The following is a 57,671-nucleotide window of genomic DNA, read 5'->3' on the forward strand; positions in this document are numbered from 1 at the left end:
CCGATCCCCGACCGATGAGCTTGAAAGAAAAACAGCGCATGACACAGTTTATTTTACGCCCCCGGCTTGCATGATGACCTCCAGAGGGAGTTGCATTGTTTTCATGTTGAGGGCGGTTTGACGGAGACCTTCGTTATGACCTTGTTTCAGTCCTTGTTTCATACCCTGCTCTTTGCCTTGCTTCATACCCTGTTTCAAACCTTTCTCTATACCTTGTTCAAAGCCTTTCTTTATTCCTCTCTCTTCGGCATAGTCGATCGTATTCTTATAGTCTCGGTAACGTTTCAGTGCTTCGTCGTACTGGATACGTTCTTCTTTGCTCAGGTTAGCCACGTCAGCAACCGCCAGAGTTTGTCGAATACGGCTTTTTGTGCCTTGAAAGGCATTCTGTCTAATGTATCCATATGCTTTAATAAATATAACCAACGTTCAAAATCTGTTTCACAATCATCTGCTTCTTTCGTGAACCACGGTAATTATTAGGATTTTGGATATTACCACCCAATAGCGGGTAGTGCGCAAATGTAAAGATTCTTTTTGAAACACGGAATATAGAAGAGTGGAAGGTAGTGGAGGGATAAGAATATTTTGTAAGTTTGCAGTAAATACATACGATCCATGAAAGTTGAATTAGCTGAATTTCAATCGTATATTGAATCTGAATTTCTAAATAATATCTGTTCTGTCAAAACAGACTATTCATCCATCAAATATGATTCAGACAAAAGTTTTGTAAATATAAAACTCTCAGCAAATGAGGTTACAGATATTATTTATGAAATGAACTCTGAGTCTGTATTAGATGATATAACATATGTGGAATCTCCTCTATATATACATTTATTAGATGCCTTATTAAGAACAACAACCTATCGGGAAGTTGAAAAAGAGCGGCTTACTCCTTCTTTAATGTTTTCTCCTATGGTTGCAACCCATATTAAAGATATCGCAACAAAGTTGGATTATAGTAGTAAATACCTTAGAACAAAAGGTCAGAGGAATGATATCTTTAATATAAAATCTATCACCGGTGGTTCTTTTGCATATGATAGTAATAGCCGTAGCCTTGTCTGGAAGAAAAAAAATCGATCTTTCTCTCCAATAAATGTTGCTTCCGGTATAAAAAGTTTCGGGATGATCCAGTTATTGTTAGAAGCTGATATGATCAATGAAAATAAAATGTTGATCTGGGATGAACCGGAAAACCATCTACATCCCAAATGGCAAGTTGAATTTGCTCATTTGCTTGTCAACCTGGCAAAAGCAGGTATTCCCGTTGTGGTTAGTTCACATAGTCCTTACTTCATACAAGGTATACGTTATTTCTCCCGAAAAGAACAGATTGACAAATACGTTAATTATTATCTGGCAGAAGAAACGGAAGATGGTCTGGCAGATATTAATGAAGTAACAAACGATCTGAACAGAGTATTTACCAAGCTAGCGGAACCATTGAATGAGATTATGAATCTGGAATAACTTGACAACTTAAACCGAACACTAGTATGACATCCAAAGAATTATATGATTTAATCTTATCTCAAAAATTATCAACCGAAACATGTATTTGCCGACTTCATCATCCATGTTCGGCAAGCGCGCTGTGCGGGTTGATGAGTCTGAATGTACTGGCAAATACGACTTCCCAATGGGATGTGGTTTCCACTCAATTAATGAAAAAAAAGATACAAGGCATTTCCGAAATGACTACCTATTATCTACATTGCGAAGATTTTGATAATTATTACCGAAACTTATAACTCTATATCATCTCCCGAAATAATCCCGTTCATGATGGCGTAGAACGTTAAACCGGAAACGGTTTTGATACCTAATTTAGCAGTGATGTTCTTACGGTGGGTAAGGACTGTGTTGAGGCTGATGCTTAGTTTGTCCGCTATCTCCTTGTTGGTGATACCTTTTACGATCAATTGGAGAACGTCGGTTTCGCGGGTGGAGAGGTCTTTGTTCGTATCGCCGGATAGATTGCCGGAATTGTCGTTGGCTAATAAGAGCTGCAACTGCTCGATGATGATCTCCTGGGAGGCTTTTACTGTAATATGGTTTGTAGTGGATATACCTCCGTCACCTTCTGCACCATCGATCAACACGATTGTTTTACTACGGCGGGGCAGGAAAAAGTCGCCATTCATAACCTGGGTTTCGGGAGAGGTAAAATAGTAATCGAACGTATCGTTGCAACCGGCAGCATTAAAGGCTTCGAACGTTGGGAACCAACACACTTCCACCGGAGGGAAATAGTCGGTTAACAAGCTCTGAAGGCCAATGCTCTGTAAAGTATCGGATAAAATGATCGCTATTTGCCTGGTTTTATGCATCAATACGGACTATTTACATAATTTCTCCATGGCTGAAACCATCGGAGTCAGAATACGGTAACGGATACGGTTATGCTGTTTGATGTCTTTTTCAAGGCTGCTGATACCGAAGATCACGGCATAACATAAATTCTCATTATAATCGCCCGAAAGATGTTTGACCATGATGCCTTTCAAGTCGGAAAGCAGTGCTTCGATAGGATCCTCCAACCGCTGTTCACCACTAAGCTGGAGCACTCCGGTCTCGTCGGAAGCCTGGCAACCGTTGATCTTTTCACTTAATGCCTGGCAATACGGGAACCATACCTTGTCGTCTTTCTCGATACGCGCTGTCAGTTCTTCTTTGAAAGAAGAGAAGAACTTGCCGATCAGGTTCAACGTATTATTTCCCGGGGTACTCATAGAGATAAAAGAAGTAAGATGCCGCTCTATGTTCGGCAGTTGATAACGTAAATAATACTGGTTGGTCTTGGTCAGGTAATCGATAATCTGTGAAGTATGGAATGTCTGCAACTTCCTCTCCGGGAAATATTCCTCATTCAGAAAGGTGTTGATCACCGTCAGCAGGAAATCCGTATCCAGCTGATACTCGTCACAGATCGTTTTCACCGATTTATCCCCCAATCCGAGGCGGATACCGAACCGGTTGATTACAGGAATGAGTGAGGGATGTTCTTCCACCACCTCACTCATTTGCATATTAGGATATACTAAAGGCATAATTTATGCTTCTTCCCATTGTTTGCGCAAGAGTTCCACTGCGGCAGGAACAACGATATTACGATCGCCCTGGCATCCGCATTCGAAACTTACGTATTTGTCATAACCCAGCATCTTCAATCCTTTGAAGCCGTCTACATAGTTATCTGCGTCACCGTCTTCACCCGGCATGCTACGACGTTTGCGGCTTGCCACATGCACGTGTTGCAGATAGTCGCCACCTGAAATGAACGCTCCCATATCGGAAGTTTCTTCCCAGGTCATGTGCCAGAAGTCACCCATGCAACGCACACCCGGATTATTGATATCCCGGCATACGGAAGCAGCATCGGCCACCTGGCGCATATAGAAACATTCTTTGCGGTTCAGAGGTTCAAAAATTACTGTCGTTCCGTTCTGTGCAGCATGGTTACCCATCTCCGTGAACTGTTCGCACAGGAAGTCGCGGGTTTCCTGGTTATGAGGAAGCGCAGGAACCTGGCCGTTGAAAGCAGGAACGATAATAACACCAGTCGACCCCAGTTCGCCGGCAGCCGTGATGATTTCCTTCATCGTATCCATACATTGCTTGCGGATAGCCGGATCGGTAGAAAGAATAAAACCGTCGAAACCGGCACAAATGGCACTGACTTTGATATCACGACCACTCAGAGCTTGCTTGATCTCGCTTACACGGTCTTTCAAACCACGTCCGCCCGGCTCGAAACCGACAACACCCAGCTTCTCCATATAGTCCAGCTTCTGGTTCAGGTTTTCACCCGGCGCAATGCCTTCCTGGAAAGAGATGTTCAGTTTAGCCTTCGTGTTACAGCAAGACTTTGTCTCCGGACATTTCTCGTCCGAAGCAGCCTTACCGGCACAGGAAGCCAACGCACCGGTGCTAACGGCCGCTACCGCAGCACCGGACAAAGTTGTTCTTAAAAAGTTTCTTCTATTCAGAGTCATAACTTATTTCTTTTGATCGAGAGGTTTACCCGGAACCGGAACAGTAAATGTGCTCATATCCATCTTACCCAGATTCAGGTCTTTCGGAGTATAATCCAATGGAGATGCAGTCATGGAATCCCATGTTGTTTCTGCACCGGAGTAAGCCGATTCACGTCCCATAATAGCAGCCATATTTGAAACAGCTGTTTCAGATGCCTGCTGAAGCGGTTTGTTGCCACGGATGCTGTTAATCCAGTTTACATGTTCCAGTGTATACGGGTCAGTCTGCTTGAAGTTTGCTTTCTCTGCTTCGTAATCGTATTTCCAGATCACATTGCCTGCAAGGTCTTTAATCTCCATAGTAGAGCTGTCCCATGAGCCTTTCGTACCCTGGACAAATTCGCTTACATTGCTCACGCAACCGTCAATCTGACGACACATACTATGCATATGGATACCGTTCTCCATAGTGAAGTCGATACTGAAATTATCATACTGGTCACCGGTAATACGGCGCTGGCGAGAACCGAAACCGACAGCCTTAACAGGTTTCAGACCGCTAAACCAGGTAAATACGTCGATATTATGTACATGCTGCTCAACAATATGGTCGCCGGATAACCATTTCCAGTTCACCCAGTCTTTGATCATATATTCGCAATCGTTCCATTCTTTCTGACGTTCGCGGAACCATAACATACTCTGGTTCCAGTAAACCGTACCGCCAGTGATCTCACCGATCATACCTTCCATGATCTTTTTGTAAGATTCTACATAAGAACGCTGGTGATGACGTTGTGTACCTGTGATTACGCGAAGATTCTTAGCTTCTGCCTGTTTAGCTGTAGCCATAATCGTACGATAACCTGCCGGATCTACACAGATCGGTTTTTCCAGGAACGAATGCTTTCCTTTTTCTGTTGCATACTGGAAATGTACCGGACGGAATACGGGAGGAGTTGCAATAATCACAACATCTACCCCACTATCTATTACCTGTTTATAAGCATCCAGACCTACAAAACGCTTATCGGCCGGTATATCGATATTCTTTTCTTTTTTCAGCTTGCCTGCCAAATCATCTACTCTTTCCTGAAAAGTATCGCCCAATGCTATGATCGTTAGACCATTCGCTGCATTCAGGAAGTTGAAAGCTGCACCGGAACCGCGTCCGCCACAACCGATAACACCGGCTTTCAGTTCTTTTCCGTCTGTTGCCAGGTCGGGCAATTCAGGAATATAATAAGTACCCGGTTCTTTCAGCGGTTTCAAAGCATCTGCTTTTTCTCCTCCGCCACATGAGGTTAAAACCACACTTGCTGCGCTACCTGTACCGATTGCCCCCAGGGCACCGGCCATCGCTGAGCTCTTTAAAAATGATCTTCTACTGATACTGTTTTCCTTTTTCATGATATAGCAAAATTTTAAAGAATTGATATTATTTTTACACTAGTCTACTTGATTGATGAATCCGGCTCGCAAACTACGCGGAAACCAATACCACGTATGTCAGAGTACCACCAGATACTTTTTGGCTGCTGCGGGTCGGTCTTTAACCACGCTTCATGTTTTGTATAATCACGGGCTGCCGAGCGCAGATCTGCAGCATCGGAAGTATAGTTACCTCCACGTACTACCCATTCTGTTCCATCGGTTACCAACGGATCTGTAACAGATTCGCCACCCTTGCTGTAAGCTTCAGGATCATACTTGTCTGCACAGTATTCCATGACATTACCCAACATATTTTTTAAACCGAACGGATTGGCTTTCACCATTTCCGGTTCTTGTGTCTTATTCTTACTGTTCTTGCTGTAAATAACGAACGAGCTGATGCTGTCGGTTTTTGCATCAAAGAACTTACGCCAGAATCCCTGATCAGAGAAATCTTTCGGGCTGCCGCTAAAGAAGTAAGGAGTTTCCGTACCGCCACGGGCTGCATATTCCCATTCGGCTTCAGTCGGCAAACGATATTTCTTACCTGTCTTCTTCGATAACCACTGACAGAATGTTTCTGCCGCATAATGTGTCATCGTGATAGCCGGACGGTCACCGCCACCCCAACCCTGGTCGGGGAATCCGAACGGAGGTGTCGGACCGGATATGGCATCTACATCGGGATTGCTGTTGTTTGCATATACAGTTTCGGGAGGAGTACGTCCTTCACTCATCGTACTTCCATAGAATGACCAGTATTGATCCCAGGTCACTTCCACTTCTGCCATAAAGAACGGACTGACTGTCACATTACGGACAGGAGCTTCATCCGGCTGATGGAACGGTTCCTTGCTTGTACTACCCATTTTGAATGAACCGCCGGGAACGGCAACCATTTTGAAAGACACCGGAGTTCCGGGTATCTGTTCTACATAGTCGGCGAAACTTGTTACCTGCGCAGGTGCTTTAAAATACAAACTGGTATCGACAACCGAAGAGCCGGCAGCCAGTCCGGGAATACCAGTCAGCTTCGAATGGTTGTAATTCGGATTATAGTGTCCTGCATCCAGGTGACAGCTGATACATTGTAAGTCCAGTTTCTTTTCATTCTCATCATAATAAAGGTGCGCGGTAATCCCATCGTTTGTTATTCCTTCCGGGAACAAATTCTGGTGACACTCTTTACATGATTCGTTCGGGATATACTTAACGGCATGATCCAGTTCCGACTTTACGTCCCAGTCAAAATCGGCACTGTCTTTGGTCATATAAGACCAAACATCTTTCAAACCCAACTTAGCTTTTGCCGTATAATGGTTCCAGGTATCGTTTTTAGGCGGAAGGTGACAGTCCACGCAATGTACTTTCACACCGCTTCTGTTATTGACATGCTTTGATAACTTCCAGCTATTTTCCACATGCGGATGCACATGACACATCATACAGGATTCGTCGGAGGAAAAATAGACAGAAGTATTATAAGCCAGGATCATTACCCCGGCACCAAAAACCACTCCTGCAAGAAGCATAAAGGTCTTTCCTTTAAAAAAACTCTTCTTCTTCTGGTCTGATGAATATCGATTAGAATTTTTGTTAGTAGCCATCTGTTTTATGGTATTCAATTTTACACTTAGTCTAAGATTAGATTTAAAAATCGGCAATAAAAGTAGTATTTTCCTTAATATAAAGAAAGCATACGAGGCGATTTAACGTAATACGTAAACGGATTATGCTTTTTTTAATTATTTTCAGGAATATGAAATAAAATCGAAAAGCTGGAAGAGTCGACATCCGTATCAACCCTTCCAGCTGTTATAATTATATCAGAGATTCGATTGGATAGGTGTCATAATGAAAGTAAATTCATAATCACCATAAGGCAAACGATATTTCTCCAACGGAAGTGCCCCCCAACTGTTCACACAACCTAGTCCCATCTGTACCTTATCGATACAAAGATTGGTATAATCGACTTTCGGAACAAGTTCGGAGTGTCTCTGATCTTTCTGTACACCATCGTCCAGCGATTCGATCGAATAATTCAATGCAGAAGCAGAGAACGGAGCCTCGGCAACGAACATCAAACCATTACCACCTTTATTCGTCTGTTTCCACCAACGGATATCTGTTTTCGTACCAGTTTCCTGCGGACGGATATAAGAATAAAACTGTTCATCAACTGTCTGGCAGAATTTACCCAGATCGGTCACATTGTTACGGTCAGAATAGTTTTCCCACGGACCACGTCCATAATATTTGATCAGCGACATTTCTTCCGGCATCTGCATTTGCATACCGAAACGGAACATATCGGATACTTTAGCCGACTTATCGGCAACCATCTTCTGGGATACTTTCACTGCACCTTCATTATTTATAGTATAGGAAACGGATAATTTTGCCGATACGGCATCCATCGTATATTCCGCATTGACTACCGCCTGACCGTTTTCGATCTTATTCGTTAATGAAGTCAGTTTCAGCCCCGGTTCTTTCCAGGCCGCATATTTATTCTGCAAACCGGCTCCCATGTCGTTATCGGTCGGAGCACGCCAGAAATTCGGTGTCAGTTTACCGCCTTCATCGATCAAAGCCAACCCCTTCACATCGTATTTGCAAAGGAATCCGTCGTGTTTGCTAAATTCGATCAGGAAGTTTTCGCCGGAAACGATCAGATAATTATAATCGTTTTCCCTGATCGTCGGAGTTACAGTGGCAATGTTCACTTTCTCCACATTAGCCAGTTTCAGTTCCGGCGCTTTGTACGGACGAACCACCAGCTGATTCTTTGCGACTGTATATCCGGCAGGCAACATCGTTTCCGCCTTTTTCAGTTTGAATGCGACATTCAGCAGCAATTCTTTACATTTACAGATTCCCTCCGTACTGTAATTCAGTTTAACGGATTTTGTTTGCTGCGGAGCTACTTCCAGATCTTTGATCATACCGGTCTGTACAACTTCGCCGTCAGCCAGCAGTTCCCATTCAGCATAGTAGCCATCCAGATCACGGAAGAAGTTTTCATTATAAACATTCACAACGCCATTCGCCAGGTCCGAAGGAGTAACCCAGATCGACTGGTAAATATGGCCTACTTCATGCATATGCGGATTCGGCTTACGATCCGGACTGATCAAACCGTTATCCAGGAAGTTATTATCGGTAGCGTCATAACGGTTAAAGTCACCCCCATAACCATAAAATTCAACGCCTTCTTTATTCTTTGTACGCAAAGACTGATCGACAAAGTCCCAGATAAAACCACCCTGATACTTCGGATACTTACGGACAAGATCCCAATATTCTTTGAATCCACCCTGCGAGTTACCCATTGCATGTGCGTATTCACACTGGATAAGCGGTTTATCTACATTGCTATTGCAATACTCATCGCTTCTCTTATAATCCAGATACATCGGACAGTAGATATCGGTAAACTCATTCTTACCTGCCTGTTCGTACTGAACGGCACGGCTCTTGTCTTCATTCTTGATCCAGGTATAGCATGCTTCAAAGTTCGGCCCGAAACCAGCCTCATTACCCAGCGACCAGAAAATAATGGACGGATGGTTGAAACCACGTTGTACATTGCGCTGGTTGCGTTCCATATGAGCTTTTGCATACGCCGGATTCTTAGCCAATGTTTCTTCGCCATATCCCATACCGTGAGACTCTACGTTGGCTTCGGCAACGACATAGATACCATATTCATCGCACAGGTCATACCATAAGTTTGCATCCGGATAATGGCAGGTACGGACTGCATTGATGTTAAACTCTTTCATTACTTTGATATCCTGCAGCATACGCTCGCGGGATACGACATAACCTCCGTCGGGGTCCATCTCATGGCGGTCCGCTCCTTTGAACAATACCGGCTGGCCATTCACCAGGATCTGGCTGTTCTTCAGTTCGATCTTACGGAAGCCGACTTTCACCGGAATTACTTCCAACTCTTTATTACCGTCTTTCAATGTGGCAACCAGCGTATACAGGTTCGGAGTTTCTGCGGTCCACTTCAGCGGATTGGCGACTGCGATATCAGTCGATACCTTACCAGCCCCCTTCAAAGATGCAGTAGCCACAGAATTGCCCTGTTTATCCAGCAGTTTCACATCTACAACGCCGCTACCTTTCAGGTTTACACTTACATTTAACGTAGCATCCTTATACTGGGCATCCAGATCCGGAGTTACACGGATATCCTGGATATGCTTCGGATTACGGGCATACAGATAGCAATCGCGCCCTACACCGCATAAACGCAGGAAGTCCTGGTCTTCCAGATAAGTACCGTCACACCAGCGGAAAGTCTGGAATGCGATCAGGTTCTTACCCGGTTTCAGATATTTCGTCAGGTCAAACTCAGCTTCCAGCTTACTGTCTTCGCTGTAACCGACATACTGGCCATTCACCCAAAGATACATATTGGAAGTCACCGAGCCGAAATGAGCGAATATTTCTTTTCCTTTCCAGTCTGCCGGAACTACGATTTCCTTACGGTAAGAACCGACATGATTATTTTCTACGGGAATTTCAGGCGGGTTGTTCTTGAACTGGTTCCGCCAGGCATATCCTATATTTACATACAACGGATCACCGAAACCATTCAGTTCCCATATCCCCGGAACCGGCATATTCGCCCAGCCTTTATCATTGAAACCGACCTGATAAAAATCTGTCGGACGGGCATCGGCATCTTTCACCCAGTTAAATTTCCAGGTTCCGTTCAAAGTCATAAAATTACCTGACGATTCCTTACATCCCTTTAACGCTGCATCCTCTGTTTCGAACGCAAAATAGTTAGTATGCATCGGAGCACGGTTCACCGCATTCACGTTCGGATCTCTCCACTCATTTTTCTGAGCGAATGCTGTTATTCCAACGAGGGAACAACAGCAAACTAACATTTTTAATTTCATTTCTATCTTTGATTTACTACTGTGGCGGTAATCAATCCACCCATTTCTGCCATTTCACATTTTCATTGTATCCGGCTTCCACCATTGTTTCAATGAATTGCATACCTCTCACACCGTCATAAACAGTCGGGAAATCCAGACATTCTTCGCATGGAGTTTCTCCCTTCTTGATACTCATCACGGTATGGGCAAAATTCCGGTAGATATTAGCAAAAGCTTCGATGAAACCTTCCGGGTGACCACCCGGCGTACGTGTATTCATTTTAGCCGTATCGCCGATAAAACCGTTGTTTCCCATACGGATCACCTCAGTCGGCTTATTCGACCATTTGGCGTATAAAGTGTTCGGTTCCTGCTGCTGCCATTCCAGACCGCCTTTATCGCCGTAAATACGGATACGGATGTTATTTTCTTCCCCGGCAGCGATCTGCGATGCGGTAAGCGTTCCAACAACCCCGTTCTCATAACGCAGGAAAGCGGCGCCATCGTCATCGATCGGACGTCCGGGTACGAACGCATTCAGGTCGGCACAAACCTCCTGTACTTTCAGGCCGGTTATATATTCGCTCAAATGCCAGGCATGCGTACCGATATCACCGATACAACCCGCTTTTCCTGAACGTTTCGGGTCTGTACGCCATCCCGCATTATTTCCTCCCTGCAATTCGATGCGGTCGGAAAGCCAGCCCTGCAGATATTCCACATAAACACGGCGAAGCGTACCCAGATCGCCTCTGGCAATACGGGTTTTGGCCTCTTTCACAGCCGGGTAAGCAGAATATACATGTGTAAGTGCCAGGATCAGTCCTGTTTCTTCCACTTTTTTCTGAAGTTGTTTAGCTTCCTCCAGCGAGAATGTCATCGGTTTATCCACTACGACATGGAACCCTCTTTGAAGAGCCATCATAGCAGGTTCGAAATGCCAGCGGTTAGGTGTCACGATGGTCACAAAATCCATCCGTTCACCTTCCGGCAAAGTCATTTCATGTTCGAACATTTCCTGATAAGTACTGTAAATACGATCTTCCGGAAGGAAATAAGAGAGTCCGGAACTCTTGGAAATTTCAGGGTCTACGCTGAAACATCCGCAAACTAATTCAATCTGATTGTCCATAAAGGCCGCACGACGATGGATAGCTCCAATAAAAGCATCGCTTCCACCACCTACCATGCCCATTCTTAGCTTTCTGTTTTTCATGATAATACTATTTTACGAATTACGAATTGAGAGATTGCCCAAAGTTACAAAATGCTGTAATATGTACAATAAATTTCGTAATATTAATATTTGATATTGATCTATAAACAGCTATTACTTCGCTTCCTTTACCTATTCAATTGTATACATGGCACGCTGATACCACAGAGTAACCTGCGCGATCAACGTGCCATAATAATATTTATATATCTTTATGTTTCTATTTGAAACCCGGATTCTGCTCCAATGCCGGATTACGTAATGTCTCCTCCAGTTTGATAGGAGCAAAATACATCTTGTTATCCCATTTACGTTTCTCTATGTAGTTCAGATTGAGGACGGTCCAGGTATAATTATAAACGTCTTCATCATGTACATATGGTAACGTAGCAGTCTTACCCGGTTTCAAACGACCTACAATAGTGATACCCGTCAACTTTTTACTGCTTGTCTCCGGAGCTATCATCCAACGACGTACATCATAATAACGAGAATGCTCGTAAGTTAATTCTACACGACGTTCATGGCGCAAAAACTCACGTAGATTATTCTGATTGAAAGCCTGTCCCCGAACAGCCAAAGTAGCTCTTGTATCCGGACGTCCGATACGACCACGGAGGGCATCCAAATAAATAGCCGCTTCATCCAACTTATTCAGTTCAATACAAGCTTCGGCTGCAATCAGGTACATTTCGGCCAAACGAATATATGGCATCGGACAGATCTGGAAATTATGCTCGGTCGCAGAAACCGTACCATCGATTAATTTCTTTTCCAGATAACCTGTGTACGTTCCGTTCCAGTTTTCGATATTAGACATACGGGAATCTACACCAACCATACCGTTGAATTGTTGCTTTTTGATAGCATTATTTTCATCATCCACTGATTGTATGGCATTGACTTCAGCACCACCGCTACTCAATTCATAATATCCGAACTGCAGGTTACCCAATGGAGTTGCATCGAACACAGCTCCATCAGAGGCTCTGGGACGTCCCCATTCTGCTCCGTCATAGCCGATTGTTGCATAGAAACGTGGTTCGCGGTTTGTATACGGATTCACAGTTGTTTCTTCGCCGGCTTTCAGCAAGGTGTTCGGGATCTTTCCGTCTTCCGTCTCAAATGCCATGACCAAATCGTGAGTCGGAGCAGTACCTGCCCAGTTGTGGTATCCATTCGGACCATGCAGTAAGGCTACGCGGTTACGAACCCAGTTGTCGGCATCCTTATCTTTGTTTACATACTGTTTGGACCAGATTGTTTCGTCATTATTCGTGATAATGATATTATGGAATTTTTCTGCAATATCCTTGATTGTACCTGCATTACAGTCGATAAGTGAATAATTACCATCGTTAATTACCTCTTTAGCTGCATCCAGTGCCTTTTGATATAAAGCTTGCCGGTCGCCTGTGTATTGATTACATGCCAAAGTGTTGACAGAACGGTCTGCAAACAACGGACTGGCAATATGCAGCAATAAACGAGCCTTCAACGCTTTAGCGGCTCCCCTCGTTGCACGGCCTAAGTTTGCACCGGTCTGTTGTTCCGGCAATAAGCTAACAGCTTGTTCAATGTCTTTTAATATAAAATCCATAACATCAGCCACATTGGAACGTGGCAGTTCCATTTCTGAAGCCTCTTCGATGCTGTACACATGGTCTACGATAGGCACGCCACCAAAGCCACGGAGCAGTTCCGTATAGATATACGCCCGAAGAAAATAAGTTTCACCTTTCAGGACATTCAAGTCTACCCCTGTTTTCTGAGGAACGTTGTCTATATTTTCCAATACCAGATTGGCACGGTAGATCGCTTTAAACTGTTTGCTCCATCTAAACGGACAGTCGTCACGATCGTAAGCGGCCAAGTTGCTAGGAGAGACGGTTGCTTCGTTTATATCACGACATCCATATACGTGTGTAAAGAACCCGTCATCTGTCCATGCTTCAGGATTTACTTCTTGTGCGATGTCACATACATACGAATAAACATCGGTAACAACTGATTTTGTCAAATCGGCATCTGCCCAGACGGTTGCTTCGTCATACTGGTCTTCCGGTGTCAGATCCATAAAGTCGGAACAGGAGCTGAATGAAAATGTTAGTCCTGCGACAGCTGAAAGACAAATATATTTTAGTCTTGTTTTCATAATAATTACGTTTTAGAATGTTGCTTGAACTCCAAAATTGATGATTTGTCTCAGAGGATAATCTCCTAAGTCTTTACTGCGCTGTTCCGGGTCGGCATCTTTTACACCATCAATGGTAAACAGGTTACTACCGTTTGCATAGAGGCGTAAATTGGAAATACCTGCCTTCTTCAATCCTCCGAAATTAAAAGTATATCCGAGCTCGGCATTCTTCAAACGCAGGTAATCGGCATTTCGCAAGAAATAGGTGTTATCATTGTTAATCCAGTACTGATTCTCACGGTCCCATGCACGTGGCCCTTCCGAATACGGATTTTCCGGTGTCCACCGTTTATCGAAGTCACTCTTCAGGAAATTACCAACCAGACCGGACCATGTTTCGATGTATACCTGAGCCCCTGTTGCACCCTGGAATAATAACATGATATCCCAGCCTTTCCACCTGGCAGTAAGTGTCAAACCGGCAACGAAGCGCGGCTCCTGGTTCTTCTCCGGACGGACGCGATCCAAACCATCGATTTTACCATCACCGTTCATATCCTTAAAACGAATATCGCCCGGCACCGTGTTATCTGAATACAACAGACCTTTTGCCCGCGCCTCATCGATTTCTGCCTGGGTATGGAAAATACCGTCTGCTACATAAAACAACAAGTCGCGGCTACCCACTGCTTTACCTGTTGATAACTGGTATCCAGGAACATTTTGCACTTCATCCCAGAAGGTTATCTGGTTTCTTGCGTATGTCATATTCAAAGAGGCTCCATATTCTACCTGGCCGATTTTGTCTTGCCAACTTACCAAAGATTCAAAACCTCGATTTTTCATTTCCCCCAGGTTCTCACGAGGTAAGGTGATACCGGTAATTTCCGGCAGAGACGCATTACGTGAGATCAACATATTCGTACGTTTGTGGTAGAATACATCTGTCTCCCAACTTAATCGGTTCTGTAAGAATTTGAGATCTAAACCTACGTTATAGGTCGTACCAACTTCCCATGTGATATTCGGGTTCGGAGTACGGCTTGGATACAATCGTTTATTTTCAACTCCACCAAATGCTATACCATTGTTGTTGAATGCATATGTTGTCAGATATTGGATGGAATGGTCGTATTTGTTATCTGAATCTACGAGGGCATCATTACCAGTCTGAGACACGGAACCGCGCAACTTAAAATAGTCGATGAAACGAACATTTTCTTTCCACCATGATTCCTCAGACACACGCCAGGCTGCAGATACACCAGGGAAGAAACCGTAGCGTTGATCTTTCGGAAAGCGGTAGGAACCATCGACACGCCAAACGAATTCGAATAAATAACGTTCCAGATAGTTATAAGACACACGGCCGAAATAGTTCAGACGAGTCTCTTTCCAGGAGTAACCAGTTGCTTTCTGACCTTCTTCACCACCTAAATTCAGTTCAGGTTTACTATCAGAGATGAACCCTTGACGATAAGCGAAGGTTTCTTCATATTGTTTTTTCTGACCTTCCATACCGAATGTAACACCGAGCGTATGTTTCCCGAATGTACGGTTGTAGTCGATCAAACCGTTGAGCATCCAGCCGAGTTGTTCGGTATGTTTGCGTTCCAATGTCGGAGAATCTATCCATTGCTTGGAAGAGCTCAAGCCTTCACTGCTTTCGTTTACTCCATCCCAGGAATACAAATAAACCGGTTTTTCCATTTTTCTACGATTCTGGAAATGGATATCATAAGAAGCGTTACCACGCAACATCAAACCTTCGATCCAGGGCACTTTTACATTTACGGAAAAGTTGTTCTGGATATACTGGTCTTTGTAGTGGTCGAAACCTGCAAGGTCTGTACTCGTCACAGCCGGGTTGTCACCACGTTCGATAGCCGGCCCCGGTTCACCTGTTGGCCACCATGCCGGTTGATCCGGACGGGTACGACGTGCATTACCAAAAATATCGCCAGATTGTTTAGCCGGATATTTGGTATCTTCCAAACGGGCAGCTACTCCAAGCTGAAAATCTACGTATTGACTGGTCTTGACATCTAAATTTGTACGCAAGCTATACTGGTCATAGCGGTTGGCTGAATTTCTATACAAACCATCTTCCCCGTTCGCACCGAAATTAGCATAATATTTTACTTTATCCGTACCGCCGGATATACCGATATCAGCGCGATAGATAGGAGAAACTGGTTTTATAATTTCATCAAACCAATCCGTATCCGGATATTTCCATGGATCAGCATGTGTACGGAAACCCTCGATTTGTTCATCTGAGAAAGAACCCGGAAGTACTTCGTTTAACATTGTTGCGTACTCATACGAGTTTGTCATTTCCGGTATGCGGGTCGGCTTAGAGAATCCACCACTTGCATTGAACGAAACAACCGGTTTGCCTTCTTTACCGCGTTTGGTAGTAATCAAAACTACACCATTGGCAGCACGGGCACCATAAATAGCGGCAGCAGCATCTTTTAATACTGAAATAGATTCAATTTCAGTCGGATTCAAACGATTCATACCACCATCACGATCAGGTATACCATCAATTACAATCAACGGATCATTACTTCCCAAGGAGTTAGTACCACGTATACGAATTGTCGTACTACCGCCACCCGGTTCGTCAGCAGTTTGAAAACCAATAACACCCGGCATACGACCGACCATAGCACTGGTCAAGTTACTCGTCGGAGACGCTTTCAGCTCCTCTCCCGATACACTGGCAACAGCACCTGTTACCGTTACCTTTTTCTGTACTCCATAACCGACTACTATAACCTCGTCCAGTTTCTGAGTGTCTTCTTTTAATGTTACATTGATCGATGATTGAGAACCCACCACAGTCTCCTGCGTCTGGTAGCCTATATAAGAAAAGACAAGTATGGCATTGGCCGGTACTTCCAATTGATATTTACCCTCCATATCGGTAATTATACCGATTGTCATTCCCTTTACTGAAACATTTACACCAATAAGAGGATCCCCTGAAGCATCAACAACCGTTCCCCTGACATTTTTCTGCTGTGCAAATACATTTGTCGTACAAAAAGTTAAAAGCAATAAGGTTAACATTCTGAATAATTTACTTTTAACACGACATCCTTTTAAATGTATGTCTAAAAAAGATTCTTTCATTTCCTTCTGTTATTAAATGAATATAAGGTTAAAAAACACAATGGATATGACTACATATCCGAATAGAAAACATTGGAATTAAAAATTCATAATCATAGGCAAGCAATATTAAAATGAATACTAGTGAATTATATAAACTTAAACTTTATCTTCTCCATTACTTAACAAAGTGCAATCTTTATTACAGAGAAGCAACTGGCATATGCCTTGGCAACCGTATTACTAAGGGAAACGGTCCCCTTCATACACATACCGGACACCTCGTTTGCCTACTAAGCATAACTTTCTATACATCAACATTATCTTCAGACAAATTAGGTTAACTATTAGACTTAATAGCAAAATGTTTCAAAATGGGAACATAGGGTCTATTAAGAGAATTAAGAAAATCACAGCAGCAAAGATATTACATTTTGTTATATTAGCAAATATAAGTGCAATTTTTTATTACAAATATCATTTATTTATTCAAACCACAAACACTAAATTGCTTGCATGAACGATATATTGAGAAACATAGATGCAATTCGCAGGAACAAAGGATATTCGCAAGAATATCTAGCTAGTCAGATTGGCTTAAAACAAGCAGGATTAAGCCTTATCATGTCGGGAGAGCGGGAACTAAAATACAACACATTATTACAAATTGCAAATGCTCTACAAGAATCAGTAATAGATATTATTGCATATCCGGATAAATATGTTCTGAGCAAGGAAAGTAATATATCAACAGAAACAATATTGCAAATCAAACTGGACAACGATAAAAAAGAACAGGTGCTAAAAATCGTTTTCGGAGATGAAGCAGCAGAATTGCTAAAAGGAAAGTGATATTTTTATCTGTTGGAAAGATCAGATCCGGCTTATTGGACAATAAACCGGATCCTATTATTTATATTATGTTCTATAACTGTTTATACTAAGGTAAAAAACGTCGGAAATTATTTCCCAACCGGCTTCAACCCCATCTTTGCCGCCCGTTCCAGCATGAATTGTTTGGCAGCCTCGTATTCATTGGGAATGACACCATCCAGGATAGCATTCTTTATGGCTTCTTTGATCACTCCTACAGGCTGTGAAGGAGGAAGGGCAAAAGTTTCCATGATTTCTTCTCCGGAAACAGGAGGCTGAAAATTACGGACCCGGTCTTTTTCTTCTATATCCGCCAGCTTTTCACGGACCAGACGGAAGTTATTCAGGAAGCGACGGACTTTATCCGGATTTTTACTGGTAATATCCGCTTCACAAAGTTTCATCAGATCATCGATATCGTCACCGGCATCGAAAAGCAAACGGCGGATTGCAGAATCAGTCACCTCGTCATCGGCCAAAGCGATCGGACGCATGTGCAATGTAACCATCTTCTGCACATATTTCATCTTTTCGTTCATCGGCAACTTCATACGACGGAAAATCCCCGGTAACATACGTTCACCGATGAAGTTGTGGTTGTGGAATGTCCAACCCAAACGAGGATCGAAACGTTTGGTGGCAGGTTTGCCGATGTCATGGAAAATAGCACTCCAGCGGAGCCACAAATTATCCGTTGTCTTGCTCAGACGATCCAGAACCATTAACGTATGGGCAAAGTTATCCTTATGCCCGATACCTTCTTTTGTCTCCGCACCTTTCAACGCACAAAGTTCCGGGAAAATAAGTTGCAGTAAACCGCTTTTATCCAATAATTCAAAACCGATGGAAGGCTTCGGGGAAAGCACGATTTTGTTCAACTCATCAACGATCCGTTCCTTAGATATAATAGAGATCCGCTCCTTGTTACGTTCGATCGCCTCAAACGTATCGGGATGGATAAAGAAGCCCAGTTGTGAAGCAAAACGGACAGCACGCATCATACGCAAGGGGTCATCGCTGAACGTTATATCAGGGTCGAGCGGTGTACGGATAATCAAGTTATCCATATCTTCCAAACCACCGAAAGGATCTACCAGTTCTCCATAACGGTCTTTATTCAGACACAGAGCCAGGGCATTGATGGTAAAATCGCGCCGGTTCTGATCGTCTTCAAGCGTACCGTCTTCCACGATTGGTTTCCGGCTGTCATGGCTGTACGACTCTTTCCGGGCACCCACGAATTCAATCTCCAGGTCACCAGATTTCACCTGTGCCGTTCCGAAGTTCTTGAAAACGGACAAGTGCGTCTTTTTACCCAACTTATTGGCTACTGCTTTTGCTAATTCTATCCCGCTGCCTACCGCAACGACATCAATATCTTTTGACGGACGGTATAAAAAAATATCCCTGACGTAACCGCCAATCACGTAAGCTTCAACACCCAATTCGTCTGCAGCCTCTGAAATTATGCGGAACGGCTTTGCCGATATATGATTTAAAATATCTTCCTGATCTATATACATTCGCTTTATTTATCTCACTCATTGAGACTGCAAAGATAAAAAATATATCTTTGCACACAGAACGAATAAGATAAACAACATGAAGAAGTCAGCAATATGTATCGCACTTGCCGCTGTAACACTGGCAGCCTGCAACAATGCAGAGAAAGAAGCCCAGGCCCGGTTGAACAATGCAAAAAGCATGTATGAACGAAATGAACTCTTCGCCGCAAAGAGTGAAATAGACAGTATCCGCACACTCTATCCGAAAGAATTCAAAGTTTTGAAAGAAGGTCTTTCCCTTATGAGGCTCGTTGAAGTAAAAGAAGCGGAAAGAAATATCGCCTTCTGCGACAGCCTTATTCCTATTAAGACAGAAGAGGCCGAAGGTTTGAAAAAAGGATTCGTTTTTGAAAAAGACAGTGTCTACGAAGAGATCGGTAATTATATATGGAAACAGCAAACGGTAGAACGAAACGTACAGCGTTGCTATATCCGTAGCGGGGTTAACGAAAAAGGAGAGATCTACCTTGCCAGCGTCTTTTACGGCGGTGCCCCGATCAACCATACAGGAATAAAGGTCAGTACACAGGACGGACAGTTCGCAGAAACGGCTTCTATCCCATATGACGGCGGCGTGAATTATCGTTTCAAAGACCTGGGTAAAACAACAGAAGTTGTCACTTACAAAGGCGAAAAAGGTCTCGATGCCGCCAAATTCATTGCTGCAAATGTAAAAGAGCGTGTCAAAGCCGAATACACAGGCGGTAAACCCTATACATTATATATTGCCGATGGAGATAAAAAAGCCATTGCCGCTACTTTTGAACTGGCAATGGTTTTAAGCGACCTGGAAAATCTCCAGAAAGAAAAAGAAAAAGCAACCAAGCGAATTGCTTATTTGAAAAGCAAACTGGATAGTAATACGGAAGAATAAAATTCATTTTACTTCATAAAAAAACCGGTCCCCACTAAAATAGGAACCGGTTTTTTATTGGTTATATCTTTCGATCTTTTTACTTCACGATCACCTTGTAAGCTTTGTCACCTTCAACCGATACAATCACAACACCTCTGGATGTTTGAACTGATTCATTATCGGATGATACAAGACGAGAACCGATCGTCTGACCCAGAATATTCGATAAAGTGATCTTCTTACCTCTGGCATTACGAATCTGGAATTCACCGGTACTACCGATTACCTTAATTGTATTCGGTGCTTCGATCTCTTCGTTAGCCACAGGAGCGGGAGCGTTCTCGATCGTAAACTCAGCCATCGGAACAGGCTGCATCACAGCAAACCCATTCACCATACCGACATACGGTTTAGCATCATTCTTTTTGAACTCACTCTGGTTTTCCAGATAATAAGTGCCACCTTCCACAATTTTTAAAGCAAAAAGAGTCGGACTATTTTCCATCGTTTTAACAGATTCATCGGAAGTAAACACGGCACGTCCGCCCAAAGTATCACTGGCTGCCAGATAATAGCGGGTTTCGTCACCAGCTTTCGTTCCTATAGCCTCACAAGAGATGTAATACAACTGTTTACCCAACGGACTATTTTCTGCTTTCTCAACCCAGAGACTAAAATTATCTTCCGTATAACCGGATTTCGTAATCTCATTACCTTCGATCTTCAATTCAGCCAGGAATGTATTCGGGTTCATCACCAACGAATTATTAGCAGTAGAAAAACGCTTATGGCCTGCTTCCATAGTTGCATACTCAGGAGCATCGGCAGACAAGATTGTAACATAAGCCGGATTCTTTGTCAATTGAAGACAGCCAGTATTCTGTAGATCCATTCCAACGTAACGACTCTCACTATCACCCACAACTTTCATTGTACACCATTGTCTTGTCTCATTAAAAACAAAACGGAATGAAAGAGGCTCGCCTGTCGCAGACAATTTCAAACTATCACTTTGAGCTGCAATCTTATCTGTTCCGAACAATGTCCGCAACTGATACGATATAACAGAGATTTCATCGCCTAACTGTTTTGCGCCAGCTACTACTTGCGTACCATTCGGTACCAGTTTGAACACAATCTGGTTAGAGGCACCACTTCCATCTATTACTTTCAAGATAGAATCGTTAGTAAATGTATTCAGATAAGCAGGACCTATCGGAACTCCGGGTATCATATGAAGCGTAAATCCTTTCTCGGCCAATTCTTTCTCTGTATAAGCCAGTGAACCAAGATATTTATCATTCAAATCGACTGACACTGCAGTAACTGTTACAGAGTCTCCATCAAATAAATAGGTATCCTCCATTCCTGCCACTTCAAATATTTCCTGATTCAATATAAAAGCATTATCCGATTCACGGTCGACAACAGAATATTTACCATTTTCAGTCTTTATATACCATTGTCCTCTCGGCAAGTTCACAGAAGGAACACTGTCTCCACCCATAAAAGAGTTTTTCTTAACATAATATTTACCGCCATTGGCTCCTTTGCTTGCACTCTGGAGGAAATAAACACCTGAACCTGTCGGTATATCAGCATGAGTACCTTTAGAAAGTGCCACATAAGGAACAGCTCCTTGCAATACTTTGCCAGACTCGTCAATCTTTGATACTGTCAAAACCTGCTTTGTATCTACACTGGCAACTACAACCTGAACGGTGTCAGCATCTAACGGGGTTTCAGCAGCCAATGGAGTAGCTGCAACGAACATAGCCAACGAATCATTTTTCAAATCGATTGTAAATTTAAATTGTTGCCATGCAGCATTCGGCCTCTGTACCGTACGAGTAGAATCTAAAGAAAACCTATATCCGAAAACATCTTTCGCTCCGGAAATGGTTGTTTTCAATGTATCGATTCCAAAATATTTGGCAACTCCATTCGGATAGGCTCTATCTTCTTTAGACTGCAAAGCGACGTAGCCAGCTTTTCCAGGAACATCTTTTGCTATCAGATCTTTACCTGAAAAGATATCTCCCTCATAAGTTGCACCGAATTCTAATTGAAAAGTTGTAAAGCCACCACCTAATTGATCAGCTTTCAAAACAAACTTCTCAGTAGGAGCTATTACTGAAAAATCTTCACCTGATTTAGAATCAAGAATAGACAAATCTGTATTAGTAATAGAGAATGACAAATACTTATCTCCACTATAATAAGCCTTTAAACCATCTTTTTCATCAAAAATCCATCTATGAGCCACTCCATCTACTACCGAAACCAAATTTGGAACAGGTTTTTCTGCCGATGCAAAAGCCAGATATTGTAAAGTAACTTTATTCCTAATTGAATATGTAGTAACACCTAAGCTCGTTTGTTTTTCCATGATTTGCCACAAGGCAGAATCTAAAGCAGCTTTAGTCATTGATGTTTCATCAATCGGTTTCACCACAACGGAGTCCGATTTGATACCAGACAGTGACAGATAACCTCCTTCAGACTTCAAATAATAGAAATTATCTGTAGACCCTAAATCTGTGACTTCTGCAGCATTTATAGTGAATGAACTTACTGCCATCAAAGCAGCAGCCAATAAAGTAGATTTTTTATTCATATATTATTTCATTCTTGGTTTATACTTCCATATAATACTAGCTACAAAGATAAATTATTTTAAATATCAAACAGCTATAAAAACACTAAAAGATGCTTACAATCATCTATATTGTACAAAACCAGTTCTTTTTATGTCAACCTATTCCAGTCATTATTAAAGCCTTCTTTATACAAACATTATACATAAATAAAAAAACTTTTTTCAAGGAAGCCGGAAACAAGCAAAAAAACTACCGTTTTCAGTGACAAAACTGCCTGATATTGTGTACCTTTCCACCCATACTCTTTTCATTTTCATCCCATACTTTTCAGCGGCTGATAATTGTCAGCCATACGGCCGATAATTATCAACCATACGGTTGATATTTGTGAACCGATCGGTTGATGGTTATCAACCACTGATTAGTACGGCATGTAATTTTATTTACCACGTATACTAATTCAAATTACATCGTAACAAAAACCAAATACAATAGCGAATGTCTTTGATAAGTTTCCTCCCCTGACAAAAAACACTTACCTTAGTGCCGTAATTCAAAAAATTATGGTAACAGAAGAATTAAAAAGACTCTACTACGGATACACAGGTTCACAGGCCGAAGATATAACTGAACTTCCTTCATCAGGCTCTAACCGCCGGTATTTCAGAATATCCGGACCGAAGACACTGATCGGGGTCAGCGGCTCTTCCCAGGAAGAGAATAAAGCTTTTATTTATATGGCCGGATTTTTCAAAGGAAAAGGTATCAACGTTCCGGAGGTACATTTCCATTCGGACGATTATTCCTTTTATCTGCAGGAAGACCTGGGAGATACCATGCTCTTCAACGCCATAGAAAAAGGACGTAAAAGCTGTGTGTTCGATGAAGAAGAACGTCGTCTGTTACACAAGACAATCACGAAGCTCCCTTCTATCCAGTATGCAGGAGCCGACGGATTCGATTACAGTAATTGTTACCCTCAACCGGAATTCAACGAGCGTTCCATTCTCTGGGACTTGAATTACTTCAAATATTGTTTCCTGAAAGCAACAGGCATGGAGTTTCAGGAAGACCGTCTGGAAGATGATTTCCAGAAAATGAGCGATGTCTTATTACAAGACGCCTCTCCTACTTTCCTGTATCGGGATTTTCAGTCACGTAACGTGATGATCAAAGAAGGCGAACCCTGGTTTATTGATTTCCAGGGAGGACGGAAAGGGCCGGTCTATTATGATGTAGCCTCTTTCCTCTGGCAGGCCAAAGCCAATTACCCGGAAGATTTAAGGAATGAATTGCTAGCCGATTATTTGCAGGCATTACGAAAATATACGGACGTAGACGAAGAATATTTTTTCCGTCAACTACGTCATTTTGTCTTATTCCGCACCTTACAGGTGCTGGGCGCTTACGGATTCAGAGGATACTTTGAAAAGAAACCACATTTTATCCAAAGCGTCCCTTTTGCCATCAACAACCTGCGACAGTTATTAAAGAACGATTATCCGGAATATCCGTATCTGTGTTCCGTCCTGAGAGAATTGACCGGTCTGACTCAATTCAGGGACGATATACAAAAACGGATGCTGGAAGTCAAGATCGTCAGTTTCGCATATAAAAAAGGGATACCGAACGACCCGAGTGGAAACGGCGGTGGTTTCGTCTTCGATTGCCGGGCAATCAATAACCCCGGGAAATATGAACGATACAACCACTTTACGGGGCTGGACGAGCCGGTGATCCGTTTTCTGGAAGAAGACGGAGAGATTACTCAGTTCCTCGAACATGTATATACGATTGTCGATGCTTCGGTAAAACGTTATCTGGATCGCGGATTCACGAACCTGATGATCTCTTTCGGTTGTACCGGCGGACAACATCGTTCCGTCTATTCGGCACAGCATCTGGCAGAGCATCTGCATGCGAAATTCGGAGTAAAAGTAGACCTGACCCACAGGGAACAGAATATAGAACAAATCTTTGACGCAATATTATGAAAGCTATGATTTTTGCAGCCGGTATGGGGTCCCGCCTCAAGCCGATGACTGACAATACCCCAAAAGCATTGATACCAATAAATGGAAGACCAATGTTGGAGCATGTGATCCTGAGACTAAAGGATGCAGGGTTTCATCAAATCGTTATCAACGTTCACCACCTGGGAGACCAGATCATTGATTTCCTGGCCGCCAATAACAATTTTGGCGTTCAGATCCATATTTCCGATGAACGGGATTATCTGCTCGACACCGGAGGAGGAATAAAAAAGGCTGCCAAATTTCTCCAGGGAAACGAACCGTTCCTGGTACACAATGTCGATATCATGTCGAATGTCGACCTGAAAAAGTTATATGATCGTCACCTGGAAACCAATCCGCTTGCCACCTTGCTGGTCAGTAAACGCAATACATCACGTTATCTCCTGTTCAATGAAAAGAACCGATTATGCGGATGGCGTAACCACGAAACCGGAGAAGTTAAATCTTTCTATCCGGATTTCGACCCTAATCAGTACAACGAATATGCTTTTAGCGGTATCCATGTCTTATCGCCTAAAATATTCGACTGGATGGAAGAATGGACGGGAAAATTTCCGATCATCAATTTTTATCTCTCGATCTGTGCCAAGACGAATATCCACGCTTATGCAGCCGAAAACCTGCGGTTACTGGATATAGGAAAACCGGATGCGCTGGCTAAAGCGGAAGAATGGATGAAAAATCAATAAAAAGGTAGGTGGCTTTAGCTGGAAATGTATTCAAACAATTCTGACTAAGGCCATCAACAATGGCAAATAATCTTTCAGTTCGGTACGAAGAAGTTTCAATGCCTGTTGAATACGGTAATCGACTGTTTTAGACGAAACATTCAGTTTTTCTGCAATCTCGCTATAAGTCATATTCTGGAACCGGTTCATTTCAAAAGCTTCCCGATAGCTTGCCGGCAAGCGGGACAAGGCTGTTTCAATATTTCTTGCCAGTTCTTCCACGATGTAAAAATCAGGATCCTCATACTGAGCCTGCATATTTACAGAGATAGTATCGACTATCCGCTGTTTCAGCTCGTTACGATTAATCAATGTAAGACATCTGTTCTTTACGGCCCTAAACAGATAATTTTTAGGAGAAGACTCGATCACCTGCATGGAACTATTCTCCCAGAACCAAACCATCACATCCTGTACTATCTCCTGTCCGTCATCAAAATCGACAAATCGTTTAGCATACGCACATAACAAAGGATAGTAACGCATAAACAAAATATCGAATGCTTTCACATCACCAACCTGGATCCTTTGAAAAAGAATCTCGTCGTTTGTTTTGTCTGTTACAGTAGAAAGCATATAAAAAGTATTTAGTTCTAGTAAGACTATGGTTAATATGGTTGATTTTGTGGGCGTTGATATATCTAAAAGCTTGTATTTTTTAACATTATAAAAACTTAATCGGAATGTAATAGGTCAATGTGTTGAAAAATGTTATTTTTGCACAACTATATACATGAGTCTTACTAGAACTCTTTCAGTAATCAAAAAAAATTATCACAAAAAAACACTTTTTCGTTTAGGAGGTTTCCCTGTTCATTAGTCTTAATTATAAAAGAGACAAAATGGACACACAAAAACATATAGACGAACAAGCATTATTGGACTATTTTTCCGGTACTCTTTCCCCTGTCCAAAAACAGGAGGTGGAAGCCTGGATACAGGAAACTGAAGAAAACCGGAAAATAGCCCGGGATATCGAATACATCTACTTTGCCACAGATACGATCAATACGATCAAATCCATCGATTCGACCAAAGCATTAAAGGAGGTAAAAGTCAGATTCAGCAAAAAAGAGAATAATAAACGATCTTTCATTCTCCAATTACAACGGATCGCGGCGATTCTTGTTATACCCTTATTAATCAGCACACTCTATTATGCAACAAAAGAAGAACCGGTCGAATTCATAGAAATCAGGACTAATCCGGGAATGGTTGCAACCGTTAATCTCCCTGACGGCAGCAAGGTATGGCTCAACTCCCGCTCTTACCTGAAGCATCCGCAGAAATTCACAGGAGACACACGAAACGTTGAAATGGAGGGTGAAGCTTATTTTTCCGTACAAAAAGATAAATCGAAAAAATTCATAGTAAACACTCCTTTTAATCTGAAAGCGGAAGTGTTGGGTACAGAATTCAATATGGAAGCTTATAAAGAGAGTAATAAGGTGGTCACGACGCTGATCTCCGGCTCTGTAAGACTCTCATTCCAAAACAAAAACAATACAGAAGAGACGATGATCATGAAACCCAATGATGAAATCTCCTATAACTCAAAAACCAGAGGAGTCAGCCTGAGCAAACCTTATCTTCCTACGCTAACAGCCTGGAAAGACGGTTTGGTTATTTTCAGAAACACTCCATTTGAAGACGCATTAAATGTATTAAGTAAACGATTCAATGTTGAATTCATCGTAAAGAATGATCTTCTATATGAAAACTCATTTACGGGACCTTTCGACGGGCAACATCTGCATCTTATACTTGAACACTTCCGCTTATCATCCGGCATTCATTATAAGTTCGTTGATCCGGAAACAGGAACAGATAAAATATCAGAAAAAACAATTGTTGAACTATATTAAATGTATAGAAGTATGAACAACCTAAATTCAAGTACTAAAATGAAAACATTCGAACCTCCTTAAAAAACATACGGGAAAATATTGGCGTATTTCCCCGTATGAAAAACAACTGAAAGCTTGTTTGGCGACAAGCTCCAGCAAATGAATTTTTTTAACTCTAAAATCACTTACAAATCTATGACAAATTATTTTAGCATCCAACATTTCAGGATGGTGAATTCATCGTTTATTGTCCTGAAAAAAATACCATTATGTATGAGACTCACCGCAATAATGTTATTTGTATGCATCGGACTGGCATATGCTTCCGAAAGTTACAGTCAATCTGCAACATTAACTCTGAACGTTAACAACAAAACGGTACAAGAGGTCCTGGATGAAATTGAGAAACAATCTGAGTTTCATTTCTTCTACAACAACAAACAGGTAAATACGAATCGTGTTGTTTCTATTAAAAGTAAAAAAAAGGATGTATTCAACGTCCTTGAACAATTATTTAACGGAACGGATATCAGTTATAAGGTTCTGGATAAAAGTATTATCCTCTCACCCAAAGAGATGCTGATGAGTGCTGTCGTACAGCAAGCCATAAAAAACATATCCGGTACTATTACCGATAGCAAGGGCGAACCGATCATCGGAGCAAATGTATTGGAGAAAGGATCTACAAACGGTACCGTAACCGATATCAACGGTAAATTCAGTTTATCCGTGCCCAATAAATCGACATTGGTAATCTCCTATATCGGATACGTATCCAAGGCTATTATCGTAGGAAACCAGACAGTCTTCAACATACAATTGACAGAAGACACTCAAAACTTAAATGAAGTAGTTGTAACGGCGTTAGGTATCAAACGTGAAGAAAAAGCCTTGGGATATGCAGTTCAAAAAGTAGATGCGAAAGCATTAACCTCTGCAAAAAGCATCGATGTCGGAACTTCATTAACCGGAAAAGTGGCAGGTTTAAATGTTAAGAACAGTACCGAATTCAATGAAGCTCCCTCTTTGAAATTAAGAGGAGAAACTCCCATATTGATCATCGACGGTATCCCATATGGAAATATGACATTGAACGAAATTGCACCTGACGATATCGAATCCATCGATGTTTTAAAAGGCGCCACCGCTTCTGCTTTGTACGGAGCACGCGGTACAACAGGTGCGATCATGATCACTACCAAGAGAGGTTCACAAAATGAAGGTATCAATGTAGAGATCAACAGTAACACAATGTTTTTCGCAGGATATCTGGCATTTCCGGAAGTACAATCATCTTATAGTAGAGGTTATGGTGGAAAATACAATAGCGATTATGTATGGGGAGACAAATTGGATATCGGAAGAACGGCTATTCAATACGATCCGGAAACATTCGAGTGGAGGGAAATGGAGTTAACATCCAAAGGAAAAAATAACTTTAAAAACTTCCTCCAATTCAGTGCGATCACAAACAACAATGTCAGTGTCTCGCAAAAAGGGAAATACGGCTCGTTCAGAACATCATTGACCCACGTATTCAACAAGGGACAATATCCGAACCAGAAACTGAACAAAATAACTTATACAGCCGGAGGTGAAATGAGTTACAAAAACTTCAAACTGGAAGGATCAGCGTCATACAACAAACGTGTGTCATCAAACGACAACGGTTCCGGTTATAGCGGTAGCTATATTTACGACATGGTAATTTGGGGTGGCACAGAATACGACGTACGTGATTATAAAAACTATTGGGTTGAAGGCAAAGAAGATGAACAGCAAAACTGGTACGATAACAGTTGGTATGATAATCCCTGGTTTAAAGCGAATGAAGTAGTCGATGCTTATGACACCGATATATTGAATGTGTATATGAACTCATCCTATGAAATTACTCCGTGGTTAAAAGCCATGTTAAGGGGAGGCCTTGATTTTTATTCTAAGAAAAATCAATGGAGAAACGCAAAAAGCGCAAACTACGCATGGGACAAAAACGGTTTCTTCGGAATCAGCAGAAATTCGGGGTATAGTATTAACACCGATGCTATGTTGATGGCTGATAAAACATGGGGTAAACTAAATATGAATGTTTTAGCCGGAGGAAATATCTACTTCTATTCTGATGACAAATTAAGAAGTACAACAGCCGGAGGACTCACTATTCCTGGATTTTACTCTCTGAAAGCCAGCGTCGATCCTATTTCTGCCAGCAGTGAATTAAAGAGGAAAAGAGTAAACAGTCTATATGGCAAACTTTCATTGTCATGGGCTAGCACTTATTTTCTGGACGTAACCGGACGTAACGACTGGTCTTCCACACTATCCAAAGAGACGCGTTCTTATTTCTATCCTTCCTTAGCTGGAAGTATAGTACTTTCAGAGATTATCACATTACCTGAAGTTTGGAATTTCTGGAAAATAAGAGGTTCATGGACAACCTCCAAACAAGATGCTGCAGTTTACGATAATAATAATGTTTACTCTGTCTCTACCAATGTTTGGGATGGATTAGGTACGGCTTCTTATCCTTCATCTGTTATCGGAGGTAATGTACGTCCTAAAAAATCTATGGTATATGAAGTCGGTACAGCTGTTAATTTCTTCAATAACAGATTATACGCAGACTTTGCATATTTCAGAAAACTTGAATCAGACTTTATCATTTCCGGCGGTATAAGTTCTGCAACAGGTTTCAGCTCCGTTCAGGTCAACTTTAAAGAAGAAAGATTGAGAAACGGTTATGAATTGACCATAGGGGGAAGTCCTATAAAAAATAAAGATTTCCAGTGGGACATTCTTACAAACTGGGGACATGATAAATATTCTTACTTCAAAATCGACCCAGATTATTCAACTAAAAAACCCTGGGTAAAAAAAGGTGAAAGCTGGGATTGGTTCGATATATATGACTGGGACAGAGATCCGGACGGAAATATCATACATAACGGAGGTATTCCGGTAAAACAAAACTTCAAAACCAAAGTAGGAAATCTGACTCCCGACCTGGTTTGGGGTATCACCAATACTTTCAGATATAAAAACTTTACACTCAACTTCACTATCGACGGACGTATTGGAGGCATGTCATACTCACGCACCCATCAAATGTTATGGAACTCCGGTGCACATAAAGACTCCGACAATCAATGGCGATATGAAGAAGTGGTCAATGGAAACAAAACATTCATCGGAGAAGGTGTCAAAGTTGTATCCGGTAGTGTTGAACGTGACCCGGATGGAAACATCCTCAGCGATACCCGCGTTTTCGCTCCTAATGATGTTGTAGTATCTTATGAAGCATATATTTCAAAATACCATGACTCAACCAGTCGTCCCAGCCGCCAGAATGTATTAGATGAAACATTCTTCAAACTAAGAAATCTGACATTTACTTATGACATACCTCAATTGTGGTGTGGAAAAATAGGAATGAAAGCGGCATCGGTCAGCCTGACAGGCCAGAATTTATTCTTATGGGCCAAAGAATACAAATACGCAGACCCTGACAAAGGAGGAGATAGCAGTGGTTACGAAAGTTTGAATTCACCTTCTCAACGATACATCGGTTTTAACATAAAAGCAAACTTCTAAAGGTAGAATATATGAAAACAACGAAATATATAAAGCAATCTCTATTTGCTTTCAGTGCAATAGGAATATCTATGATCTGGAATGGCTGCACATCTTCTTTTGATGATCTGAATACCAATCCGGATGCAACAACAAAAGTGTCCCCGGCAATGCTTGCAACTAAAGTGATACTGGATCATGTAAAATCAGCGAGCAGTGATAATGGTGAATTCATGTGCAAACGCATGTTCTGGGGAGAACAAATGGATAATTATCAATACAATCGTGTGGAAAAAGGGAGCTTCAGTGCCATACAGGGACTTACCAATGCACAAAAAATGGTTGAATTATCCTCCGAATCCAATAAAGATGCTTATACAGGTCTCTATTATTATTTAAAGGGCTGGGCATTTTACCGGACAACAATGGATATGGGAGACATTCCCTATAGCGAAGCGCTTCAGGTCAATGAGTTCAGATATCCTAAATATGATGAACAAAAAGAGGTATTCAAAGGGATACTCGACGATCTGGAACAGGCAGACAGTCATTTTGCCAAAGCGACGGAAGGTATCAGCGGTGATCCGTTTTACAACGGCGATCCTGCTAAATGGAGAAAAGCGACCAATGTGCTCCGCCTGAAAGTATTAATGGCTTTACAGAAAAGAGCGGATGACACACCGGAGTTACAGATCAAAGAAAAATTTGCACAAATTGTAAAAGAAGGGAATCTTTTTGAAGGGAATGATGATAACCTCCAGGTTACTTATTCCAATAAAGATGGCCAGAAAAATCCTTTTCATCAGGATCTAACAAGAAGTATCAATGTGTATGCAGGAACAACCACTTTGATCGATCCGCTGAAAAAGTACAAAGATTATCGGTTATTCTCTTACTTTGCCCCGATGCAGGCTCTGACAGATCCAATATATCTGCCGAAAGGTGAAACCTTGTTGGAAAAAAACGATTGGAATGCCTATCAGGGAGTTGAAGCCGCAGGATTATTCAACACGGAACAGAAAAAGATCTCTAACAAAATGCATTGCCGCCCCAACGATATTTATCGCACAGATTATGTCGGAGTTCCTTCTATACGATTGGGATATGCTGATATGAATTTTGTATTGGCCGAAGCTGTTGAAAGAGGATGGATCAGCGGATCTGCTCAAAATTATTATGAAGAAGGTATCCGCGCCTCGTTTGAATTCGTACGTACGACGGTTTCTTCTCCGGAATATAATCAGGGAATGACCATCACAGACGAGTATATCACCCAATATCTAAAGGGAGAAGATGTAGCCTATGCTACAAACGGGACATCACTCGACCGGCTGAAACAAATATGGATGCAGGCATTCTTAGCCTCTTATTTCCACCTGGCCTGGGACTCTTATTATGATTACAGACGTACCGGTTATCCGGAATTACCGATCAACCCGGAAACAAACCTGAATGACGATAAGTACAAAATTCCGGTAAGATGGTTATATCCTGAATCAGAAACGAATTACAATAAGGAACAACTGATCAATGCAGTTAACCGCCAATGGGGAGGAGCCGAAGACGTGAATAAAATTATGTGGGTATTAAAATAATATAGTTCACTGTTACTTTTGAATTTACCGAATAGAATGGATGAACAACCTACTATTCGGTAAATTTGTTTCTAAAAATAAACACTTAAAAGCAGTTGCTTATTGTATAAAATCAACTACTTTTAGATGATCAAAAAAACACATCACCATGAAACATATTATCATTTTTCTTTTTGCTTATTTATTTGTTATTCCGGTCACAGCCCAACAATCCTCTCAAAACCTGGCCCTTCATCTGGACGGCAAAGACAATAATGTCCGCACCGGTATCGGATATCTCAATGGCTCATGGACCCTCGAAGCATGGGTCAAAGGCGATGACAATTCCTGGAAAGAACAGGAAGTTCTTTTTGGCGGAGGCGAATATAGCCTGACAAACAGGGCAGATTATCTGCCTCTGGTTATCGAGAACGGAAGACTTCACAGTACATGGCCCGATCTGTGGTCAAAAGAAGTACTGGACGACCAATGGCATCATGTAGCACTAAGTTGTGACGGTGTTGCCACCCGGCTTTATCTGGACGGAGAAGTCATCGATAGTAAAATAACAGCCATGTCTGTTCTTCCCGGAGCATTAGGAGTAAATGAAGACGATCTTACAACCTTCGGAGGATTAATGGATGAAGTCCGTATCTGGAATTCCGCCGTGCCGACTGAAACACTCAAAGAATGGATGGGCAAACCTTTGGAACCCACTCACCCGCAATTTAAAACACTGGTCGCATACTATAACTTTGACGACGGCATAGAAGATGTTTCGACAAACTGGGTCGGTAAGGGAGACCAGGCATACCATATCAGAAACGGAAGGCTCCAATATAAAGGTAGCATTCCAATGGCATACACAGTTCCCAATGACAATCCAAAATTCATAAAACCTGCTAAACAGCAAGAATTATTCAATGCAATCGTAATAGATAGCGAATGGGATGCAGATCAGGGTAGTTCGGACGACCAGATCCTTAAACTCCGAATCGCCGTAACCGGAGACCGAAATCCATTACGCCTGACAGAACTTGAACTCGACCTGTCTGATGTCACAACACTGTCCGACATATCGCAGATCCATATCTATCATACCGGGAAAACCGCCCGGTCAAACATTAAAACAGAACTATTCGGTCAGGGGGAAATACCTAAAAAGAAAATGATATTTAAAGATGAACAAGGAGTTCTGACATTAACACCGGGTATCAATTACCTGCTAGTAACAGCTGACATAGCCGAAAAAGCCACCGTTGGTAACAAGATCAAAATATCCGTCCCCTCTTTCAAGCTGGGAGAGACGACCTATATACCGGAGACAAGTGAAAGGAATATCGATAAAAGGATCAGCGAAAACAGCCAGAACAATCCCAACATCATAAAAGTACTGCAATGGAATATCTGGCATGGAGGTAACCACGTCGGAGACGACGGTCAGGCACGTGTCATCGATCTGGTAAAAGCGACAAATGCCGACATTATCACGATGCAGGAAGGTTACGGTAGCCAGAAACGTATTCAGGATTCACTGGGATATTATATGCAAACACCATCGCTCCAGGATAATCTGGTTCTTTTCAGCCGGTATCCTATAATAGACATACCGACAAAGAAAACATTCAATTCCAATCCTGTCAAATTAACACTGCCAGGCAATCGCCCCTTGTTAGTCAACGCCTGTTGGTTACGTTATGCCTATCAACCGGAATATTCCTGCAATTATCCTTGCATAGGACATAATACTTCTACCTGGGTAGCAGAAGATGCCGCCCGAGGATTAGAAGACATGAAATATATTCTGGAAAAGGATACAAAACCTTATCTGACAGAAGGTGAAGATACTCCAATCATCATAGGAGGCGATTTCAATTCTTGCAGCCATCTGGATTGGACAAAAAAAGCAGCGCCGATCCATTTCGGTTACGGACCTGTCCCCTTCCCTATTTCCCAATATATGCTCAACCAAGGTTATAAAGATAGTTTCAGGGAAATAAATCCGGATGAAATAGCTCGCCCGGAAGGGACCTTTGCTGTTATTTACGGACACTTGCAGGTTAGCCGGATCGACTTTCTCTACTATAAAGGAAATAATATCCGGGCCGTTTCTTCCAAAATTGTAAAAACAACTCCGGAGATCGACGATGTATGGGCATCAGACCATGCCGCTGTACTGACAACATTTGAACTGACGCCTCTTTCAGGCAAATAATACATTAAACTAAATACGCATGAAAAAAGGATTATTTTTATCAGTCATCGCTTTACTGAACCTGATGACAATGAATGCACAGGTGCAGCCTGTGCAACCCAAGTTGACAGACGACAGATCATTCTCCATGATCTTGTTGCCCGACCCCCAGAGTTACACCAAATTCGATGTAAACCAGCCACTATTCGAACTGATGACGGCATGGACCGCCAACAACAAAGAGAGACTGAATATCGAGGCCGTTCTTTGTACCGGCGACCTGGTAGAACAAAACGAAATCCGTATTCCTGACGGAGTGAACGGAAACCAGACCAGCGAAGAACAATGGAAAGCTGCCTCACAGGCATTTGCCCGGCTGGATAATAAATTGCCTTATGTGGTCTGCACCGGAAACCATGATTACGGATATGAAAAAGCAGAGAACCGTCTGTGCCGTCTACCGGAGTATTTCCCGTCAGAAAGAAATTCCTGCTGGAGAAATTCGCTGGTTGAAGTAGGTAACAATTATCAGGGAATCCCGACACTCGAAAACGCAGCTTATGAATTTAACACTGAAACATGGGGTAAAATACTGGTGGTCTCTCTGGAATTCGCGCCACGCGACGAAGCCATCGAATGGGCTAAAGCTGTGACAGAGAAACCCAAATATGCCAATCACAAAGTGATCCTGCTGACCCACTCCTTCCTGACTGCAGACGGAAAACGGCGCCTGAAAGAAAACTATAAGATATCTCCAGCAAACTATGGAGAAGCCATTTGGCAAAAGCTGGTTTATCCGTCGAAGAATATCTGCCTGGTTGTTTGCGGACATGAATGTGAAATCGCTCCGCATAAAGACAATGTCGGTTTCAGCATCGAAAAGAATGCAGCCGGAAAGGATATCCCGCAAATGATGTTCAACGCCCAGACTGCCGATGGCTTCTGGCATGGCAACGGTGGCGACGGCTGGCTCCGTATCATGGAATTTATGCCTGACGGACAGACAATCAAGATCAAAACATTTTCTCCACTTTTCGCCATTTCGCCGACAACAGCCGACAAATCCTGGAGAACGGAATCGTATGACCAATTCGATATTACTATAAAATAATAATAAAAGAACTTATGATAATTAGGGAGTAGCTCCAATTATACATACCTTTGGTGAACTAATACAAAATTAAACACATATCATGAAAAAAAGAAACTTACTTCTTATTTTGGTTTTAACCATTGTAACGATCAGTTCGGCTTTTGCTGCCAAACCAAAAGCAAAACATGTAATCTGGATCGGTCTCGACGGCTGGGGGGCTTACAGCGTAGAAAAAGCAGAGATGCCGGTGACCAAACAATTAATGAAAGACGGTTCTTACACATTGAAAAAACGTTCCGTTCTGCCTTCTTCCAGTGCTGTGAACTGGGCTTCTATGTTTATGGGTGCGGGACCGGAGCTTCACGGATACACCGAATGGGGATCAAAAACACCTGAACTTCCTTCACGTGAATTGAATCAACATGGTATTTTCCCAACAGTTTTCCAACTGTACCGCGACGCTGCCCCGAAAGCAGAAATCGGTTGTGTCTATGACTGGGACGGCATCAAATATCTGGTAGATACACTGGCACTCAGCTATCATGCCCAGGGACCGGATTATAATAAATATCCAACCGTTTTGACAGAAATGGCGGTGAAGTATATCACAGAGAAAAAGCCGAACCTGTTTGCCGTTATCTTCGACAATCCGGATCATGTAGGTCATGCCGACGGACACGACACACCTTCTTATTACAATACGCTGAAAGAGTTGGATAAAAACATCGGAAAAATCGTCGACGCCGTTAAACAGGCCGGTATGCTGGACGAAACAATCTTTGTTATCACAGCAGACCACGGTGGGATCAATAAGGGACACGGAGGCAAGACCATGCTGGAAATGGAGACTCCGTTCATCATCTCCGGAAAGAACGTAAAGAAAGGTTATTGCTTTGACAATGTCAGCATGATGCAGTTCGACTGCGCCTCTACCCTTGCAGCTTTATTAGGTCTGACCCAGCCTCAGGTTTGGATCGGTCGTCCAATGCCGGTATTCAAATAATATAGAAAAGAGATGAAAAGATTATTTATAAGTATCTTATGCCTGTTAGGTGGTCTGTTAAATGCAAACGCCCAGCAACCAGCACTTCAATTCAATAAGGACGGAAAATTCAAGATCGTTCAGTTTACCGACGTACATTATATTCATAATAACCCGAAATCGGCTATCTCGATTGAAAGGATCAATGAAGTGTTGGATGCTGAAAAACCGGACCTGGTCCTTTTTACCGGCGATGTCATTTATGGTAAACCGGCGGAAGAAGGAATGAGAACCATTCTCAACCTGGCCTCTAAACGCAAAATACCTTTCGGTATGACATTCGGTAACCATGACAATGAACAGGGGCTGACACGTACGGAGTTGTTCGATATCATCAAAACGATCCCTTACAACCTGACCGATTCCGTTGCAGGCGTATCAGGTGCCAGCAATTATATCCTGCCGGTCAAATCATCCGACGGAAAGAAGGATGCAACCGTCCTCTATTGCATGGACTCTCATTCTTATTCACAGATCGGAGGAATCGGCGGATACGATTACATCAAGTTCGACCAGATACAATGGTATCGTGAGAACAGTGCCCAATATACAAAACAGAACGGCGGAACACCTGTTCCATCTCTGGCATTCTTCCACATCGCCTTGCCGGAATACAACCAGGCTGCATCCGACGAAACCGCGATTCTGGTAGGAACACGTAAGGAAAAGGCTTGCGCTCCGCAACTGAATTCCGGCCTGTTCGCTTCCATGAAAGAGATGGGTGATATCCAGGGTGTATTTGTCGGACACGACCACGATGACGATTATGCCGTTTATTGGAAAGGCATCTTACTGGCTTACGGTCGTTATACAGGTGGCGACACGGTTTATAACAACCTGACCAACGGTGCACGTGTGATCGAAATGACAGAAGGTGAAAATGGCTTCAAGACCTGGATCCGCCTGAAAGACAATGAAATCATCAATAAGGTGAATTATCCTTCGGACTTTATTAAGAAAAAAGACTGATCGATTATTGTATCATCAAACAATAAAGTCCTCTCTGCCTAGTGCATGAGAGGACTTATTTATATAATAGATATTCCAAAAGATATACAGAAATGAGAAATGTATTAATATAGTTGGTTACCAATATATCTGATATGATATATTCCAGAATATTTTTATCTTTGTCCTAAAACAAGATAATATGAAAACAACAGCAGAATACCTCGCCATATTAAAGAACTATAAAACTCAGCATGCCGGGAATTATGGTATAACCCGTATGGGGATTTTTGGCTCAGTAGCACGGGGAGAACAAAAAGAAGGTAGTGATGTTGATATTTGTTATGAGGGGAAAGCACCGTCCTTACTTACTTTAGACAAAATACAGTCTGAATTGAGAAACCTGTTCGGATGTCCAGTAGATTTAATCCGCATCCGCGAACATATGAATGATTATTTGAAAGAACGCATCAGTAAAGAAGCTATCTATGTCTAATAAAGAACTACATATCCAATGTTTGAATAATATAAGGAAAGCTTTATTAATGATCGAAGAACGTGCTAACGTGATTTCTTGTATGGACGATTTTCTACAGACTCCGGACGGGATGCTTCGATTAGACGCTATTTGCATGAATCTGATAGCCTTGGGAGAATCAGTTAAAAACTTTGATAAAATAACGGAAGGGAAGATACTACCCCTATATCCCAATATTTACTGGAAAGGTGTAATGCAAATCCGTGATAAAATAGCACATCACTATTTCGACATTGATGCAGGCATTGTTTACACCACAATAAAAGAAGACATTCCATCTTTACTTCCAACAATTGAGACAATGATTAAAGATATATCTAAATAAAAACGGAGCCTGTAATACAGACCCCGTTTTTATTCTTATTCCGGTTTAAGCACCACCCCTAAACTCTTTTTCCCATCCATCTTTATGACGATCGGTTTGTCGAAACGGACATGGCGCAGATACTCGGTATCTTCCACAGCGGGCAAAGCATTCAGGTAAGCCTCATCGAACCAGCCGTCGCCTTTGAACGGGTTGATCGTGAAATAACCGACACCGAAAGAGGTCAGGTTCTGGAAGAAATGCGTTCCCTGGCTCGGGTCGACACGATAGTTCTCCAATCCGCACTCCACGATAACACGGGCGTTACTGATATGTGGCCACTTCACCGGAATACCCAGCCAGGAGTCGCTGCTGCCCCAACGTCCGGGACCAACCAGCACATAATTCTTTTCCTCTTCCGTAAAACGGCGGTTCAGCTTCTCTATCTCGTAAGCGATCAACTGATTGTTAGACGAGTTGAAAGCACCGCTCTTTACATAGATAATATCCTGTACGTCCGTCACGATACCATGCCCCAGGACACTGGTAGAGGAAAGGATCGTTTCTTCATTTTCAATCTGCGTCAGGTCTTCATCCATGATCTCTTTGTTATCAACGATCGGGCGGATCTGAAGCAGATAGAAAGTAGCCTTGTCGTGATTGGCGGGATCGACATTCACGGCAAACTCGATCTCTACGGGACGCCCCATCTCTTCCTGGCCGATACGAAGCAATTCATCCAGCGTCTTTGCCAGCGGGAATACATCATGTTGCAGGATATTGACGAAAGACAAGATCTTCCGCCCACCGGGATAGTAACCGTCACGAATGATCTGATCGTAGGGGTCGTAAGTAGAAACGATATATTTCAAAGAACCATCCGCATCGGCATCTTTCAGGTTCAGACGCAGAAGGTTAAAAGAATCGTCGATAGAGAACTGTTCTGCCAGGTTCTTCAGGTCGAGCGCATAGAAACGGGTCTGCGTCTCACGAAGAGCGAAATCCATCGAACTCATCTGCAGGATACTGTGCGGATGGCGCGGAGAGAAACGTAATGTCTGACCGCCGTCCACAATATATTTACCCAATCCCAGGGCAATATTAGCTATGCCGTCTTCCGCCTTCTCATTACCGATCGGATAAAAATTAAGCGAACGTGCCACACCGGAGATGGTCGGGTAGAAATGATCGTTGTAACGGTTACCGACCACTTCCTGCAGAACAATCGCCATCTTCTCCTGGTCGATCAGATTCGACGTGGCAGTCATATATCCCTTGCTGTCCCGGTAAAAGACAGATGCATAGACAGCCTTGATCGCATCGCTCAACAAGCGAAGCATCTCATATTTATCATCCAGCCGCGGAATCATATAAGTAGAGTAAATTCCGGCAAACGGCTGGTAATGCGAATCCTCCAGCAGACTGGACGAACGGACAGCAATCGGGCTTTTCACCACATCGAAGAAAGCCATCAGGTCATCTATCAGGCTGGCAGGCAGACTGGCACGAAGGAAATATTTCAGGATCGTCTCGTCATCCGCATCGCTCAACGCAACAGGCAGCAACTCGTTCGTCTCCATAAATTCATCAAAGATATCCGTACAAATTACTACCGTCTTCGGGATATTCGTATTGAAGTTCTCCGTCTCCAACTTGGGATAGCGTTTAACCATCGCCCCCATAAAGGCAAGACCTCTACCCTTTCCTCCCAGCGAACCGTCACCGATACGGGCAAAATTGCTATACTCGTCGAAACGATCTTTCTGATAAATAGCTACCACTCCGGAGTTCTTCATACGGCGATACTGGACGATCAGGTCGAAAATAAGTTTACGGGCCTCATCCATATCTTTATAATCGCTTACATCGACCCGCTTCAACACTTCGGCTGGCGGGAACATGGCACGCGAATAGAAGAAACGGGAGAAATGGTTGCGCGAAAGATGGTAAACCAGCGAATCGTCGGGGATCTGGAATACTTTCCTCTGCAGATCCTTCAAATCCTTGATACGCATAATCTCTTCCTTCGTCTGCGGATTCAGTATCACGAAATCACCGAAGCCGAAACGCTGCATGATCTTCTTACGCAGATCCTGCGGGTAGCTCTTTGAATTCTTGTCGATAAACGAGGCACCCAATTCTTTGGCATACACTTTATTGTTCGACTCGGAAGACTCGAGCACAAAAGGAATGATCAGCCCTGTCTTACGGACATATTGCCCGAACTTATACCCGGCATAAGGGTCTTTCACCCCATCATGCATAAAGCTCATATCCGATACGATACCGAGCATATTGTCCCGGTACTGATTAAAGATACGGACAGCTTCCTCATAAGTACGTGCCAGTTTGATCTTGGGACGTCCGCGCATCCGGAGCGTCTGCTGGTGGCCGTTCAGCGCCTCTTTGGCAAACATCTGGCTCTGCTCCAGCACGAATTTATATAAGTGGGGCAATGCTGACGAATAAAAGCGGATGGAGTCTTCCACCAGCAGGATGATCTGTACGCCGACACTCGCCGTATCGTCGGGCGCATTCATCTTATCCTCTATCAGTTTGATAATGGCCAGCAGCAACTCGGCATTACCCAACCAACTGAATACATAGTCAATCGCACTCAGGTCTTCATTGGCGATACGCTTGGAAACCTCCTTCGAGAAGGGGGTAAGCACTACGATAGGGATATTCGGATAATGTATCTTGATCTCCTTTGCCGCCGCAAAAATATCGCGGTTATCCATATTCGGCATGCAGATGATCAACTCAAAATTACGATTCTTTAATTCGGCAAGCGCCTCTTCTTCCGTTGTCACCTGGGTAAAACGGGGAGGATAACGAAGACTGAGTGAAGTATATTCATTAAATATCTGCTCGTCCACACGTCCATCGTCCTCCAGCATGAAGGCGTCGTATTTTGTGGCAATAAGCAGTACATTATATATACGCTTATTCATTAGATTGGCGAATGATGTGTCTTTAAACACAAGGTTCTGAAAGTCCGGTATTCCGCTCATAACGATTTCATAGAATTATATGCGCCCAAATGTAAGGAAAAAATCAGTTTGGATGCCGCCAATTAGTATTTTTCTCCCTATATTCTATTATTTCCCTACTTACTTTTTAATATTTTCCTCCCTTTGGTCCTTATACTTTCCGGTATGCCCGTATTTAATCGGGCGTTAGAGAGACGGCAAAAAAACAGTATCGGCACAAAGACATGCATCAAAAACATATAATCCGCTATCAAAAAGAAAGCAAAACTCTTGGTCAATCCATAGGATTCGCTACATTTGCCTACACATTGTTATTCCTAAAAAAGCAAGAAACGCTATGAAGACAGAAGTTATTTTATCTGCACTGGAAGCAAAGCACCCGGGCGAAAAAGAGTACTTGCAAGCCGTGAAAGAAGTTCTTTTATCAATAGAAGAGGTTTACAACCAGCATCCGGAATTCGAGAAAGCCAAAATCATCGAACGGCTGGTCGAACCGGAACGTATCTTTACTTTCCGTGTGCCCTGGGTAGACGATAAAGGTGAAGTACAAGTCAATTTAGGATACCGCGTACAATTTAATAATGCGATCGGCCCGTATAAAGGAGGAATTCGTTTCCACCCGTCCGTAAATCTGTCCATCCTGAAGTTCCTGGGATTTGAACAAACATTCAAGAATGCCCTGACTACCCTGCCGATGGGTGGCGGTAAAGGCGGTTCCGACTTCGCCCCCCGTGGTAAAAGCGATGCGGAGATCATGCGCTTCTGCCAGGCTTTCATTATGGAACTGTGGCGTAATTTGGGGCCGGACCGCGACGTACCGGCAGGCGATATAGGCGTTGGCGGACGTGAAGTAGGTTATATGTACGGCATGTACAAAAAGCTGGCCCGCGAAAACACAGGTACTTTCACCGGCAAAGGCATGGAGTTCGGAGGTTCTATCCTTCGTCCGGAAGCAACCGGCTACGGTGCTCTCTATTTCGTACATCAGATGCTCGAAACCCATGGTATAGATATAAAAGGTAAGACAGTTGCCGTTTCTGGTTTCGGGAACGTGGCTTGGGGAGCGACAAAGAAGGCAACCGAACTGGGCGCCAAAGTCGTAACGATCTCCGGTCCGGACGGATATGTGTACGATCCGGACGGTATCTCGGGCGACAAGATCGAATATATGCTGGAACTACGTAACAGCGGTAACGATATCGTGGCACCTTATGCCGACGAATATCCCGGCGCAACTTTCTATCTAGGCAAGAAGCCCTGGGAACAGAAAGTGGATATTGCCCTGCCCTGCGCTACACAAAACGAGCTGGATGCCGACGATGCCCGCAAGCTGATAGAGAACAAGACTTTATGCGTTGCCGAAGTCTCCAACATGGGATGTACGGCAGAAGCTGTCGATCTGTTCATCGAACACAAACAGTTGTTTGCACCGGGTAAAGCCGTTAATGCAGGCGGTGTCGCTACTTCCGGACTGGAAATGACGCAGAATGCCATGCATATCTCCTGGACTGCCGATGAAGTGGATGCCAGACTGCATCAGATCATGGGCGCTATCCACGAGCAATGTCTTGCTCATGGTAAAGATGGTAATTATGTGAACTATGTGAAAGGTGCCAACATTGCCGGCTTCATGAAAGTAGCCAAAGCCATGATGGCGCAAGGTATTGTATAAAAGAGTCTGGCATGCTTTTTGTAATTACTTTTATACAAATACAACTCAATAAAAGTAAACATTATGATCTTAAGTAGGAACTTATCAAAAGCTTTCAATGAACAGGTAGAAGCAGAAATGTGGTCTTCAAACCTGTACCTGTCAATGTCGATCTATTTCCAGAAAGCAGGCCTGAACGGTTGTGCACACTGGATGAGGAAACAGGCAGAAGAAGAAATGGAACATGCCCACAAGATGATCGATTTCGCTATCGACCGCGGGGGTGACATCGAAATTAACCAGATCAATGTTGTTCCGACTGCATGGGGCACTCCGCTGGAAGTATTCGAACATGTCTACAAACACGAAGTACATGTATCAGAGTTGATCGACAAGATGGTTGACATCGCTGAAGCAGATAACGATCACGCAGCAAAAGACTTCTTATATGGTTTCGTTCGTGAACAGGTAGAAGAAGAATCATCGGCAAAGGCAATCGTAGATCAGCTGAAAATGTATGGAGAACATCATGCTATTCTTCTGGATCACAAGCTTGGCAAAAGATAATTTCTTTCCATAATAAAGAAACTCCGGTCTCTGTTAAATCAGGAACCGGAGTTTTTTATTTTCTTACTTTACCGGGATTCTTTGCCATAAAGTCTTTCCAACCGGTATACTTCTTCTCCGAGATCGGATTATTTGTCTGGAAATAATGACATACAGCGGCTGCCAATCCGTCGGTCGCATCCAACTGCGGCAACATCGACTCTTCCGGAATATGCAGGAAACGTTGTAACATGCCTGCTACCTGTTCTTTTGCAGCGTTACCGTTACCGGTAATAGACATTTTGATCTTCAACGGTGCGTATTCGAAGATAGGAATTTCCCGTTCCAAAGCTGCCGCCATCGCGACGCCTTGTGCTCTTCCCAGTTTCAGCATACTCTGTACGTTCTTCCCGAAAAACGGTGCCTCGATTGCCAATTCGTCAGGATGATACTGGTCGATAAGCGCCAGCACCCGTTCAAATATCTTCTTCAGACGCAGGTAATGGTCTTCGTACTTGTTCAACTGCAGTACGCCCATCGCTTCGAGTTTCGGTTTATTCCCTTCGATCTTCAGTACGCCGTATCCCATCACGATCGTTCCGGGGTCTATACCTAATATAATGCGGTCTTTAGTCATTCTCCCAGTCTATTTCTTCGAGTAAGGTACTGAAACCAACGATCTTGGTTCCGAAACGTGTAATCAATTCTTCCTGCAGGGCACGGCCTTCCGATTGCATCCAGTATTCCAGCGTTTCCGGATTCTTTACATGGAACTGTACAGAGTAACTGCTTGCATCCTCCGATTCATCTTGTAAGATACGGCGCAGATAAGGCGTTCTCAAAAATCCGCTCGCCGAGGCACGGGGTATATAGCTCTTTTTCAGATATTCTATGCACTCGGTAAGGATATCATTCTCTATATTGAATGTTGTATTATAAACGATCATATTCTTTTTCTCCAAAATTCTTATACAAAGATAGCGAATATCTCAGGAAAACCTCTATATTTGCAACCGAAAACCACACACGGGGCATTAGCTCATCTGGCTAGAGCGTCAGACTGGCAGTCTGAAGGTGATCGGTTCGAGTCCGATATGCTCCACGGAAACACACTCACAGAGGTTCACCAATAAAGTGAACCTCTTTTTTTATATTTTAATTCGACCATCCCCTCTTTTTTACGTATCATATAATAAAGGAACAGAATATGATGAATGAAAGGGAAATACAAATACTTATCGACAAATGCAAAAAGCAGGACACGGCCGCCTTTGCCGCATTGGTTGCAGAATACCGGCAACTTGTATTTCGCCTGGCTTTCCGCTTACTCTGCGACGAAGAAGAGGCAAGAGATATGGTACAGGAAACATTTGTAAAAGTGTGGTTGAGCCTTGACAAGTATAACCGGGAATACCGCTTCTCCACCTGGATCTATACAATTGCCGGAAACGTTTGTTATGACCGCCTGCGCTCTTTACAGCATTCCCCTTCGGGGAGTATGCAAGGAATCTCTCTCGCCAATATCTCCCTTTCTTCCGGGGAGGATATGGAACAAAGCCTGATAAATAAGGAACTGAAAGAGCTGATACTCCGGTTTACCCATGAACTGACCCCAAAGCAAAAGCTGGTATTCATGCTGAGGGAAATAGAAGGACTTGAAGTATCCGAAGTAGAAGCTATCACCGGAATGTCTGCCGAAAAGATCAAGAGCAATCTTTACCTGGCACGCAAACAGATACGAATAAAAATAAACCTGATGGAGGACAATTTATGACAAAAAAAGAAGATACATACGAACAATGGTTGGAGAAGATAAAAACAACCGAACCATTTCTGGACAACCCGGAAGAACTGACAAACGATATCCTGAACAGGATAGACGCATTACCATCCGGAAATCCCTCACGGATACTGCTTTTAGTCAGTAGAATCTCCGGTATTGCCGCAGCTTTTCTACTTTGCTTCCTGATCAGCGAAACGGTACTATTTCCGCAAGACAAACAGTTTACGGAACAACCATCCACTGCTAACGCCGTCTGGCAAGGAAAGGCATCCTTCCTGCCCGATGACTGGAACACTGAAAGTTCTTTCCTTGAAAAGAGCCGTTATCTATCCGAACAATGGAAGGAATACAAGAAGGAACTATCGAAAAGAAAGACCTTCTTCCTGTCCAAAAAAAATTCCGTAGAAAACATCATCCACTAAAACGAAGAAAACATGAAAACTATAGGATACTTATTTACCATTTCCGGATTGCTTCTTATGGCATCCTGTTCATCCAATCATCGAATGGTGACTCAGATCTATCCGGACGGACAGATCAGCCGTGAAGTATATGCTTATGGCGATTCTGCCTTTATGGCTGGCGATAATACTCATTCGCCTTTCCTGTTCTCTATCCGGGGCTGGCAGCAGATCCCTTTGGATGCCAGTATCCCTTTTGTCATTCTGGGTGAGAAAAGCAATTCACTCGGTAAAGAAGACAAATTGAATGTGAAAGTCAAACGCACATGGAATATATGGGAAAATCCTCCTCTCCTTACCCCCGAAAAAAAGTGGCTGGAGCCATTGGCCGTTCCGCAGGAAAAGCTGGAAAAACATTTCAGATGGTTTTATACTTATTATACATTTACATGTAGTTACCGTCAAATCGAAGAGAAAGGACCTATCCCTATCGAACAGTTCCTGAACAAGTCAGAACAAAGACTGCTCTTTCAAGGTGACCTGACCGACTATCAGGGTATGAATGGGTTGGAACTGAACGATAAACTGAATGACTTAACAGAACGTTTCATGAAATGGTACGATGAGAGTTTGTACGAACTTCGCTTTGAAACCATCGAAGAGTGGGAAAGCAAATCAGGCAACAAAGTCTTTATTTCAAAATTGAAAGCGGATAAAGATGCGATCAAAAGAGCTGCCATGGACAAGGCCAAAGATACAGACCTGGAATCGATAGATATGGGTGAATTACTCGATGCTTTCTACCAGACAACTTATTTCTCCACAGCATATCAAAAGGACAAAAATCATATAAACCAGTTGTTTGAAGAGAAATGCCGGCCAATAGAATTATTCGGCCACCAGATTAAGTATGAGCTCAATATGCCCGGCCGGTTGATCACAGCCAATACTTCTTTGCGGGAAGGAGATACTCCTTACTGGAAGGTAGATGCCTACCGGCTGTTACCGGGCGATTATATACTGGAAGCCCAGTCACGAGTCCCAAATATCTGGGCTTTTGTTATCACTGGATTCCTCGCTCTGCTTGCAATCTGCGGGATGCTATATGCCAGGTGGCAAAGGTAAAGCCAGCTTGATCTTTATTTTTATTAAATACACTAATGAATAAAGTTTTTATGTAAGTTTGCAGAAGGAAAAAGGAGACATACTAGGATTTATCTAATTGAGTATTTTGGAAAAACAAGTGCAATATAATGAACCACAACTTATCCTTTCATTGAAAAACGGCTCTTATAAAGCCTTCGAGAGGATATACGAGATGTACGCAAAACGTCTATTTGCGTATAGCATACAATTTACGAAATCTCAGGAAGAGTCAGAAGAAATTGTACAGGATGTATTTATGAGGCTTTGGACAAACCGGACGAAGATACGACAGGAAGATACACTTCGCTCGCTTCTTTTTATTATGACAAAACATTACCTTATCAATGCATTCCGCACAAAGATCAATCAACCTGAATACGAAGAATATATTCAGTATATAAATGAACGGTCAGTAGATGACGCTTCATGTCAACTGGAATATCAGGAATTTGTAGCAAAGTTCCGTGCTATATTAAAAACATTGCCGGAGACGCAACAAAAGGTAATTACTTTGTCTAAAATAGAACAATTCTCGAATAAAGAGATAGCAGACAAACTATCACTGAGTGAACAGACGGTAAAGAACCAGCTTTCCCTCGGACTTAAAACTCTTAAAGAGAAATTGGGAAGCTTGGGAGTATATCTTATGTTATTATTTATTAATTAAATCGATTCAATTAGTACAAATCAGATAATTGTTTGTCTTAACATACAGAATAGAATGAATGACTTGATAAAAAAATATAGAATAAACGAACTGAGTCCTGAAGATCTGTCGGTACTTAGAGGAAATGCAAACGCGATGGATAATCAGGACCTGGAAAACCTGATTCTTGACGACTGGCTGCATGAAGAGATCGACACGTCTTCTGTCGACGACAAACTGTTACAGAAAATAAAAGGTAAAATCGATCAGAAAGTTAAACCCGAAAGTAATCGTTTTTCTCTGATACTTCGTTGGACGCAGTTAGCCGCGGCTGTCCTATTACCGGTCTTTGTCGTACTAAGTTTCTATTTATATCATGAAAATACAGCTTTACTATCTAATGAGATTGTTGTGGAAACAGGGCTAGGGGAACGTGCCAGTGTCACATTGCCTGACGGAAGCATAGCATCACTCAATTCCGAATCCAGACTCGTTTATCTCCCCAAAGATTACAACAAAAAAGAACGAAACATTCACTTTGGAGGAGAAGGTTATTTCCAGGTCAAACACGATATGAATATTCCTTTCCTGATCGATGCACAAGGACTCCAAGTAAAAGTATTGGGTACTAAATTCAATCTGCTCGTCCGGAAAACAGATCGGACAGCCGAATTAGCATTAGAAGAAGGACGTGTTTCCTTGCTGTCTACCCATACCAATAAACAGGTGATCTTAAATAAGAACCAAAAAGCTATATTGGATTACGCAACCGGGAATATAACAGTCATATACGACGAACATATAAAAGATATATCAGCCTGGAGGCGCGGTGATATGGTATTCCGCAACACTCCCCTGTCACAGGTGATTCGTACTATAGAAGAAAATTATAATGTACGCATAAAAATAGAAAGTGAGGAATATCTCAATGATCCCTTCACCAGCACTCTACCTGTTAGCAATCTGAATGAAGTACTTGAAGTACTTGAACACTCGTATCATCTGAAAGCTGTTATCAACGGTAAAGAAATCTTTTTGAAATAAAATCAGGCATCATCCCAATTCATATAGAACCGCTTTCTTTTAAGGAGGCGGTTTTTTTAATAAACATATTTTATGTTCTTTAGCATATATTTTTTTCGGTACTAAATAAAATAACCCCTGTCATTACTCTTGAGAACGCTTATTAAGCGAACCCATTAAGTGTAATTCTAAAAACTATTAAGATGAACAAACATTTAAGACTAAGAATGTTAACTTTGTTTTCGTTACTATTCTTTTTTTCTGTTTCTCTCTTTGCACAGGAAAAGCTAGTAACGATACATCTGGAAAATGTTTCTCTAAGGGAGATATTTTCTTCTATTGAAAAGCAAACCACTTATCGCTTTTCTTATCGAAATGTAGTGATAGACGCTACAAAAGACATCACCATTTCCAAAACAAAAGTCCCGGTTTCTTCTGTACTTAATGAAGCATTGGCGGGAAAAAATCTGGAGTACAATATTGTATCTGCCAAATCGATCGTGATCTCCGACAAACAAAAGAAAACAGCCTCCGGTAAAAAAGAAATTTCCGGTATTATTAAAGACAGCAACGGAGAACCTATTACCGGTGCTACGATCATAGAAAAAGGGACAACCAACGGAGCCATATCCGATATGGATGGTAATTTCTCCCTCAGTATCGCAGAGAATGGGATATTACAGATATCCTATGTCGGTTATGCAGAACAAACAATCCCTACCAGCAACCAAACGATCTTTAACATCATCTTGAAAGAAGATTCACGATTGCTGGACGAAGTGGTAGTAGTCGGATACGGTAGCATGAAAAAGAAAGACTTAACAGGAGCTATCAGTCACGTGGATGCCAATAAATTAGCTAATGAAAGACCTACCACAGTACAGGATATTCTTCGTGGAACAGCTCCTGGCTTAATTGTTGCACCTTCTTCCAGTGATGCAAAAGAGGGACCTACGTTTCTTATTCGTGGAAAACGCTCCCTGACAGGAGGGACAGCACCTCTCGTAGTATTAAACGGCGTACCATTCAACGGAGACCTTTCCGAAATAAATCCGACTGATATCGAATCTGTCGATATTTTAAAAGATGCTTCATCAGCTGCTATTTACGGAGCTAAATCGGCCAATGGAGTAGTTATTATAACTACCAAGAAAGGTAAAGGAGAAAAACCTACCGTGCAGTTTGATGGTAGTGTAGGATTTGCGACAATGGGAGTAAGCCGCAAATACTATGAACCCGATGAATATCTGCAATACCGGTCGGATTATGCAACCAGCAGTAACGGGTTCGAAAATAAAGGATATTACAGCAAGCCTACAGCTGAAAATCTACAGAAATACAACTTAACCGAAGAACAATGGCGTAACTATGATGCTATCGGTCAAGGCTCCACAAATATGGAAGATGTATGGTTACAACGTATTGGCCTGGGAGATGTTGAGCGCCGCAATTATTTTGCAAACACTCCATATGACTGGTATGATGCAACCTGGCAGACAGGATTACGACAGAACTATAATGTCAGTTTGTCCGGACAAACATCCCGCGTAAACTATTATTGGTCATTGGGCTATCAGGACAATGAAGGTAATCAGGTTGGAGACCGGTTTAAAAACTATAGGACAAACTTACGCATAGATGCCAAAGCTACCGACTTCCTGGAAGTAGGTGCAAATCTGATTTTACAAAGTCGCGATGAAGGGTACCAAAAAGTAGACTGGGAAGGAATGTGTCAAAACTCACCTTATTCCACCCCTTATTACGAAGATGGTTCCCTGAATCCCTGGCCAATGGGAGAAGGCCACCAGGCACCTGGTACAAATAGTTTCTATAACTTGTCCATGTCTTCCAAAAGTGCAGGAACACAGACTGTCAATAGTAATTTCTTTGCTAAACTTACTTTGCCGTTCAATATTACTTATCAATTTACTTTTGCACCCCGTTATAGCTGGGGACAAAACAGAAACTGGAGTAGTTCAGAAAGCGTTTTTGATACAACTCACGGTTCAGCAACCAGAGAGAGTTCACGCTCTGTTGTTTGGACACTGGATAATATAATAAAATGGAACTATACATTTGCCCAAAAACATCTGGTAGATATTACTTTGTTACAGAGTGCAGAACAAAGTCAGTACTGGAGTGAGTCAATGACCGGTAAACAGTTCTCACCGACAGACATCCTGGAATGGCATAACATGCAAAGTGCAAATGAAAAAACGTTCAGTTCAAATGACGAAAAATACACAGGAGATGCCCTGATGGCACGTTTATTCTATTCCTATGATAATCGTTACATGCTCACAGCTTCTGTACGTCGGGACGGATTTTCAGCCTTTGGACGTTCTAACCCCCGTGCTACTTTCCCATCATTGGCTTTAGCCTGGAGTTTTATTAATGAGAACTTTTTTAACTGGGAGCCTATGAGTAATGGTAAACTTCGTCTCTCTTGGGGTAAAAACGGTAACCGCGAAATTGGTATTTATCAGGCATTATCTCAATTAACTACCGGTAGCGGTATCAGTAAATATACATATGCAACTTCTACAGGTTCATTATATGAGCTTTCCACTTTACAAATTGAACGTATGGCTAATAATGACCTAAAATGGGAAAGTACAGCTTCATGGAATGTCGGACTCGATTTAGGCTTCCTCAATAATCGCATCAATGGTAGCCTAGAATGGTATTACATGCCGACAACAGATTTATTGATGGACCGTACACTCCCTAATATCAGCGGTTATAGTTCTGTTGTAACAAACCTGGGAAGAGTCGTTAACAGTGGTTTTGAATTATCATTACACTCTGTAAACATCGAGAATGAGAACTTCAGTTGGAATACTACATTCAATTTATCTCATAATAAAAACCGTATTAAGCATTTATATTATACTTATGAAGATGTCTTAGACCAAAATGGCAATATAGTTGGCTCAAAAGAAGTCGATGATATAAACAAAAGTTGGTTTATCGATAAACCTATGGGTACTATCTGGGATTATGAAATGATCGGTATCTGGCAAGAAAATGAAGCTGAAGAGGCAGCTAAATACGGACAGAAACCAGGTGATGCTAAAGCACGGGATGTGAATAATGACTATCGGATATCTCAGGACGATAAAGTATTCCTGGGACAAGAGGATCCTAAAGTCAGATTAGCGTTAAGGAATGATTTCGTTCTGTTTAAAGACTTCGACATATCTTTTAACCTGTACTCTTATTTAGGACACAAAGCTGCAACAACTGATTATTTAAACTACTTCGATTTTAAGGGGGATTATTTGAATAGCCCGGTACGGAAATATTGGACACCCGAAAATCAGTCTAATTCTTATGCACGTCTGAAATCTACACTACCTTCAAACGTAGAACCTAAAAAAATAATCAGTAGAGATTTTATCCGTTTGGAGAATATCTCTGTCGGATATAGAGTTCCGAAGAAAATAACAAATTTATTACGCACCCAGGATATCAGGGTATATGCAACTATCCGTAACGTTGCGATATGGGCATTCTCTAAAGAATGGTCAAAAGCCAACTATTGGGATATTGAAACGACAGGCTCTATGCCTCGGACATATACATTAGGTGCTAGTATAACATTTTAATCCATTTTATTATGAAAAATAATTTATTCAAATCAGTATCTCTTACGCTCGTTCTATCGACATTAGCTTCTTGTTCCGAAAGTTGGCTGGAGCCGGAACCTCTGTCCTTTTACGAGCCCAATATCACATTTTCTACTGTAGAAGGTCTTGAAGGGGCTCTTACCCGTTGTAGAAGTGATATGCTTTATTATTTCTTGGGATCCAATGGCACTGCGGTATCAACTGAATTAATTTTTTCAGATGTAGCCGTTTCTGCAATTACAGATTTAAGTGGTTCACAAAATTTCGCTTCTGATATTACTCCAACATCTAGTAATAGTTATATTGGAACCAATCTTTCTAATGCATTTTGGACTAGCGGAGTATCGGGTAGTAGTTTTGCCAATGCAGTCATATCGCGTCTTCCTGAACTGGATTTGGACGAAACGACCAAAAATCAGATGCTTTCCAGAGCTTACTTTCATCGTGCATGGCGTTATTACCATCTTACATTCCAATTTGGAGACGTTCCTCTGGTAACGAAAGAAATAACAACCCCTAAATTGGACTTCCGTTCAGTAAAGATGGAAGTGATTATTGAAAAAATGATCAAAGACCTGGAGTTTGCAGTAGAAAATATCCCGGAAAGAGATGATTGGGGAAAAGAGAATAAAGGTACATGCCTGATGTTGCTCACCAAATATTACCTGGCGGCAGGCGAATTTGAGAAAGCCCTTACCGCCGTAAATACGCTGATAAATAACTGTGGTTATGAATTGATGGAAGAACCTTTTGGCACATTTGAAAATCCTTTCCCGGATGTTCGTCCGATGACACGGAATGTCTTATGGGATTTACACAGACCTGTCAATAAATCTATTTCGGCAAATAAAGAAAGTATTATGACTATCATCAGCCGTTATGAAAATCAGGACAGTAGAGTTAATACAATGTTTTTATACAACTTTACCCCATTCTGGAGTATGACAGATGTTAACAGGGGTATTTTAACTCCAAGTAAGCAAAATATCGGAATCGGCAGACAAGCCGGTACTTCTGAATTCATGGCACAATATCCTGATTATATAGACCAAAGAGCCGTATGCGGACGAGGTGAATGCTTCATAAGACCTACTTACTTTGCTGAAAAAAGTATGTGGACAGACGAGAATGACCTTCGACATGACAGGAAAACTGGAAACTGGATGGCAATGGAAGATTTGAAGTATAACAATGTAAACCTGTTGGGAACTGATGATGAAAAATATTATTTAAAACCTCTTCAGAAATATGCTGATGACGGAACATTATTGTGTAAAGATACTATACGCTGCTGGTACGGTTATCCTTATTACAAATTATGGGTAGATGATGTTGAACGTGATGTTGCCAACGGATACAGAGGTGTCGATTATCAGGGAGGACCTGGTGATACATACCTATATAGATTAGCAGAAGCATACTTGCTGAGGGCTGAAGCATATTATTGGCTGAACGATTATGCAAAAGCTGCAGAAGATGTGAACAGGATCAGAAAACGTGCTCATTGTACAACATTCTTTAGTGCAGCCGATATGAACGGTCTGGATGGTCTGGATGTCATTATGGACGAAAGGGCCCGTGAATTGATGTATGAAGAATTCCGTCATGTGGAACTGGTACGTGTCTCGTATATTAAAGCAAACGAAGAAGGAACATATCAGTCCCCGAAAAGCCTGGCAGACGAAGGCAGTAACAGTTATTGGTGGCATCGTATCGTAAAGTACAATAATTACTATAACAAAGGTGTAACTACTTTACATGGAGATGAATATAAAATCGGGAAACATAATATATTCTGGCCTATTACGCAAAGTAACATTGATCCGAACTTATACGGACGTATAAACCAGAATTACGGATACGCCGGTTATGAGAAAAATGAACCGCCTATCAGTTCTCTTGAAGAATTAGAAGCATCCGGTCAGTAAAACTCATCGTATGAAACATAGTGCTCACTATAACTTAGTGGGCACTATTTGATAATAATAATTTTACTCACGAATCAAATAGAAGTATATCCATGAATATATCAAAGAAAAACACACTCCTTGTTACAACATGCAGCCTATTGATTTCTTCGATAGTAGTAGCCCAGGATAAAGAAGAAAAAAACATTCAGCCCGAATGGTTGAAAAAATACAGCGACAAGGAAATCCATGACATGTTTGATAATCCTCCCATGTTCTATGCACCTCACACTTTTTGGTTTTGGGACGATGTGATCAAAGACGAACAGGCTGCAGCCTCGATGGCTGAAGAGATGGCCAAACAGAAACTGAATCCCGGTTATGCACATCCCCGCTCCGGATTTGACAACACGGTAACAGCGCTTCCTGTCGAACAATACCTCGCAGAACCCTGGTTCAACAGTTTCAGCAACGCACTGCAAAAAACAAAGGAAAACGGATTCACACTCGGATATTGTGATGACTATAACTGGCCAAGCGGGCAAGTAGCCGGAAAAGTCCTCCAGAAACATCCGGAACTTGAAGCCACCTATCTTGCTCCTAGACGTTATTATGTAAACGGAAAAACAGAAGTGAAGTACGATTCGGTTGACTTTGCTGTTGCCGGAAAACTGATCAATAACCAGCTCGATGCCTCATCTCTGCGTGTTATCGGTGAAGGGAATACGATCAAATGGACAGTTCCTTCCGGTAACTGGATGATCTATACATACACTATCAAAACTCATCCGGGTATCGATGGCGGAAAAGTTAATTATCTGGACCCGAAACTAATGGAAGTATTCATCCCAATGGTCCATGAACAATACGACAAACATTTCAAAAAAGATATGGGTCGTAGTATACCGGGCGTATTCGTCGATAATGAAGGTGATTACGGATGGAAAATGGCGTGGTCCGAACACCTTGCAACCCAATATCAGAAAAAGAAGAAACGTGATATAAGAGAATGGTTACCTTTATTAACCGAAAAAGACAAAGACGGTTTATTTGTTGTCGCCCGATGTGACTGGTTCGACGTCGTATCAGATGTATATAATGAATGTTACTTCAAACCATTGGTTAAATGGCTGAAGGAACGTAATATGTATTACATCTCCAATTTATGGGAAGAATCGTTACAGCTTCAGACAATCGCAGTAGGCGATCTGATGAGAACGACACGCTGTGTAACAATGCCAGGCAACGACTGTCTGGAAATGAAATCTCAGGATGTACATGACTTCAAGGAAGTACAGTCTGTTGCCGAATTTGAAGACCGTCCTTTCATGAGTGAGATCATGGGAGTAGCGGGATGGATACAATCTCCGGAAATGATGAAAATGACCATAAATTCAGTCACTTCATTCGGTGTTAATCATGTTGTACCTCATGGTATTTATATGAACAGACAATTGGAGACAGTTCCTTTTCCCAGTGACTGGTTCACCGAAAATCCATATTGGAACTATTTACACCAATGGACTGATTTTGCCAGACGTGCCGCCTTTATTACCCGGCAAAGCAGCCTGGTTGCAGATGTTTTGCTGGTCCACCCGGTTGAAACCGCCTGGTCTTTTTCAGAAAACTATTTTTCAGAAGAAAAAGGTGTACAGAATGCACCGTGGGACCCTCGTGTAGTTGAAACGGACCAGGTCTATTCGGATGCCATGAGAAAAATGAATCAGGAAAATATCGACTTCTTAATAGCCGACAAATATTATTTGTCAAAAGGAACGATACAAAACTCAGGTAAAAATGCCACAATAACGATCAATAATCATAATTTCCAGGCAATCGTACTTCCGGCAACGTATATTATCTCCCAGTCATCATTCAAAAAAATCTTTGAATTTGCCAAACAGGGAGGATTAGTCGTTTTATTAGGCGAATTACCTCAGGGCTCTCCCGAAAAAGGGCTGAACGATAAAACGATTATGACACAGGCAAAAGCATTAAAACAGTTTCCGAACGTGATTAATTTAGCATCCGATAAAGACAGAATGGAATCAATGATCACAGTCCTGAACGAAAAGATGAAGCCTCAGATACGTCTTGAAAACTCCGGCAGATTATATACGGCTCAAAGAAAGACCGGTAATACCAATTTATACTGGTTTGCAAACAATACCGATACATTGAAACATTTCACCGCCTGGTTGAGAGATGGAAAAGGAGCTGCTGAAATATGGGATTGTGAGACAGGTCAGAAAAAGAATATTCCGTCGGAAACAGAGAATGGATATCAGAAAGTATCTCTGACATTGAATCCGTTTGAAGCTTATTGGCTGGCTTTTGATCCTGATAAAACAAATTCAATAGAGGTAAAATCGGATATTGCCACCAGAGAAAGAACAATCGATACCACATGGAAAATAAGTTATCCGGACGAAAACACAATCTATAAAACAACCGCAAAAGTATTATATTCAGATAGCCGGTTGAAAGAAAATGAGTTTTTACGATTAGGATATGATGACTCCAACTGGAAATATTATTCCCGCCAGGATGAAAACGAGATTAAATGTACCTATGGCTATTGGAGGATGAATATTCCTGTAGGAGCAAAATCGGTTATAGTCCCTTCCTATATGTTAGGTAAAGAGATCTGGCTAAATGACAAAAAAATAAAGGTAACAGATTCTTTAATCAACCTGGCACCGGAATCAAAATTGCTGTCGTTTGTATTAAACCGGAAGGATGAAAAAGTAACTGTCGCTCCTTTTAAATTTACTGTTGGCACGGAAGAGAATAAAAAACTAGCTTCCTGGTACACTTACGGGCTTCAACAATACACCGGATTTTTAGAATATGAAACTTCCATTACGATAGACGATGCATCTTCATCAGTCTTCCTCGATTTAGGTGAAGTAAAATACATGGCTGAAGTTTTTGTTAATGACCAATCTGTAGGAGCTCGTTTATGGCCTCCTTTCAAATTTGACATTTCCAACACATTAAAACGGGGAGAGAATAAAATCAAGATTAAAATAGGAAATCTGATAGCCAATGAAATGTGGATGAAAGAAGATCTGGGAAAACTCCGGACCTGGGGATGGAAAGGGATACCTGATCTAAACCAATACGATGCGGGACTGTTCGGACCGGTGAAACTAATTACTACTATTAAATGATTTTATACAAATGAAAAAATACATTCTTTTAACCCTGTTTATCTTTACGGCTTTACACCTATCTGCCGTCGACTTGAATGGAGTAAAATGGATATCCATTGAAAAAACATTGACTAAGCCCAATCAATGGATCTGTTACCGAAAAGCGTTTACACTTGAAAAAGCTGAAAAAACAGCCATGCTTACTATTTCAGTCGATTCAAAA

The 57,671-nt window shown here is 42.1% G+C and carries 41 protein-coding genes and 1 tRNA gene (1 of these 42 running past the window's edge); 26 read left to right on the top strand and 16 right to left on the bottom strand.

Going from position 1 to position 57,671, the window contains the following annotated elements:
* Positions 1 to 48: 48 nt before the first annotated feature.
* Entirely contained in the window at positions 49 to 426 is a 378-nt protein-coding gene (locus IEY67_RS25295; RefSeq protein WP_229801196.1) for a hypothetical protein, read from the bottom strand.
* A gap of 192 nt (positions 427 to 618) precedes the next feature.
* Here IEY67_RS25295 and IEY67_RS24385 point away from each other — a divergent pair, with 192 nt between their 5' ends.
* On the top strand, positions 619 to 1,479 hold the full coding sequence (locus tag IEY67_RS24385) for an AAA family ATPase (protein ID WP_183669086.1): 861 nt from the start codon (positions 619 to 621) through the stop codon (positions 1,477 to 1,479).
* Between the two features lie 275 nt (positions 1,480 to 1,754).
* Here the strand turns inward: IEY67_RS24385 and IEY67_RS24390 are convergent, their stop codons facing one another.
* The 9 genes from IEY67_RS24390 to IEY67_RS24430 form a co-directional block, all read right to left on the bottom strand.
* Positions 1,755 to 2,339 carry a helix-turn-helix transcriptional regulator gene (locus tag IEY67_RS24390; RefSeq protein WP_183669084.1) on the bottom strand — a complete coding sequence of 195 codons (585 nt, stop codon included), beginning with the start codon at positions 2,337 to 2,339 and terminating at the stop codon, positions 1,755 to 1,757.
* Positions 2,340 to 2,348: 9 nt separating this feature from the next.
* Positions 2,349 to 3,038: a helix-turn-helix transcriptional regulator gene (locus IEY67_RS24395; protein ID WP_183669128.1), complete on the bottom strand. Its 690-nt coding sequence runs from the start codon at positions 3,036 to 3,038 to the stop codon at positions 2,349 to 2,351.
* Between the two features lie 24 nt (positions 3,039 to 3,062).
* Complete coding sequence (locus IEY67_RS24400) at positions 3,063 to 4,004, bottom strand: sugar phosphate isomerase/epimerase family protein (protein WP_183669082.1); 942 nt, start codon at positions 4,002 to 4,004, stop codon at positions 3,063 to 3,065.
* A 3-nt stretch (positions 4,005 to 4,007) separates the two neighbouring features.
* Positions 4,008 to 5,396, bottom strand: coding sequence for a Gfo/Idh/MocA family oxidoreductase (locus tag IEY67_RS24405; RefSeq protein ID WP_122355624.1), 1,389 nt, complete (start codon positions 5,394 to 5,396; stop codon positions 4,008 to 4,010).
* Positions 5,397 to 5,440: 44 nt separating this feature from the next.
* Positions 5,441 to 7,027 carry an SUMF1/EgtB/PvdO family nonheme iron enzyme gene (locus IEY67_RS24410; RefSeq protein WP_183669079.1) on the bottom strand — a complete coding sequence of 529 codons (1,587 nt, stop codon included), beginning with the start codon at positions 7,025 to 7,027 and terminating at the stop codon, positions 5,441 to 5,443.
* Between the two features lie 219 nt (positions 7,028 to 7,246).
* Positions 7,247 to 10,345, bottom strand: coding sequence for a beta-galactosidase, LacZ type (gene lacZ, locus IEY67_RS24415; protein WP_183669071.1), 3,099 nt, complete (start codon positions 10,343 to 10,345; stop codon positions 7,247 to 7,249).
* Positions 10,346 to 10,376: 31 nt separating this feature from the next.
* Entirely contained in the window at positions 10,377 to 11,543 is a 1,167-nt protein-coding gene (locus IEY67_RS24420) for a Gfo/Idh/MocA family protein (RefSeq protein WP_183669069.1), read from the bottom strand.
* A gap of 220 nt (positions 11,544 to 11,763) precedes the next feature.
* On the bottom strand, positions 11,764 to 13,698 hold the full coding sequence (locus IEY67_RS24425) for a RagB/SusD family nutrient uptake outer membrane protein (protein WP_183669067.1): 1,935 nt from the start codon (positions 13,696 to 13,698) through the stop codon (positions 11,764 to 11,766).
* Between the two features lie 12 nt (positions 13,699 to 13,710).
* Positions 13,711 to 16,758: a SusC/RagA family TonB-linked outer membrane protein gene (locus IEY67_RS24430; protein ID WP_183669065.1), complete on the bottom strand. Its 3,048-nt coding sequence runs from the start codon at positions 16,756 to 16,758 to the stop codon at positions 13,711 to 13,713.
* A 558-nt stretch (positions 16,759 to 17,316) separates the two neighbouring features.
* Here IEY67_RS24430 and IEY67_RS24435 point away from each other — a divergent pair.
* A complete protein-coding gene (locus tag IEY67_RS24435; RefSeq protein ID WP_122376405.1) occupies positions 17,317 to 17,652 on the top strand; it encodes a helix-turn-helix domain-containing protein in 336 nt (111 codons plus the stop codon).
* Between the two features lie 110 nt (positions 17,653 to 17,762).
* Here IEY67_RS24435 and IEY67_RS24440 read toward each other — a convergent pair whose 3' ends face one another.
* Positions 17,763 to 19,196, bottom strand: coding sequence for a CCA tRNA nucleotidyltransferase (locus IEY67_RS24440; protein WP_122376404.1), 1,434 nt, complete (start codon positions 19,194 to 19,196; stop codon positions 17,763 to 17,765).
* Positions 19,197 to 19,275: 79 nt separating this feature from the next.
* Between IEY67_RS24440 and IEY67_RS24445 the strand changes: the two genes are divergently transcribed.
* Entirely contained in the window at positions 19,276 to 20,112 is an 837-nt protein-coding gene (locus IEY67_RS24445; RefSeq protein WP_122355638.1) for a hypothetical protein, read from the top strand.
* 79 nt (positions 20,113 to 20,191) lie between these two features.
* On the opposite strand, the gene IEY67_RS24450 is transcribed toward IEY67_RS24445, so the two are convergent.
* Positions 20,192 to 22,711: a DUF6383 domain-containing protein gene (locus tag IEY67_RS24450; protein ID WP_122376403.1), complete on the bottom strand. Its 2,520-nt coding sequence runs from the start codon at positions 22,709 to 22,711 to the stop codon at positions 20,192 to 20,194.
* Between the two features lie 546 nt (positions 22,712 to 23,257).
* Between IEY67_RS24450 and IEY67_RS24455 the strand changes: the two genes are divergently transcribed.
* Both IEY67_RS24455 and IEY67_RS24460 read left to right on the top strand, forming a co-directional pair.
* The gene (locus IEY67_RS24455) at positions 23,258 to 24,688 is read left to right on the top strand and encodes a RapZ C-terminal domain-containing protein (protein ID WP_122355642.1); all 1,431 of its coding nucleotides are present in this window, start codon (positions 23,258 to 23,260) and stop codon (positions 24,686 to 24,688) included.
* On the top strand, positions 24,685 to 25,419 hold the full coding sequence (locus tag IEY67_RS24460; RefSeq protein ID WP_122355644.1) for a nucleotidyltransferase family protein: 735 nt from the start codon (positions 24,685 to 24,687) through the stop codon (positions 25,417 to 25,419). Before IEY67_RS24455 ends, IEY67_RS24460 begins: the two co-directional genes overlap by 4 nt.
* 30 nt (positions 25,420 to 25,449) lie before the next feature.
* On the opposite strand, the gene IEY67_RS24465 is transcribed toward IEY67_RS24460, so the two are convergent.
* Entirely contained in the window at positions 25,450 to 26,034 is a 585-nt protein-coding gene (locus IEY67_RS24465) for an RNA polymerase sigma-70 factor (protein ID WP_122375802.1), read from the bottom strand.
* Positions 26,035 to 26,300: 266 nt separating this feature from the next.
* On the opposite strand from IEY67_RS24465, the gene IEY67_RS24470 reads away from it, so the two are divergent.
* The 9 genes from IEY67_RS24470 (at position 26,301) to IEY67_RS24510 (ending at position 38,589) form a co-directional block, all read left to right on the top strand.
* Positions 26,301 to 27,323 carry a FecR family protein gene (locus IEY67_RS24470; protein ID WP_183669063.1) on the top strand — a complete coding sequence of 341 codons (1,023 nt, stop codon included), beginning with the start codon at positions 26,301 to 26,303 and terminating at the stop codon, positions 27,321 to 27,323.
* 255 nt (positions 27,324 to 27,578) lie between these two features.
* Positions 27,579 to 30,896, top strand: a complete 3,318-nt coding sequence (locus IEY67_RS24475) for a SusC/RagA family TonB-linked outer membrane protein (RefSeq protein ID WP_183669061.1) — start codon at positions 27,579 to 27,581, stop codon at positions 30,894 to 30,896.
* Positions 30,897 to 30,907: 11 nt separating this feature from the next.
* A complete protein-coding gene (locus tag IEY67_RS24480) occupies positions 30,908 to 32,470 on the top strand; it encodes a SusD/RagB family nutrient-binding outer membrane lipoprotein (RefSeq protein ID WP_122375804.1) in 1,563 nt (520 codons plus the stop codon).
* A gap of 148 nt (positions 32,471 to 32,618) precedes the next feature.
* On the top strand, positions 32,619 to 34,664 hold the full coding sequence (locus IEY67_RS24485; protein WP_183669059.1) for an endonuclease/exonuclease/phosphatase family protein: 2,046 nt from the start codon (positions 32,619 to 32,621) through the stop codon (positions 34,662 to 34,664).
* A gap of 19 nt (positions 34,665 to 34,683) precedes the next feature.
* Positions 34,684 to 35,754, top strand: a complete 1,071-nt coding sequence (locus IEY67_RS24490) for a metallophosphoesterase (RefSeq protein ID WP_122355655.1) — start codon at positions 34,684 to 34,686, stop codon at positions 35,752 to 35,754.
* A gap of 82 nt (positions 35,755 to 35,836) precedes the next feature.
* Entirely contained in the window at positions 35,837 to 36,739 is a 903-nt protein-coding gene (locus IEY67_RS24495) for an alkaline phosphatase family protein (RefSeq protein ID WP_122355657.1), read from the top strand.
* Positions 36,740 to 36,751: 12 nt separating this feature from the next.
* On the top strand, positions 36,752 to 37,747 hold the full coding sequence (locus IEY67_RS24500; RefSeq protein WP_183669057.1) for a metallophosphoesterase family protein: 996 nt from the start codon (positions 36,752 to 36,754) through the stop codon (positions 37,745 to 37,747).
* 181 nt (positions 37,748 to 37,928) lie between these two features.
* Complete coding sequence (locus IEY67_RS24505) at positions 37,929 to 38,222, top strand: nucleotidyltransferase family protein (RefSeq protein ID WP_122355661.1); 294 nt, start codon at positions 37,929 to 37,931, stop codon at positions 38,220 to 38,222.
* On the top strand, positions 38,215 to 38,589 hold the full coding sequence (locus IEY67_RS24510) for a HepT-like ribonuclease domain-containing protein (protein WP_183669055.1): 375 nt from the start codon (positions 38,215 to 38,217) through the stop codon (positions 38,587 to 38,589). Before IEY67_RS24505 ends, IEY67_RS24510 begins: the two co-directional genes overlap by 8 nt.
* A gap of 35 nt (positions 38,590 to 38,624) precedes the next feature.
* Here the strand turns inward: IEY67_RS24510 and IEY67_RS24515 are convergent, their stop codons facing one another.
* A complete protein-coding gene (locus tag IEY67_RS24515) occupies positions 38,625 to 41,582 on the bottom strand; it encodes a PEP/pyruvate-binding domain-containing protein (RefSeq protein ID WP_122355665.1) in 2,958 nt (985 codons plus the stop codon).
* 316 nt (positions 41,583 to 41,898) lie between these two features.
* On the opposite strand from IEY67_RS24515, the gene gdhA reads away from it, so the two are divergent.
* The gene (gene gdhA / locus IEY67_RS24520; RefSeq protein ID WP_183669053.1) at positions 41,899 to 43,233 is read left to right on the top strand and encodes an NADP-specific glutamate dehydrogenase; all 1,335 of its coding nucleotides are present in this window, start codon (positions 41,899 to 41,901) and stop codon (positions 43,231 to 43,233) included.
* A 63-nt stretch (positions 43,234 to 43,296) separates the two neighbouring features.
* On the top strand, positions 43,297 to 43,779 hold the full coding sequence (locus IEY67_RS24525; RefSeq protein ID WP_122355669.1) for a ferritin: 483 nt from the start codon (positions 43,297 to 43,299) through the stop codon (positions 43,777 to 43,779).
* A 55-nt stretch (positions 43,780 to 43,834) separates the two neighbouring features.
* Here IEY67_RS24525 and ruvC read toward each other — a convergent pair whose 3' ends face one another.
* Both ruvC and IEY67_RS24535 read right to left on the bottom strand, forming a co-directional pair.
* Entirely contained in the window at positions 43,835 to 44,395 is a 561-nt protein-coding gene (gene ruvC / locus IEY67_RS24530; protein WP_122355671.1) for a crossover junction endodeoxyribonuclease RuvC, read from the bottom strand.
* Positions 44,388 to 44,705 (bottom strand): DUF4286 family protein, encoded by a 318-nt coding sequence (locus IEY67_RS24535; RefSeq protein WP_183669126.1) that lies wholly within the window; start codon positions 44,703 to 44,705, stop codon positions 44,388 to 44,390. Before IEY67_RS24535 ends, ruvC begins: the two co-directional genes overlap by 8 nt.
* 81 nt (positions 44,706 to 44,786) lie before the next feature.
* On the opposite strand from IEY67_RS24535, the gene IEY67_RS24540 reads away from it, so the two are divergent.
* The 10 genes from IEY67_RS24540 to IEY67_RS24585 all read left to right on the top strand — a co-directional run.
* Positions 44,787 to 44,860 (top strand) — tRNA-Ala (locus IEY67_RS24540).
* Between the two features lie 108 nt (positions 44,861 to 44,968).
* Complete coding sequence (locus IEY67_RS24545) at positions 44,969 to 45,532, top strand: RNA polymerase sigma factor (RefSeq protein WP_183669125.1); 564 nt, start codon at positions 44,969 to 44,971, stop codon at positions 45,530 to 45,532.
* The gene (locus tag IEY67_RS24550; RefSeq protein ID WP_183669051.1) at positions 45,529 to 45,963 is read left to right on the top strand and encodes a hypothetical protein; all 435 of its coding nucleotides are present in this window, start codon (positions 45,529 to 45,531) and stop codon (positions 45,961 to 45,963) included. The genes IEY67_RS24545 and IEY67_RS24550 overlap by 4 nt, the downstream gene beginning before the upstream one ends.
* Positions 45,964 to 45,975: 12 nt before the next feature.
* Positions 45,976 to 47,067, top strand: coding sequence for a hypothetical protein (locus tag IEY67_RS24555; RefSeq protein WP_183669049.1), 1,092 nt, complete (start codon positions 45,976 to 45,978; stop codon positions 47,065 to 47,067).
* A 118-nt stretch (positions 47,068 to 47,185) separates the two neighbouring features.
* Positions 47,186 to 47,755 (top strand): RNA polymerase sigma factor, encoded by a 570-nt coding sequence (locus IEY67_RS24560; RefSeq protein ID WP_262893044.1) that lies wholly within the window; start codon positions 47,186 to 47,188, stop codon positions 47,753 to 47,755.
* Between the two features lie 54 nt (positions 47,756 to 47,809).
* A complete protein-coding gene (locus IEY67_RS24565) occupies positions 47,810 to 48,778 on the top strand; it encodes a FecR family protein (RefSeq protein ID WP_183669044.1) in 969 nt (322 codons plus the stop codon).
* A 182-nt stretch (positions 48,779 to 48,960) separates the two neighbouring features.
* Entirely contained in the window at positions 48,961 to 52,365 is a 3,405-nt protein-coding gene (locus IEY67_RS24570; RefSeq protein ID WP_183669042.1) for a SusC/RagA family TonB-linked outer membrane protein, read from the top strand.
* A gap of 11 nt (positions 52,366 to 52,376) precedes the next feature.
* The gene (locus IEY67_RS24575; protein ID WP_183669040.1) at positions 52,377 to 54,314 is read left to right on the top strand and encodes a RagB/SusD family nutrient uptake outer membrane protein; all 1,938 of its coding nucleotides are present in this window, start codon (positions 52,377 to 52,379) and stop codon (positions 54,312 to 54,314) included.
* 92 nt (positions 54,315 to 54,406) lie between these two features.
* Positions 54,407 to 57,466 (top strand): glycosyl hydrolase, encoded by a 3,060-nt coding sequence (locus tag IEY67_RS24580; RefSeq protein ID WP_183669038.1) that lies wholly within the window; start codon positions 54,407 to 54,409, stop codon positions 57,464 to 57,466.
* A gap of 10 nt (positions 57,467 to 57,476) precedes the next feature.
* Positions 57,477 to 57,671, top strand: partial view of an alpha-L-rhamnosidase-related protein gene (locus tag IEY67_RS24585; RefSeq protein WP_183669036.1) — the beginning only. The gene runs 2,109 nt beyond the window's last position; the window shows 195 of its 2,304 coding nt (coding positions 1-195); its start codon is at positions 57,477 to 57,479; its stop codon lies beyond the right edge, outside the window.

The organism is Parabacteroides faecis (assembly GCF_014647375.1).
GTDB classification, from domain to species: Bacteria; Bacteroidota; Bacteroidia; order Bacteroidales; family Tannerellaceae; genus Parabacteroides; species Parabacteroides faecis.

Coding starts and splice junctions, on each gene's coding strand:
- IEY67_RS24510 (WP_183669055.1), top strand. CDS start 38,215: ATGTCTAATAAAGAACTACATATCCAATGTTTGAATAATATAAGGAAA.
- IEY67_RS24400 (WP_183669082.1), bottom strand. CDS start 4,004: ATGACTCTGAATAGAAGAAACTTTTTAAGAACAACTTTGTCCGGTGCT.
- IEY67_RS24440 (WP_122376404.1), bottom strand. CDS start 19,196: ATGTATATAGATCAGGAAGATATTTTAAATCATATATCGGCAAAGCCG.
- IEY67_RS24525 (WP_122355669.1), top strand. CDS start 43,297: ATGATCTTAAGTAGGAACTTATCAAAAGCTTTCAATGAACAGGTAGAA.
- lacZ (WP_183669071.1), bottom strand. CDS start 10,345: ATGAAATTAAAAATGTTAGTTTGCTGTTGTTCCCTCGTTGGAATAACA.
- IEY67_RS24455 (WP_122355642.1), top strand. CDS start 23,258: ATGGTAACAGAAGAATTAAAAAGACTCTACTACGGATACACAGGTTCA.
- IEY67_RS24445 (WP_122355638.1), top strand. CDS start 19,276: ATGAAGAAGTCAGCAATATGTATCGCACTTGCCGCTGTAACACTGGCA.
- IEY67_RS24420 (WP_183669069.1), bottom strand. CDS start 11,543: ATGAAAAACAGAAAGCTAAGAATGGGCATGGTAGGTGGTGGAAGCGAT.
- IEY67_RS24425 (WP_183669067.1), bottom strand. CDS start 13,698: ATGAAAACAAGACTAAAATATATTTGTCTTTCAGCTGTCGCAGGACTA.
- IEY67_RS24575 (WP_183669040.1), top strand. CDS start 52,377: ATGAAAAATAATTTATTCAAATCAGTATCTCTTACGCTCGTTCTATCG.
- IEY67_RS24395 (WP_183669128.1), bottom strand. CDS start 3,038: ATGCAAATGAGTGAGGTGGTGGAAGAACATCCCTCACTCATTCCTGTA.
- IEY67_RS24565 (WP_183669044.1), top strand. CDS start 47,810: ATGAATGACTTGATAAAAAAATATAGAATAAACGAACTGAGTCCTGAA.
- IEY67_RS24555 (WP_183669049.1), top strand. CDS start 45,976: ATGAAAACTATAGGATACTTATTTACCATTTCCGGATTGCTTCTTATG.
- ruvC (WP_122355671.1), bottom strand. CDS start 44,395: ATGACTAAAGACCGCATTATATTAGGTATAGACCCCGGAACGATCGTG.
- IEY67_RS24410 (WP_183669079.1), bottom strand. CDS start 7,027: ATGGCTACTAACAAAAATTCTAATCGATATTCATCAGACCAGAAGAAG.
- IEY67_RS24405 (WP_122355624.1), bottom strand. CDS start 5,396: ATGAAAAAGGAAAACAGTATCAGTAGAAGATCATTTTTAAAGAGCTCA.
- IEY67_RS24435 (WP_122376405.1), top strand. CDS start 17,317: ATGAACGATATATTGAGAAACATAGATGCAATTCGCAGGAACAAAGGA.
- IEY67_RS24390 (WP_183669084.1), bottom strand. CDS start 2,339: ATGCATAAAACCAGGCAAATAGCGATCATTTTATCCGATACTTTACAG.
- IEY67_RS24470 (WP_183669063.1), top strand. CDS start 26,301: ATGGACACACAAAAACATATAGACGAACAAGCATTATTGGACTATTTT.
- IEY67_RS24465 (WP_122375802.1), bottom strand. CDS start 26,034: ATGCTTTCTACTGTAACAGACAAAACAAACGACGAGATTCTTTTTCAA.
- IEY67_RS24580 (WP_183669038.1), top strand. CDS start 54,407: ATGAATATATCAAAGAAAAACACACTCCTTGTTACAACATGCAGCCTA.
- IEY67_RS24485 (WP_183669059.1), top strand. CDS start 32,619: ATGAAACATATTATCATTTTTCTTTTTGCTTATTTATTTGTTATTCCG.
- IEY67_RS24495 (WP_122355657.1), top strand. CDS start 35,837: ATGAAAAAAAGAAACTTACTTCTTATTTTGGTTTTAACCATTGTAACG.
- IEY67_RS24570 (WP_183669042.1), top strand. CDS start 48,961: ATGAACAAACATTTAAGACTAAGAATGTTAACTTTGTTTTCGTTACTA.
- IEY67_RS24490 (WP_122355655.1), top strand. CDS start 34,684: ATGAAAAAAGGATTATTTTTATCAGTCATCGCTTTACTGAACCTGATG.
- gdhA (WP_183669053.1), top strand. CDS start 41,899: ATGAAGACAGAAGTTATTTTATCTGCACTGGAAGCAAAGCACCCGGGC.
- IEY67_RS24385 (WP_183669086.1), top strand. CDS start 619: ATGAAAGTTGAATTAGCTGAATTTCAATCGTATATTGAATCTGAATTT.
- IEY67_RS24450 (WP_122376403.1), bottom strand. CDS start 22,711: ATGAATAAAAAATCTACTTTATTGGCTGCTGCTTTGATGGCAGTAAGT.
- IEY67_RS24480 (WP_122375804.1), top strand. CDS start 30,908: ATGAAAACAACGAAATATATAAAGCAATCTCTATTTGCTTTCAGTGCA.
- IEY67_RS24535 (WP_183669126.1), bottom strand. CDS start 44,705: ATGATCGTTTATAATACAACATTCAATATAGAGAATGATATCCTTACC.
- IEY67_RS24505 (WP_122355661.1), top strand. CDS start 37,929: ATGAAAACAACAGCAGAATACCTCGCCATATTAAAGAACTATAAAACT.
- IEY67_RS24515 (WP_122355665.1), bottom strand. CDS start 41,582: ATGAGCGGAATACCGGACTTTCAGAACCTTGTGTTTAAAGACACATCA.
- IEY67_RS24475 (WP_183669061.1), top strand. CDS start 27,579: ATGAGACTCACCGCAATAATGTTATTTGTATGCATCGGACTGGCATAT.
- IEY67_RS24460 (WP_122355644.1), top strand. CDS start 24,685: ATGAAAGCTATGATTTTTGCAGCCGGTATGGGGTCCCGCCTCAAGCCG.
- IEY67_RS24430 (WP_183669065.1), bottom strand. CDS start 16,758: ATGTTAACCTTATTGCTTTTAACTTTTTGTACGACAAATGTATTTGCA.
- IEY67_RS24550 (WP_183669051.1), top strand. CDS start 45,529: ATGACAAAAAAAGAAGATACATACGAACAATGGTTGGAGAAGATAAAA.
- IEY67_RS24500 (WP_183669057.1), top strand. CDS start 36,752: ATGAAAAGATTATTTATAAGTATCTTATGCCTGTTAGGTGGTCTGTTA.
- IEY67_RS24545 (WP_183669125.1), top strand. CDS start 44,969: ATGAATGAAAGGGAAATACAAATACTTATCGACAAATGCAAAAAGCAG.